The organism is Algoriphagus sp. PAP.12, assembly GCF_026652115.1.
In the GTDB taxonomy this organism is placed as follows: Bacteria; Bacteroidota; Bacteroidia; order Cytophagales; family Cyclobacteriaceae; genus Algoriphagus.
In genome coordinates, this window is the sequence record NZ_JAPPSQ010000010.1 from 57,672 (window position 1) to 115,342 (window position 57,671).

The 57,671-nt window shown below is 39.8% G+C and carries 49 protein-coding genes, 1 tRNA gene and 1 other RNA gene (2 of these 51 cut by a window edge); 20 read left to right on the top strand and 31 right to left on the bottom strand.

Annotation, left to right across the window (positions count from 1 at the left end; translation table 11 throughout):
* The 17 genes from O0V13_RS13025 to O0V13_RS13105 all read right to left on the bottom strand — a co-directional run.
* Nucleotides 1–840, bottom strand: the 5' portion of a protein-coding gene (locus O0V13_RS13025) for a sulfatase (protein WP_268035408.1). The gene continues 642 nt to the left of window position 1, outside the view; the window shows 840 of its 1,482 coding nt (coding positions 1–840); it begins with the start codon at nt 838–840; its stop codon lies off the left edge, out of view.
* Nucleotides 841–930: 90 nt separating this feature from the next.
* Nucleotides 931–2,118, bottom strand: coding sequence for an MFS transporter (locus O0V13_RS13030; protein ID WP_268035409.1), 1,188 nt, complete (start codon nt 2,116–2,118; stop codon nt 931–933).
* 57 nt (nt 2,119–2,175) lie between these two features.
* Nucleotides 2,176–3,645: an NAD(P)H-hydrate dehydratase gene (locus O0V13_RS13035; RefSeq protein ID WP_268035410.1), complete on the bottom strand. Its 1,470-nt coding sequence runs from the start codon at nt 3,643–3,645 to the stop codon at nt 2,176–2,178.
* Between the two features lie 4 nt (nt 3,646–3,649).
* Entirely contained in the window at nt 3,650–4,963 is a 1,314-nt protein-coding gene (locus O0V13_RS13040) for an MFS transporter (protein ID WP_268035411.1), read from the bottom strand.
* A 71-nt stretch (nt 4,964–5,034) separates the two neighbouring features.
* Nucleotides 5,035–5,496, bottom strand: coding sequence for an ExbD/TolR family protein (locus O0V13_RS13045; RefSeq protein ID WP_268035412.1), 462 nt, complete (start codon nt 5,494–5,496; stop codon nt 5,035–5,037).
* A gap of 1 nt (nt 5,497) precedes the next feature.
* Nucleotides 5,498–6,130 carry an ExbD/TolR family protein gene (locus tag O0V13_RS13050; RefSeq protein ID WP_268035413.1) on the bottom strand — a complete coding sequence of 211 codons (633 nt, stop codon included), beginning with the start codon at nt 6,128–6,130 and terminating at the stop codon, nt 5,498–5,500.
* A gap of 1 nt (nt 6,131) precedes the next feature.
* Nucleotides 6,132–6,461, bottom strand: coding sequence for a hypothetical protein (locus tag O0V13_RS13055; protein ID WP_268035414.1), 330 nt, complete (start codon nt 6,459–6,461; stop codon nt 6,132–6,134).
* 61 nt (nt 6,462–6,522) lie between these two features.
* Nucleotides 6,523–7,332 carry a MotA/TolQ/ExbB proton channel family protein gene (locus O0V13_RS13060; RefSeq protein WP_073572325.1) on the bottom strand — a complete coding sequence of 270 codons (810 nt, stop codon included), beginning with the start codon at nt 7,330–7,332 and terminating at the stop codon, nt 6,523–6,525.
* A 624-nt stretch (nt 7,333–7,956) separates the two neighbouring features.
* On the bottom strand, nt 7,957–8,532 hold the full coding sequence (locus O0V13_RS13065) for a YceI family protein (RefSeq protein WP_268035415.1): 576 nt from the start codon (nt 8,530–8,532) through the stop codon (nt 7,957–7,959).
* Nucleotides 8,533–8,910: 378 nt separating this feature from the next.
* A tRNA-Ser gene (locus O0V13_RS13070) sits at nt 8,911–8,998 on the bottom strand.
* A gap of 95 nt (nt 8,999–9,093) precedes the next feature.
* Nucleotides 9,094–10,161 carry an asparaginase gene (locus O0V13_RS13075; RefSeq protein ID WP_268035416.1) on the bottom strand — a complete coding sequence of 356 codons (1,068 nt, stop codon included), beginning with the start codon at nt 10,159–10,161 and terminating at the stop codon, nt 9,094–9,096.
* Nucleotides 10,158–10,934, bottom strand: a complete 777-nt coding sequence (locus tag O0V13_RS13080) for a TatD family hydrolase (RefSeq protein WP_268035417.1) — start codon at nt 10,932–10,934, stop codon at nt 10,158–10,160. Before O0V13_RS13080 ends, O0V13_RS13075 begins: the two co-directional genes overlap by 4 nt.
* The gene (locus tag O0V13_RS13085) at nt 10,931–12,034 is read right to left on the bottom strand and encodes a glycosyltransferase (protein WP_268035418.1); all 1,104 of its coding nucleotides are present in this window, start codon (nt 12,032–12,034) and stop codon (nt 10,931–10,933) included. Before O0V13_RS13085 ends, O0V13_RS13080 begins: the two co-directional genes overlap by 4 nt.
* A 1-nt stretch (nt 12,035) precedes the next feature.
* A complete protein-coding gene (locus O0V13_RS13090) occupies nt 12,036–12,659 on the bottom strand; it encodes a polysaccharide deacetylase family protein (protein ID WP_268035419.1) in 624 nt (207 codons plus the stop codon).
* Nucleotides 12,660–13,871 (bottom strand): PP2C family protein-serine/threonine phosphatase, encoded by a 1,212-nt coding sequence (locus O0V13_RS13095; protein ID WP_268035420.1) that lies wholly within the window; start codon nt 13,869–13,871, stop codon nt 12,660–12,662.
* 3 nt (nt 13,872–13,874) lie between these two features.
* Nucleotides 13,875–14,132, bottom strand: a complete 258-nt coding sequence (locus O0V13_RS13100) for a hypothetical protein (RefSeq protein ID WP_326492729.1) — start codon at nt 14,130–14,132, stop codon at nt 13,875–13,877.
* A complete protein-coding gene (locus tag O0V13_RS13105; RefSeq protein WP_268035421.1) occupies nt 14,119–15,204 on the bottom strand; it encodes a glycosyltransferase in 1,086 nt (361 codons plus the stop codon). Before O0V13_RS13105 ends, O0V13_RS13100 begins: the two co-directional genes overlap by 14 nt.
* A gap of 75 nt (nt 15,205–15,279) precedes the next feature.
* Between O0V13_RS13105 and ruvC the strand changes: the two genes are divergently transcribed.
* Nucleotides 15,280–15,855, top strand: a complete 576-nt coding sequence (ruvC, locus tag O0V13_RS13110; RefSeq protein ID WP_268035422.1) for a crossover junction endodeoxyribonuclease RuvC — start codon at nt 15,280–15,282, stop codon at nt 15,853–15,855.
* A 114-nt stretch (nt 15,856–15,969) separates the two neighbouring features.
* Here the strand turns inward: ruvC and O0V13_RS13115 are convergent, their stop codons facing one another.
* Complete coding sequence (locus O0V13_RS13115) at nt 15,970–16,533, bottom strand: porin family protein (protein WP_268035423.1); 564 nt, start codon at nt 16,531–16,533, stop codon at nt 15,970–15,972.
* 87 nt (nt 16,534–16,620) lie between these two features.
* Here O0V13_RS13115 and O0V13_RS13120 point away from each other — a divergent pair, with 87 nt between their 5' ends.
* The 4 genes from O0V13_RS13120 to katG all read left to right on the top strand — a co-directional run bounded on the left by O0V13_RS13120 (nt 16,621) and on the right by katG (nt 22,210).
* The gene (locus tag O0V13_RS13120) at nt 16,621–17,184 is read left to right on the top strand and encodes a Crp/Fnr family transcriptional regulator (protein WP_268035424.1); all 564 of its coding nucleotides are present in this window, start codon (nt 16,621–16,623) and stop codon (nt 17,182–17,184) included.
* A gap of 74 nt (nt 17,185–17,258) precedes the next feature.
* On the top strand, nt 17,259–18,551 hold the full coding sequence (locus O0V13_RS13125) for a parallel beta-helix domain-containing protein (RefSeq protein WP_268035425.1): 1,293 nt from the start codon (nt 17,259–17,261) through the stop codon (nt 18,549–18,551).
* 11 nt (nt 18,552–18,562) lie between these two features.
* Nucleotides 18,563–19,657, top strand: a complete 1,095-nt coding sequence (locus tag O0V13_RS13130) for an SO2930 family diheme c-type cytochrome (protein ID WP_268035426.1) — start codon at nt 18,563–18,565, stop codon at nt 19,655–19,657.
* Nucleotides 19,658–19,936: 279 nt separating this feature from the next.
* The gene (gene katG, locus O0V13_RS13135) at nt 19,937–22,210 is read left to right on the top strand and encodes a catalase/peroxidase HPI (RefSeq protein ID WP_268035427.1); all 2,274 of its coding nucleotides are present in this window, start codon (nt 19,937–19,939) and stop codon (nt 22,208–22,210) included.
* 70 nt (nt 22,211–22,280) lie between these two features.
* On the opposite strand, the gene O0V13_RS13140 is transcribed toward katG, so the two are convergent.
* The 7 genes from O0V13_RS13140 to O0V13_RS13170 form a co-directional block, all read right to left on the bottom strand.
* On the bottom strand, nt 22,281–22,859 hold the full coding sequence (locus O0V13_RS13140) for a porin family protein (protein ID WP_268035428.1): 579 nt from the start codon (nt 22,857–22,859) through the stop codon (nt 22,281–22,283).
* Between the two features lie 65 nt (nt 22,860–22,924).
* Nucleotides 22,925–24,001, bottom strand: coding sequence for an alanine/ornithine racemase family PLP-dependent enzyme (locus O0V13_RS13145; protein WP_268035429.1), 1,077 nt, complete (start codon nt 23,999–24,001; stop codon nt 22,925–22,927).
* Nucleotide 24,002: 1 nt separating this feature from the next.
* Entirely contained in the window at nt 24,003–24,443 is a 441-nt protein-coding gene (locus O0V13_RS13150; protein ID WP_268035430.1) for a GNAT family N-acetyltransferase, read from the bottom strand.
* A complete protein-coding gene (locus O0V13_RS13155; protein ID WP_268035431.1) occupies nt 24,440–25,876 on the bottom strand; it encodes a sodium:solute symporter family protein in 1,437 nt (478 codons plus the stop codon). The genes O0V13_RS13150 and O0V13_RS13155 overlap by 4 nt, the downstream gene beginning before the upstream one ends.
* A gap of 187 nt (nt 25,877–26,063) precedes the next feature.
* Complete coding sequence (locus O0V13_RS13160) at nt 26,064–26,813, bottom strand: succinate dehydrogenase/fumarate reductase iron-sulfur subunit (RefSeq protein WP_268035432.1); 750 nt, start codon at nt 26,811–26,813, stop codon at nt 26,064–26,066.
* Between the two features lie 23 nt (nt 26,814–26,836).
* Nucleotides 26,837–28,771, bottom strand: a complete 1,935-nt coding sequence (locus O0V13_RS13165; protein WP_073572345.1) for a fumarate reductase/succinate dehydrogenase flavoprotein subunit — start codon at nt 28,769–28,771, stop codon at nt 26,837–26,839.
* 12 nt (nt 28,772–28,783) lie between these two features.
* The gene (locus tag O0V13_RS13170) at nt 28,784–29,464 is read right to left on the bottom strand and encodes a succinate dehydrogenase cytochrome b subunit (protein WP_268035433.1); all 681 of its coding nucleotides are present in this window, start codon (nt 29,462–29,464) and stop codon (nt 28,784–28,786) included.
* A gap of 320 nt (nt 29,465–29,784) precedes the next feature.
* Between O0V13_RS13170 and O0V13_RS13175 the strand changes: the two genes are divergently transcribed.
* From O0V13_RS13175 to fabD, 3 genes are all read left to right on the top strand, one after another.
* On the top strand, nt 29,785–32,562 hold the full coding sequence (locus tag O0V13_RS13175; RefSeq protein ID WP_268035434.1) for a gliding motility-associated C-terminal domain-containing protein: 2,778 nt from the start codon (nt 29,785–29,787) through the stop codon (nt 32,560–32,562).
* A complete protein-coding gene (locus tag O0V13_RS13180) occupies nt 32,559–32,993 on the top strand; it encodes a thiol-disulfide oxidoreductase DCC family protein (protein ID WP_268035435.1) in 435 nt (144 codons plus the stop codon). Before O0V13_RS13175 ends, O0V13_RS13180 begins: the two co-directional genes overlap by 4 nt.
* Before the next feature lie 102 nt (nt 32,994–33,095).
* On the top strand, nt 33,096–33,971 hold the full coding sequence (fabD, locus tag O0V13_RS13185) for an ACP S-malonyltransferase (protein WP_268035436.1): 876 nt from the start codon (nt 33,096–33,098) through the stop codon (nt 33,969–33,971).
* A gap of 34 nt (nt 33,972–34,005) precedes the next feature.
* Here fabD and folK read toward each other — a convergent pair whose 3' ends face one another.
* Nucleotides 34,006–34,491 carry a 2-amino-4-hydroxy-6-hydroxymethyldihydropteridine diphosphokinase gene (folK, locus tag O0V13_RS13190; RefSeq protein WP_268035437.1) on the bottom strand — a complete coding sequence of 162 codons (486 nt, stop codon included), beginning with the start codon at nt 34,489–34,491 and terminating at the stop codon, nt 34,006–34,008.
* Between the two features lie 70 nt (nt 34,492–34,561).
* On the opposite strand from folK, the gene sppA reads away from it, so the two are divergent.
* A complete protein-coding gene (sppA, locus tag O0V13_RS13195) occupies nt 34,562–36,328 on the top strand; it encodes a signal peptide peptidase SppA (RefSeq protein ID WP_268035438.1) in 1,767 nt (588 codons plus the stop codon).
* Between the two features lie 29 nt (nt 36,329–36,357).
* Here the strand turns inward: sppA and O0V13_RS13200 are convergent, their stop codons facing one another.
* Complete coding sequence (locus O0V13_RS13200; RefSeq protein ID WP_268035439.1) at nt 36,358–37,251, bottom strand: flavin reductase family protein; 894 nt, start codon at nt 37,249–37,251, stop codon at nt 36,358–36,360.
* Nucleotides 37,252–37,313: 62 nt separating this feature from the next.
* On the opposite strand from O0V13_RS13200, the gene O0V13_RS13205 reads away from it, so the two are divergent.
* The gene (locus O0V13_RS13205) at nt 37,314–38,159 is read left to right on the top strand and encodes an endonuclease/exonuclease/phosphatase family protein (RefSeq protein ID WP_268035440.1); all 846 of its coding nucleotides are present in this window, start codon (nt 37,314–37,316) and stop codon (nt 38,157–38,159) included.
* Nucleotides 38,160–38,202: 43 nt separating this feature from the next.
* Here the strand turns inward: O0V13_RS13205 and O0V13_RS13210 are convergent, their stop codons facing one another.
* On the bottom strand, nt 38,203–39,492 hold the full coding sequence (locus O0V13_RS13210; protein WP_268035441.1) for an aminopeptidase P family protein: 1,290 nt from the start codon (nt 39,490–39,492) through the stop codon (nt 38,203–38,205).
* Nucleotides 39,493–39,642: 150 nt separating this feature from the next.
* On the opposite strand from O0V13_RS13210, the gene O0V13_RS13215 reads away from it, so the two are divergent.
* The 4 genes from O0V13_RS13215 to O0V13_RS13230 are packed head-to-tail and all read left to right on the top strand — an operon-like array spanning nt 39,643 to nt 44,156.
* Complete coding sequence (locus tag O0V13_RS13215) at nt 39,643–40,869, top strand: M16 family metallopeptidase (protein WP_268035442.1); 1,227 nt, start codon at nt 39,643–39,645, stop codon at nt 40,867–40,869.
* Between the two features lies 1 nt (nt 40,870).
* Nucleotides 40,871–41,515, top strand: coding sequence for an O-methyltransferase (locus O0V13_RS13220; RefSeq protein WP_268035443.1), 645 nt, complete (start codon nt 40,871–40,873; stop codon nt 41,513–41,515).
* A gap of 59 nt (nt 41,516–41,574) precedes the next feature.
* Entirely contained in the window at nt 41,575–43,155 is a 1,581-nt protein-coding gene (locus O0V13_RS13225; RefSeq protein ID WP_268035444.1) for a LysM peptidoglycan-binding domain-containing protein, read from the top strand.
* Between the two features lie 14 nt (nt 43,156–43,169).
* The gene (locus tag O0V13_RS13230) at nt 43,170–44,156 is read left to right on the top strand and encodes a DUF3078 domain-containing protein (protein WP_268035445.1); all 987 of its coding nucleotides are present in this window, start codon (nt 43,170–43,172) and stop codon (nt 44,154–44,156) included.
* Here the strand turns inward: O0V13_RS13230 and O0V13_RS13235 are convergent.
* The gene (locus O0V13_RS13235; RefSeq protein WP_268035446.1) at nt 44,153–44,515 is read right to left on the bottom strand and encodes a hypothetical protein; all 363 of its coding nucleotides are present in this window, start codon (nt 44,513–44,515) and stop codon (nt 44,153–44,155) included. The two genes, O0V13_RS13230 and O0V13_RS13235, sit on opposite strands and share 4 nt — an antisense overlap.
* Before the next feature lie 206 nt (nt 44,516–44,721).
* Nucleotides 44,722–45,867 carry a DNA polymerase III subunit gamma/tau gene (locus O0V13_RS13240; RefSeq protein ID WP_268035447.1) on the bottom strand — a complete coding sequence of 382 codons (1,146 nt, stop codon included), beginning with the start codon at nt 45,865–45,867 and terminating at the stop codon, nt 44,722–44,724.
* A gap of 240 nt (nt 45,868–46,107) precedes the next feature.
* Between O0V13_RS13240 and ssrA the strand changes: the two genes are divergently transcribed.
* From ssrA to O0V13_RS13270, 6 genes are all read left to right on the top strand, one after another.
* Nucleotides 46,108–46,508, top strand: a transfer-messenger RNA (tmRNA) gene (ssrA, locus tag O0V13_RS13245).
* Between the two features lie 117 nt (nt 46,509–46,625).
* The gene (locus O0V13_RS13250) at nt 46,626–47,786 is read left to right on the top strand and encodes a helix-turn-helix domain-containing protein (protein ID WP_268035448.1); all 1,161 of its coding nucleotides are present in this window, start codon (nt 46,626–46,628) and stop codon (nt 47,784–47,786) included.
* Nucleotides 47,787–47,877: 91 nt separating this feature from the next.
* Complete coding sequence (locus tag O0V13_RS13255) at nt 47,878–49,071, top strand: serine hydrolase domain-containing protein (RefSeq protein ID WP_268035449.1); 1,194 nt, start codon at nt 47,878–47,880, stop codon at nt 49,069–49,071.
* Nucleotides 49,072–49,644: 573 nt separating this feature from the next.
* Nucleotides 49,645–52,356, top strand: a complete 2,712-nt coding sequence (locus O0V13_RS13260) for a glycosyl hydrolase (RefSeq protein WP_268035450.1) — start codon at nt 49,645–49,647, stop codon at nt 52,354–52,356.
* 311 nt (nt 52,357–52,667) lie between these two features.
* On the top strand, nt 52,668–55,694 hold the full coding sequence (locus tag O0V13_RS13265; RefSeq protein ID WP_268035451.1) for a SusC/RagA family TonB-linked outer membrane protein: 3,027 nt from the start codon (nt 52,668–52,670) through the stop codon (nt 55,692–55,694).
* Between the two features lie 34 nt (nt 55,695–55,728).
* Nucleotides 55,729–57,477 carry a RagB/SusD family nutrient uptake outer membrane protein gene (locus O0V13_RS13270; RefSeq protein WP_268035452.1) on the top strand — a complete coding sequence of 583 codons (1,749 nt, stop codon included), beginning with the start codon at nt 55,729–55,731 and terminating at the stop codon, nt 57,475–57,477.
* 182 nt (nt 57,478–57,659) lie between these two features.
* Here the strand turns inward: O0V13_RS13270 and O0V13_RS13275 are convergent, their stop codons facing one another.
* Nucleotides 57,660–57,671 carry the 3' portion of an ABC transporter permease gene (locus tag O0V13_RS13275; RefSeq protein ID WP_268035453.1) on the bottom strand. Its footprint extends 2,514 nt past the window's final position, so only the last 12 of its 2,526 coding nucleotides appear in the window; its start codon lies beyond the right edge, outside the window — the gene reads right to left on this strand; its stop codon occupies nt 57,660–57,662.

The following is a 57,671-nucleotide window of genomic DNA, read 5'->3' on the forward strand; positions in this document are numbered from 1 at the left end:
AAACTCACCACTTGTAATCAAACTGGCAGCTGCAGAACCTTCCGGTATGGCAGTAAAGGGGGCCAATGGAATTCCAGACTCCTCATACAAATCCCAATATTTCTTGGGTGCTGTAAAAGGCAAGTGAGGTTTAAAAAAGCCAACACCTAAAAAAAATGGTTCTTGTCGCTCTTTTAATTCACTCAATTTATCAATCGCCAATTCAGCGGTCAAACCATCAGGATAGCCAGTATCTTCCGCTTCCGCAGACTCGTAGGGCTTCACTTGTTTATTCATCCCCGTCCGATTGCTTCCATCGGCATAGCCAAAAAATGCATTATGGCCAGTACCCCATTTTCCAGAATCAAAGAGCATTTCATCCCATGTTCCTGGTAATTCTAACTGGTTACTTTTGGGCTCGTCGTATTCGTAAACATAACCATCCGGATGATGCGATAATTTCCCAATTCCAACGGTATAGAATCCATTTTCTCGAAGGTCTTGTACAAAAGTCTTAGGCCTTTCGCTTTCTGGCTTGTTGGAGATATTATTAACTGCGGCCATATTACTCAAATCACCTTTGGATTTCGGCAGTTTCCCTACTAGCATACTATATCTAGAGGCTCCACATGTTGGAACAGTTACAAAGTGGTTCTGAAAAACAGAACTTTTAGATGCAAACTGGTCTAGATTAGGAGTATAGGTGTAACTTTTCCCATAAGCACCTAATTCTGGCCGTAAATCATCCACTGCTATAAAAAGAATATTGGGTTTCTTGGGCATATTCTGAGCATGAAGATTCCAGTCTTGAAAAAGGAAAATAACTACCAAGGCTAAGAAATGCCGAAAAGACAGATTCATAAAATTTAAATTTTTAATCAATTTAAGGATTGAGTGTAGTAATCCAGTCCTGAAATGAGGAGAATTCTTTGGATAAAAAAACCGAGACGATTAACTCACTACTTTTACTCTTCTTGCCAATGGAATACAGAGCAAGCTGAAGAAAATAGCCAAATAGCCAACCATATTAAAATTAGTCAGCTGACCAGTTGCACTTTCCCCAATAATCAACCCAGCGATCAGGGATGCCAATCCTGCCACCAACTGCTGGATTGCAGAGTTAAAACTCAAGAAACTCCCACGGTTTTCTGGCCTTGCTGTCCCCGTGATTATTGCTGCAGCAGGCACATACCTCCCGTTGGAAGTCACAAAAAACATCGTTGTAATGATTAACACCAATGGCACTGGTGTGATACCCAAATGGGTAATAATTCCAATCGGAATGACATTGAGTGCCATGAAAATCGTAAAAACCTTAAGCTTCCCAAATTTATCAGAAAGTTTACCTACCCACGGGGAGGTGAAAATCGTAAATGCTCCGCCTGCAATATAGATATAGGTCAATTGCATTTCGGTAAACCCGACATTGGCAACATTATAAGGGCTCAAGAATGGAATAATCATGAACTGACCAAACATCATCATCACTGAAAGAGCGATTGCCCTCATTTGATTTGAGTTACTTGTTACTCGCTTTACTACTTCAACTGGTTTAGGCTTTTCTATTTCTTTATCCAAGTGATCAGTAATATTAGGAATGAACTTAATAATCATCCCCAAGCTCACAACGGACAATCCAGTCAAGATATAAAACGGAGTATGCCAATCAGACAAACTAGCTAAAAACAACCCCAAAGGAACACCTAGAACAGAGGCCAATGAAAAGGCTGCCATCACCAAACCCATCGCTCGGCCTCTTCTTGAATCAGGAATCACGTCACCAATGATAGCCAAAATCAGAGCAGAAGTAAGGCCGCCAAAGAAGCCGGAGATAACCCTTGCAAATAGAAGAATATGGTAATTTGGAGAAAGTGCACAGCCTAATGTGGCAATAGAGAACCCTATATAAACCCACAATAGAATCGTCTTACGATCGAATCGATCCAAAAAGAATGCTCCAAAAAAACTTGAAGCTCCAGCGCTAAAAGTATAGGATGATACTAAAAGACCAAACTCCCTAGGAGAAATCTCAAAGACTCTCATTAATTGTGGCCCTAGTGGCATTAGAATCATAAAATCCACAATGTGGATAAAATTGATTGCTGCAAGGGTCCAGAGTAGTAGCTTCTCCTTATTCATAAAAATACTTTAACGCAAAACCCTAAGTAAAACTTAATAGTTTCGTTGGTGAGAATTTTAAACGCTTAATTTCAGATAGGTTTCCGGAATCGCTTCGATAATATCAGAGGCAATTGTCCCCCTCCTTTTCTTTGCGCCAGCAATCTCACCTGCCAATCCATGATGATATACCCCACAAAGCGCTGCAGAGTCCGAAGAATACCCCATGCCTAGGTAGGCTGTTATCATACCGGTCAAAGTATCACCAGATCCCGCCGTTGCCATATAAGGAGATCCAGAGCTATTGACAACCTGTCTCCCATCAGGAAGAGAAATAACTGTATTTGCCCCTTTGAGCACAAGAATGAGCTGATGTTTGGTAGCAAACTCTTTAGCCTTTTGAACACGTTCGATATGGCTACCAAATTCTCCAATCAGTCGGCCAAATTCACCTACATGAGGAGTTAAAATACTCCCCTTAGGTAATTTTTCTATAATTTCAGGATGCTTTGCCAAAAGATTGATTCCATCTGCATCAACCACAATTGGTTTATGAAAATCCTTTAGTAATAGTTCCATCAAATTCCTTCGATGATCTAGACCCCACCCTGGGCCAATACCAATAGCATCATAATATCCAGCATTCGGGATCAGGCCCCAATTACACATTACTTCTGGTACTGACGTTTGTAGAATATGGTGTTCACTCTCCTCCACGTGACAGGTTACTAAACCAGCCCCAGTCCTCAATGCACTTTTAGATGCAAGAACCATAGCCCCCATTTTTCCTAAACTACCACCTACCAATAATATTTTTCCAAAATCTCCTTTGTGAGAAAACCTTGTAAATTTCTTATGCAAAGCGGGGACGTCACTCTCTTGAAGAAAATACATCTCTCCTTCAAATTCATTATATAATTCAGGATCTATTTGAATATCTCCGACTACTAAGTCACCAACTAAATTGGCATTTTCAGGAATCAATAACGCTTCTTTTGGGGATGCTAAAGTAAAAGTCAAATCTGAAATAACTACCAGTCCTCTACTTATACCTTCGGAATGTAACCCACTTGGAATATCAATAGAGATTTTATATCCATAAAGCTCATTGATTTTTGAGACCACCATTTGAGCATCTTCTCTTAATTCTCCATTGAAGCCAACCCCAAGAAAAGCATCAATTATAATTGGAAAACCAATTTGAACTTCAAAATCCTTAAGAAAAACTTCTTTGACTTTTGTTGGAAGCATTTCAAGATTTCTCGCAGAATCAGAGCTTAATTTGGCATTTTCAGGAAAGCATTTGACAACAGTTACTTGAAAGTTCTTTTGTGAAATCAGCCTTGCAATTACTAATCCATCTCCTCCATTATTCCCTGCACCTACAAAGATCAAAACGTTACGGTCCTTGGAAAAATCTTGCTCATAAAACCATTTTTCAAAGGCCAAACCGGCTCGTTCCATTAATTCATAGGACTGAATTTCTTCCTTATCACAGGCGAGTTTATCAAGCCTCTTAACATCGGAGCCTTTTAATATTTTGATCATCCTTTTAATTGGATTGAGGTGAAAGTTGATTCTTCGGAATACTGACTAGCATTAGAAAGCCTAATCCTACCAAAAAGAAAATTCCTAAAGTCAATGCTGAATTTCGCATACTACCCGTAAACTGCTCAATAACACCATAGGAGAACGTCCCGATTACGATAGCAAGCTTTTCAGTCACATCATAAAATGAGAAAAAAGAGGCGTGCTCGGTGGTAGATTTAGGAATTAATTTAGAAAACGTTGATCTAGAAAGCGATTGAATTCCTCCCATTACCAAGCCAACAACGAAAGCTAAAGCATAAAACTCATAGACCGTGTAAACATAATATGCAGCTCCACAGATTCCTGTCCAAATAAGAACCATAATGACCAAACTCAATTTGTTACCGTATTTTTTAGAAAGAAACGCGAAAAAATAACTTCCAATAATGCCAACAAACTGGATAATCAAAATAGTCAAGATCAATTGATCTCCTGGTAAGCCTAATTCTTTATCTCCAAAGGAAGCAGCTAAATACATAACCGTTTGAACGCCCATGGAATAAAAGAAAAATGAAGCTAGGAATCGATTCATGACTTTAATTCCCCGGACTTCCTTGAATACTTTCCTTATTTCCTGATACCCATGAAAGAGTAATTCTCGTTTAATTTTTTTGTTATATGGATTCTTAGGCAGGACTCTAAATGGTATCTGAGCAAAACCTGCCCACCATAGTCCAGTGATCAAAAAAGAAAGTCGAGCTGCAACTCCACCATCCGGTATTCCAAAAAGGTCAGGCATTTGAATCATCAACAAATTAACGACCAATAAGATTACAGATCCTATATAACCTAAGGCAAAACCTTTAGCACTCAAAAAGTCATATTCTTTCTCTTCAGAAATCTCTGGCAAATAGGCATTATAAAAAACAATACTCCCTGCATATCCTATACTAGCGGTAACACTACAAAGGATACCAAACTCCACATTACTTTCATCGAAAAAGAATAATCCAACACATGCAAGAGAACCTAGGTAGGCAAAGAATTTCATAAACTCCAATTTCTTTCCACTCGTATCTGCCATACCAGAAAGTAGAGGAGAAACTAAAGCAATTACCAAAAAAGAAAATGAAATAGAGTAGGAATACAAAACAGTGTTAACTATGTCAATGCCAAAAAATGACACAACATCACTCCCATCAATTCCTTTGGTTACAGAATTATAGTAAACAGGAAAAATGGTAGAAGTTATCACCAAGCTATAGACAGAATTAGCCCAATCATACATGGCCCAAGCATTTTGGACCTTCTTTTTGTTTTTGAGATTTAACAACATGCGGGTATAAACAATAAAAAAGCTGTCTCGATTAGGAGACAGCTTTAAATATAAAGAATTAAATCAATTGATTACTTCTGGAGTTTTCCTGTTGAAGCATATAATACACGACGTGCATCAGCTTCTCTTAATTCAGTTTGAACATCGGAAATAGGTCCCATCTTAACATCTCTATCTACTTTCATAGAGATGGTGATCATTCCTCGATCTGCTTCTGGAAGCAAATCTCTTTCCTGGTTTACCCACTGAACTACATCTTCAGCACCAATCAAAACATCATTTGCTTGAACTTTAGGTTCAGAACCATACAATGCAGTATTCTTAGGCTTACCTATATAGATATAAGAAATCAATGTCTTCTTCTGCAATTTCTGAAGCTGAGTAGCTTGAGGAATTTTTTGCTCAACCAAGATATCTTGCTCTCTCAACACGGTTGTCACCATGAAGAAGAAAAGAAGCATAAAGATGATATCTGGCAATGCTGAAGTAGGAATACTTTCTTCAGTTTTTGTCTTTTTGCTAAACTTTGCCATATCAACTACCTATTTTATCTGGTTCTGCAATTGAAATCGCCATAGGGATTCCTTCTTTACCTCTATCAATTAATGCTTCTTCAGCGTCATCTTTACCGGTAAGAGTTCTATACTCATCAGTGGTAAGATTTACACGCTCAGCATAAATATCAAAGTAAGCTTTCTTAGCTAAATCAAAGATCTCCAAATATTTCTCATAGCTAGTTCCACGGTTAGTTTTAATAGAAACTACTGCTTCACCAGGAGAATCAGAAGATTCAGGATCTCTTTTTACCTGAGCTTTCAAAGAAGCTGGCAAAGTGTTATACAATGCTGTTGCTTCTTCATCAGGTAGACCGAAATTCAAAACGAAAGCTTTGATTTCCGCATCCAAACCATCCGCATTATCTCTAAACTCGTCCTCGATAAGAAGTTGATCATTTGCGTTGATCAAGATATTAAAGATGTTACGCTCGTTTTTGTCAATTTCCGGCGGCGGGTTGTTCGGATCTAACTTCGGAGGCAGTACGTTTAAGATACCCTTATCCGAAGCGATCGTTGTTGTGACAAGAAAGAAGATTAGAAGCAGGAAGGCGATGTCTGCCATCGAACCTGCATTAACCTCCTGACTTGGTCTATTTTTCTTCTTGCCCATATTACTTAATAGCTTTGCTTAGTTCAGTAAATACGATACCAACTACAGCTATAACTGCCAGTACATAAGTAGTAATCAACATGCCACCTACAAACTGGGAACCTGCTGGTGTTAGATTAAATGGTTCGGCCTCGAATTTTGGAAGTACTTCATTGCTAGAAATGCTGTAAGCAATGAAGAACAATACCGCGATGCCAACAATACCGACTATAGTTTTTAATAGAGACTTAGGATTATCAAGGGACTTGATAAGTGGCATAACCACTGCGAAGATCGCACCCAAAATCACTAGACCATAGCCAACGTATAAGAATATATCATAAGTATCCATAGTATATGTCTTCTTTTGGGGTTAACTAATTAATTTGAAATTCAACAAAAGGTCCGGTAAATTATTTACCAGTCAATTTGTGCTTCACAAGGATATCTACCAAAGTGATAGATGCATCCTCCATATCGTTAACCAAAGAATCAATCTTAGCTACACAATAGTTGTAGAACAACTGTAGGATAATCGCAACGATCAAACCAGCTACAGTAGTCAAAAGGGCGATTTTAATACCACCCGCTACCAAGGAAGGAGAGATATCACCAGCTGCTTCGATTGAGTCGAATGCACCGATCATACCGATTACAGTACCCATGAAACCCAACATTGGAGCAAGAGAGATAAACAAAGAGATCCATACTAGACCTTTTTCCAATCTACCCATTTCTACAGAACCGTATGCGATGATAGATTTTTCTACCATTTCGATTCCTTCAGAATATCTCATTAGACCTTGAGTAAAGATAGATGCAACAGGACCTTTAGTACTTTTGGTAATGTCCTTAGCAGCTTCAACACCGCCAGAAGCAAGTGCATCTTCAACTTTAGCCAATAATTTCTTTGTGTTTGTAGTGGAAAGGTTCAAAGTAACGATTCTTTCCAAAGCTACTGCTAGACCCAAGATCAAACAGATCAATACTGGAGTCATAAACACTGGATCACCTTCGATAAATTTCTCTTTAACGATTTGGTGAAAGCTTTGCTCCTCAGCGACGATCTCGTCGTCAACTACCATAGGAGATGCTGCAGCAGGCTCTGCTACAGGGGTGGTTTCTTCTTGTGCTGCAGAATCAGATTCTGCTTCTTGTGCGTTAGCGAAAACAGGCGCGAATAAGATACCTGCAAGCATGAACAAAGCGATTAACTTTCTCATAATGTGATTTTTAAATAGACTTTTGATAAAGGTTAAATGGTTTCTACACTAAAATCGAGTTTTAAAGTTATCATTTTTTAAATTCAAAAAACAATGACCTCTTTCAGATTTTCCCTAAAAATTCCCCTTTTAAAGCATGATTAAGCCAATTTTTACATGAGCGGGGAATTTTCCTTTTTCTCTGAAACAAGCCAGATTACTCAAAACTCCGCGAAAGGTTCGCAATTTTAATCAAAAGAAAAAACAATTTTTAAAAAGATTTAAAACCAATGTATGAATTCAATCGAATCTTTGGTTTATCTCCATTTTTCAAGTCAATTCCCAATCAAAATTATGTTTTCTACTATTTCTTACGTTTTACTTTGTTTCATTTTTATAAGAAAAGCCTTGAGTTATCTGCCATATTTTCAATAAAACGACCAAAGAATTGAAAATCAGCTAGATTTCAACTCCTTTCACATTAAAAATTTAACTAATTAAAATACACGCAACAGTTATTTTTTCTTAAAAAACACTGATCATCAATTTTTTATAATAAATCCGCCAAATTAATATCCAAAAAAAGACCCTGAGAAATTCAAAAATTCTCAGGGCCGATTTATTTCGAATTCAATTTTGTAAGTCTTATTGCAAAACTTCAGCATTGATATTGATTTTCACTTCGTCGCTTAACATGGGCTCAGGGAAACCATCTCCAATTCCAAAATCAGATCTCTTAAGTATACCTGTCATTTTAAATCCTGCAGATGTTTTTTTAGTCTGTGGATTTATTACACTTCCCCTGTAGATCATATCAAGAATAACTTCTTTAGTAATTCCCTTTGCAGTGACATTCCCAGTTAGTTTGTAGGTATTCTCCCCTACTTTTTTGATCCCTGTACTTTTAAAAGTCATTGTCGGAAATTTTTCAACTTCAAAGAAATCAGCACTTTTCAGGTGATCATCTCTCATGCTGACTCTAGTATCGATGGATGCTGTTTGAATTGTGGCCTCCACTACCGCATCGCTGAAATCCTCCTTATTGCTGGTCACAGTAGCTGTGAAATCATTGAAGGTCCCGGTTACATCTGAGATGCCCATATGAACGATGCTAAAACCGAACTCAGAATGGGGCACATCTGAAGTCCAGATTCCTTTGGTAGTGAAGGCGGTAAATGCAAATAGAGCAAATGCCACTGCGATTAATCCTGTCTTTTTCATTTGACTTTTGGTTTGAAATTTATGTTAGGTTTTGTTTTTAAGTATATAAAATTTATATGTCACGACTTTTAATGTCTATACAATAATTAGATTAGATGCATTACGAATTGAATGTAGAATAAGTTCATTTTTGATTAATTTTTCCTGTCCAAGGAAAAAACCATTTAAGTGAAGAAAAGAATGAAAAAAACTACGCCATTAAAATTTGAGAAAAGATAAAGGAGCTCTCGAATTCACAAGTCACACTACTTAACCTATCGCAAATTTCCAATTTGGCCAAATAAACTCAATTTTACTTCGCATAGGGTCCTCCCAGACCTCATTTGAATTTGAGACCCTAATACAAAAAAAGCCAAGCTGTTTTAGCTTGGCTTGTTGCAGAGAGGAAGGGATTCGAACCCTCGATACCCTTTAGGGGTATACACGCTTTCCAGGCGTGCTCCTTCAACCACTCGGACACCTCTCTGTGTTTAAATTTTGATGCGCTTTGCGAATCGGAGTGCAAAGAAAAAAATTATTATTTCCGTTTCCAAATTTCCTTCCAAAATAGATCAGAAAATATCAGGTTGTCATCTCACCCGCAATAGGAATAGTCAGTTTTCGACGGATTTCCTCTGTGTCTTTTTCCTGCCCCAGGAGGAACATTAATTTGGTAACGGCTGCTTCTGTCGTCATATCAGCCCCACTGACAACCCCAACTGCCAATAATTCTTTCGATGTCTCATACCGTCCCTGAATGACTCGTCCACCATTACATTGGGATACATTGAGAATAATCAGACCTTTTTTGATTGCCCTTTCCAAAGACTTCATAAACCAGGCTTCACTTGGACTGTTCCCTGATCCATAGGTTTCCAAGACAACGCCTTTTAAACCTTCAATCGCAAAACAGGCATCCATAACCTTTTCAGTGATCCCTGGAAAAAGCTTTAAAATCATTACCCGATTATCTAAATCATTGAGATTGACCAATTTTCTATGAGATTCATAAGGACGAATCGCAGCAGTATTGTAGTCAATAACGATTCCTGATTCTGCAAGATTTGGATAGTTTTCGGACTCAAAAGCATCAAAGTGGACACTCTGAACCTTTTTCGCCCTATTTCCTCTAAGCAACATATGATTAAAGAAAATACAAACCTCAGGAACAATCGGATAGTCGTCGATTTGAGCTGTAGCGATTTCCAAACTGGTCATCAAGTTTTCACGAGCATCCGATCTCATTGCAGAAATAGGCAATTGAGCTCCTGTGAAAATCACTGGTTTATTCAAGCCATGTAGCATATAGCTTAACATGGATGCAGAATAGGCCATCGTATCAGTACCGTGCAAAACCACAAAACCGTCATAGCTATCATAGTTTTCGGTAATGATATAGGCCATATCCTTCCAATGATGCATGGAAACATTGGATGAATCGATTGGTTCAGGAAATGAAATCACTGTGATCGCAATATCCATATTGGAGAGGATCGGGATTTTCTCTAGAATCTGACCAAAATTAAAGGGTACCAGGGAACCACTTTCATCATAGGCCATCCCCAAAGTACCTCCTGTATAAATGATCAAAACTGAAGATGTCTTACTTGATTTGATCCGAGTATTGAGTCGAACTATTTTATAATTCATAGCTGATAATCCTTAAATAAACCCAACGCATTTTCTTTGGTTTTCATTGCAACCGATTCCTTACTCATGGAAAGCAGATCCCCAACTCGCTCAGCAATATAAGGAAGGTAGGCAGGAGTGTTTCTTTTTCCCCTAAATGGAACAGGTGCCAAATATGGTGCGTCTGTTTCCAGCACTAAGTTTTCTATACCGATATGAGGTAAAACCTTGTCCAAACCACCATTTTTATAGGTACTTACCCCGCCGATTCCCAAAAGGAATCCCATTTCGATGATTTGATTTGCTTGAACCAGATTACCAGTAAAGCAATGAAAAATCCCTTTGAGTTTTCCATTATGCTCTTCTCGGATGATTTCTATTGTTTCATCCATTGAGTCTCTACAATGAATAACAATCGGAAGTTCCTTTTCCTTAGCCCAAGAGATCTGTTCTATCAAGGCCAACTTTTGTTGTTCAAAAAATGTCTTATCCCAGTATAAATCAAGGCCAATTTCCCCAACTGCAGCAAATGGTCTTTTATCCAACCAGCCTTTCATAATTTCCAACTGGGATTCAAAATCCTCCTTCACATCACAAGGATGAAGCCCCATCATGGAGATACATAGGTCTGGATATTTTTCTTCACATTCGAGCATTCTCGGGATAGTTTCTACATCCACATTGGGCATGTATAGCTTTTCTACACCAGCTGCTCTGATTTCTTCGATCACTGCATCTCTATCCGAATCAAATTTACTGGAATAGATATGCGCGTGGGTTTCAATTAGGTTCATGGGTATATTCTGGATTTCCATTCGATTGGAGAGGGCCAAAAGTAATAAAGAATTGTCAGGGCGGTGGTAGGGAAAAAGTAAAAATCGAAGGAAAGAACTCTAAAATAGGACAATTTTATCCCAGCTCGACTAGCCAAAGACCTATGAAAGCTTGCTTGGAGGAAAATTTTGGCCAGAATGAAAGGAACCATAAACCAACCCAGTTGAAAAATCAGATAGATAGCGGCTGGAAAATAAAAGAACTGAAAAGCCAAGATCACTTTCCAATACCAGGGTAAAGTAAGCACACCAAACATCCATCGCTTCCTTTGAGCCAGAAGTTTTTTCAGGCTTTTTTCAGCTTTAGTCAAAACGAGAGTTTTAGGTTTTATTTCGGAATGCACCCTATATCCAGCTTTTGCTATGGATTTACTCATTTCAAGATCTTCTGTTAGGTTGAATTTCAGATTTTCAAAACCTCCACATTCATCGTAGATCCTTTTTTTTACGGCCATGTTGTTACCCATCCCAGAAGTAGAAACTCCCAAGTCAGAAGCTACTTTCATAAATCCTTGGGTATTCCACCAATCCAAATCTTGAAAAAAACGGAGAAAGCCTTTCCAATAAACATGTGTCACCCCTACAACCATCCCTACATTGGGTCCAAATCCTGAAACCATCCCTTTGACCCATTTCTCTGAAACGGCGCAATCAGCATCTGTAAACAGATATATCTCTCCATTTGCATTCTCTGAAAGTTGAGCCAATGCTTCTGCCTTGGGATTTACAGGGTGTGAATCAGATAGTTCTCTTGTAGTGATAAGACTTGCATTGGTTTGCCTTTCGCACCAATCCTTTAAAATCGCAGGCGTCTTATCCTCACTTTGATCATTTGCAAAAAGAAACTGAATCTTATCCATGGAATAATCTAGCTTTTCAAAGGACTCTAATAGTTTTGGGAGATTCTCTTCCTCGTTTCTGGCAGCAACCAAAATCGACACTTTTGGCCAATCATGATTTTTAGGCGAAGGGAATTCAAGCCAATTCCATTTGAATCGCCATAGAATCAAAAAGAATTGAATTAGAACAACTGAAAGAATTAAGCTCGCTAATTGTATCATGTTAAAGACAGGCCGTTTCCCAACCTTGATCTTTTACAAAATCCAAAAAATCAGGCAAAAATGCAGGCAAAATATCCTTAGTTTTCTCCTGATCATGAAACAAAAGAATCGATCCGGGAGCGCTATTTTTTTGACAAATGTTGAGAACCTTGTCTGGTGAAACTTTGGAATCATAGTCTGTAGACAAAACATCCCACATAGCGATTTGGTACGATTTGGATACAATCCTTGCTTGAGAATATTTCATCCAGCCATATGGAGGGCGAAATAAGGTAGACTTTACACCAAGCTTTTCTTGAAAAATCAAATCACAAAGCTCCACATTGTTCAGATATTCTTCTGTCGGAGTTTTTAACCCAAGCAAATGATTATAGGTGTGATTTCCTATCTTATTACCAGCTTCAAGAACTTCTTTCGCCAAACTTTCATGCTTTCTCACATTGTCTCCAACCATGAAAAAAGTGGCTTTCATATCCCTCTTCCCTAACTCATTGAGTACAAAATCAGTAGCTCCTGGAACAGGCCCATCATCAAAAGTCAGGTAAATTTTAGATTCATTTCCATTCCACAGCCGATCTGGAAAAAGTTTTTTAACCCAAGTTGGAGTTTTATGGAAAAGTGCCATTTAAAAGAATCTTAAACTAAATAAGGTCAAATCATCCCTTAGAGGAACTTCACCTGAGAATTCTTTAAGTTCTTTTAAAAACTCTTGATGAAAATCAGTTGGATGCATGCAGATATGACCCGAAACGAAATCCGAAAGGCGCTCTTCACCATATTCATTTTCCATCACATCCATAGTCTCTGTCAATCCATCCGTATATAAATGAAGGCTAAAGCTGCTTGGGATTTCCCTTTCACCTATTTCCAAGAAAGGCAATTCCTCAAAAGCTCCCAAAATGGTAGTACCAGCTTCCAATAGCTCCACAGACATCTCATTTTCCCGGCAAAGAACCGGAGGATTATGTCCCGCATTCACGTATTCCAGCTTTCTGGTTCTGAAATTAAATTTCCCCAAAAAGAACGTAATGAATCGCTCCCCTTTGGTGTTTTCAAAAAGCGTGTAGTTCAACTGATGAACGATAGTCTCCAGATTTGCATCACTTCTCAAAAGCGTTCGTAAAGCAGCTTGGAAATTTGACATTAACAGGGCCGCAGATATTCCTTTTCCAGACACATCAGCAACACAGAAATAAACTACATCTTCTGATTGCCTGATGAAATCATAATAATCCCCTCCGACTTTGCTATGTGGAAAATAAGTAACAGTAGCCTTGATTTCATCTGTATCAGGTAAGTTATTTGGCAAAAGCATTTGCTGAACTTGAGATGCGATGGCCACTTCCCTATTCAAAACCTCTTGCTGTAGCTGCCTTCTTGCAAATCGCTTATTTTCCAAAGCCACTACCAAAATATTACTCAAAGCCTGAGTGAAATCTAAGTCCAACTCTTCTGATTCCTCTTTTCTCTTTAAAAACAAAATTGCGAGCAGGCGATCCTTGTGATAAACTGGCAGGTATGTCTCCAGTTCTTCAAAGGAAAATTCAGAATCCAGCTCCAAAAGTAACTGTCCGGATTTCTTTTCGTCCTTGATCTGATTGTTGGGAATCAAATCAGGAACTCTCCCTTTGACTCCATGCGAAATCTTCTTTTCAAAACCTTCGTCCTGCAACACATACAAAATCAAAGATTTGATATTCAGGTGAACAAGACAGGTAAATTTAAAAATATTGCAAAGCACTCCTTCAGACTGATTTTCATTGATCGCCTGAGTGATTTCCAATAAAGCTTTCAGCTCTAATTCTTTGCGTTGATATTTATCGTTTTCCGAAATCAAAATTTAAAGGGCATTATGGGCCATCAATCCTTTTTTAGTTGCCAAAAACAGCAACTCTTTTCCATCTTTTAATATGTCTACCTGATCAAATCTTTCTTCATCTGGTGCAGATAGGCATTTGATAAACGCTTTTTGATAAAGTGAATTTAGAATCTCCAAAATCTTAGTATCCTCCCAGCCTAGGTTTTCCTGCAGATAACTGAATGGCTGAACAAAATACAACTCATCCAGCAAATCAAACTCATCTTCATTCATCTCCATAAGAATCCACTATTATCTCTCTTTTGATATTTCTTCCTTTCCATTGGATTTTTGAATTAAAACTCTCAAAGCCAACACGAATCACATAAAGGGGATGGATCACGCTTGTGTAGACAAATGACCTCCACCCCACATGTATTTCAAAACTACTGAGTACTTTTCCCAAAGCCAGTTTTTCTGCTAAAATTTTTAGACTCCAGACTCCTAAAAAAACCAAAAAACCCCGGGATCCGAATAGCAATAAGAGAAAACTCCCTACCCAGATTAATTGAAAGAAAAACGGAAGTAATGATGCAGTCGCATGAAACCCTATTCCATGAAGACCCCATTTGGAAGCCCATCTGGCTCTTTGTTGAATCAATTCATTCCAAGAATTTTCAGCCTTTGTAAATACCAAAACTTCTTTTCCAAGTAGCATATTGAATGACTCCGTACCGTATTCCCGAATCACTTTTTTCAATAAAAACTCATCATCTCCTGAAAGATATTGGAGGTTTCCCTGATAGCCTCCTACGTTTTCAAATGCAGATTTTCTGAAAGCCAAATTAGCACCACTGCACATCAAAGGATTCTTTGAAAGGTTTGATACCTGATTTAACAGAGAAATGCTTGCCCAATCCAATCGCTGAAAGTCAGTCAATGAGGATACTTTACCTTCAACTTGGACAGTCCCTGATACCATCTGAATCTTTTCATCACCGAACGGCCTAGTCATTTCCTCAATCCAGTTTTCCGGAAATCTACAATCAGCATCTGAAGTGAGAATTAGCTCTCCTCTCGCATTTGTAATTCCGAAGGCCAATGCGTCTTTCTTCCCTGTTCCAGTGGATTGGATTACTCTAATGTTCGAAAGCTCTTTAGTCAGGCCTTTCGCCAAGTCATTGGACTCATCCTGACTTTGATCATCAACTAGCAGAATTTCAACTTTTGATTCCTTGAATTTGGAGAGTTGATCTATTAATATGGGAAGTTGATGAGACTCATTCCGAAATGGAATTATCAATGTAATTGGTAAATGATCCTTTGAATTTCCCTGAGCTTTCCGACTGGAGGTTCGCCAGCAAAATCTCATCCCTAAGAGACTCAGAAAATAGAATCCAGACCATATCAGGTAAAAACTTAGCATCTTTTGGGCTAACTTGCGAAGGTGAGTAAAGCAACTAAAAAAGAGGCAAAGGAAAAAATCATTTTGGGAATTGATCCAGGAACCACGGTCATGGGATATGGCATTATTCTGACTGAAGGAAAGAAGTACAAATTACTTCAATACGGTGTCATCCATCTCCGGAAATATGAAACGCATGAATTGAAACTGAAAAAAATATTTGAGCGGATCACCGGAATCATAGATGAATTTTTGCCTGATATGGTGGCCCTTGAAGCCCCATTTTATGGAGCAAATGTCCAATCCATGCTCAAGCTTGGAAGAGCCCAGGGAGTGGCAATGGCAGCTGCATTGGCGAGAGATATACCCATTACAGAATATTCGCCTAAAAAAGTGAAGCAATCGGTGACAGGAAATGGAAATGCCTCAAAGGAGCAGGTAGCAGCGATGCTTCAGACACTTTTCAACTTAACAGAAATCCCAAAACTATTGGATTCAACTGATGCCTTGGCAGTTGCTCTTTGTCATCATTTTCATGAGGGAAGAGTACAAACCAGAGGTCGTAGTGCAGGCTGGAAGTCCTTCATTGAGGAAAACCCAGACAGGATCAAAAAATAAAGTTTTGTCAGGCTGAGCGAGGTCGAAGACTATTCAATTAATTTTTTAAATACATTTCGACCCCGTTCAATGTAACAAATTGCAAAAATGACTTTTACAAAGGCCTGACGCAGATTAATACCTTCTATAGATATCGTATCCTACTGAGAGCTTCAATACTCGGTTTTTCACATTAGCGTCATAGTAATTCAGGTTGGACATCCCCAAATCATAACTCAACTGAAAATTCAATCCCATTGGAAATGAAGCGCCTATTCCAACCACACCGCCAATATCATATCCTTTGATAATATCAGTGGCAGTCTGATTATTTCCTGGCTCTTCTCTTTTTCTTGAAACCAGCATACTTGCCTGAGGTCCTGCAAATACATTTAATCCAGGCAGAAAGCTCAAGCGAACCAATACAGGCACATCCAAATAATTGAAACTTTCAGTGATCACATCTCCAGAAGGAACCTGATTGGTTTCAAAACCTTTTTGTGCAAACTGAATCCCTGGTTCTATAGATAAAAACTCAGTCCCCAAAGTGTAATACACACCTCCATGGAACCCTAAATTTGCTTTATAATTAGTATCTGAAAAATTGGCTGAAGACAAACCTGCTCTTATACCAAATTGAGCCTGTGCAGTACTTGCCATCAATCCAAAAGCGAAGAATAGGAACAAAATCTTTTTCATGTGTTCTTTAATTTTTAAATTTCCAATAAAACTAGTCGATGCGTTTGATAAAATTGTCAGCATCCTATTTTTTTAATCTCTCTGCTTATGAAACAATCTTTAGGCCTATTTGAAAATATCACGGGGGTCAGTGATGCCGCAAAACAAGGATTCATATCATTGCTTGAAGAAGTAAAGACAGAGAAAGGACATAAGTTAGAGCAAGAAGGCCAAGTTAGCCATCACCTTTATTATATAGCAGAGGGATCAGCTAGGAGCTATTATGTGAGAGACAATCGAGACATTACTGTTTCATTCTCTTTGGCTGGTGAATTTGTCACTGCGATGCACTCTTTCATCACCCGAAGTCCTAGTTATGAAACAATTGAAACTCTAGAAAAATCAATTGTTTACCGGATTTCTTACGAAGACCTTCAACAATGCTTTCTAGATTTTCCAGACATGGAGCGTACTTACAGAATAATTTTGGAGAAATATTACATTGCCCTGGAGGAGCAATTGATTTTTTCCAAATTCAAATCCGCCAAGGATCGATACCTGGAATTGATGGAAAATAAACCGAAAATTATTCAGAAAGCATCTGTCGGTCAAATAGCTTCCTTTCTGGACATGACAATTGAGACGCTCAGTAGAATTAGGGCCAAAATCTGAGTTTTTGACTTTTATCAAGGGTTTATTCTGACTTATAAGGTAATTTTGATAGGAAATTCTGTCAAAACCAACTCATGAATAAACCCAAAACGCTACTACTTACCTACTTATCTACCTTTTTGCTTTTTGCCTGTGGAGAGACCAGCAACGAGCAACTTTTTGACTCATCCCTATTACCAAAAAGATCTATAGAGGAAACCGAAAAAGTAATCAAAGACTTCATTATGGCAGAAGATGGTGCCACCATTGAGATTCCAGAAGGATTTTATGAAATCAATACTCAGCTAATTCTTGACAATAAATCAAATGTCACCATAAAGGGAGCAGGACTGAAGAATACTGTTCTTTCTTTTCGAAATCTAAAAACAGGCGGCGAAGGGGTAAAAATAGTTGGAAACAATATCACAATTGAAGACTTGACCATCGAGGATGCTCCTGGGGATGGAATCAAAGCTCAGCATACGGATGGAATTACTTTTCGAAGAATCAATGTCACTTGGACACATGGGGACAAATCCAAAAATGGAACCTACGCCATCTATCCAGTTCAATGTAAAAATGTTCTGATCGAAGAAAGTGTAGCTTCCCACTCAAGAGATGCAGGAATTTATGTTGGCCAATCTGAGAACATTGTGGTCAAAAATTCCCTAGCCTTTGGCAATGTGGCGGGAATAGAAATCGAAAACTGTGACAATGCAGAGGTTTTCGGAAATATCGCTCGAAATAACGCAGGTGGGATTTTGGTTTTCAATCTCCCAGGTTTGCCAAAGTCAGATGGAAAAGGCACCAAGATTTATAATAATCAAATCATTGACAACAATCATGAGAACTTCGCCACTCCACTAGGCGAGGATCCGAATGGAAATACCGTAACCATGATTCCTCCAGGTTCTGGAGTAATTCTTTTAGCTGCTAAAGAAGTTGAAATCTATGGAAACGAGATCCTTAGGAATAAAACTACCGGAATTGCAGTTGCCAGTTACCAGATTACAGGATTCCCTTCCGAGGCTCCAAATTGGTCTCCCTACACTTCTGATGTTTATATCCACGACAATCAATATGAGCGAAAAGGATTTCCTGATCTGACCCGGGAGATGGGACAATTAATTAGCATTTATAATGCACATGGAAAAGCTAAGACCCAAGACATCGTGTATGATGGAATTTGGGATGAATCCCTTTCTGAATCCATTGAAACCAACCCCATGAATCTGTGTATTTCAGAACCGAAAATCTCAGAATTGCTTTTCACGCGATTTTACTTGATGGATGGAGATGACAATATTGAATCATTTGATGATCCAAATCCATTTAGCAATTGTAAGGTGAGTGTGAATACAGATAAATCCTTTGTTTCAGGGTTATAAAATTCTAGTAGATGTTGATTCAAAAAAAATCACTGGCCTTCATTTCAAGCTTAGTTGCCGTATTTGCAATCTTCTTCTCTTGTAAAAAAGAGGAATCCATTGTTGAAACAACAACAAGCGAAATTGAAACAGAAGAGGCCGATGGCTTGTATCCCTATAAATGGCTTACAACCTATGCTTTTTTCGATGGAGAAATATCAAATTTAAATCCTGCTGAAGATTTAATTTTTTACAAACCCTCCTCTTCCCTTTTTACGGATTACGCTCATAAAACTCGATTTATTCAATTTCCAGAAGGTGAAAAAGCTAAATTAGTGAATGGCGAATTTGACTTTCCCGAAGGAACGATCTTAGTCAAGAACTTTTACTACCCATTGGATTTCAAAAAACAAGAAGGTGAAAGAAGAATAATCGAAACGCGACTTTTGATTTTGGAAGAAAGTGGATGGGAAGCCTATCCTTATATCTGGAATGATGAACAAACCAATGCTCAACTGAAAGTAATTGGAGGGCAAAAGGAGGTACATTTTAAAGATCTTGAGGGAAAGGATCAGGTGGTTGACTATTTGATCCCCAATCGAAACCAGTGCAAAACCTGTCACAATAAAAATGAGGAAATGGCACCTATTGGAGTCCAAGTCAAGCATCTGAATAATGACTTAGATTTCCAAGATCAGCATGGAAACCAACTGGAATACTGGAGTCAAATTGGGAAACTCGATGGTTTTGAAGACCCGGGCCAGTATCCCTCTCTGATCAACTATGAAAATGAATCCCTTCCATTGGATGAAAGAGCAATGGCCTATTTGGATATCAATTGCTCCCATTGTCATAGAACTGAAGGTCCTGCTAGTACTTCAGGATTGTTTTTGACTTATAATGAAAAAGACCCCATGAAGTTGGGCATCAACAAAACTCCTGTTGCAGCTGGTATCGGAGCTGGAAGTCACAAGTTTGATGTAGTACCTGGTAAGCCTGAAGAATCAATTGTCATCCACAGAATGAATTCTACTGAAGTTGGAGTTGCCATGCCTGAATTAGGAAGAACCACGATCCACAAGGAGGGAGTAGAATTAATCCGAAATTGGATCAAGTCTCTGGAATAAATCAATTCCATATTTCTCCTAATTAGCATGAAATGAGGGGCTTCAACTAAACCCTATTTCATGCTTTTTTTATATCTGAGTTAGAAAATATCAATCAAGGCCCTCCGAACTCTTTTTAATCCATTGATTTCTAAGCCGTTCATAAATCCAGAGATTTTACCACATTCCAACAAATAGTTTTTATCTATTATTAAATAAAAACAATCAATCGGATTTATAATCCCCAAGCGTATTCTCTCATCTATACTTGCAGCAGCAAAAAATCAAATTCAAAAATAGATGAAAAAATCGTCCACTCTTTTAGGATTGATACTAGTCATTGCAATCACTTTTTCCTGCCAACAAGGCGGATCAGGTGAAGTTAGCACAGACGGACAATCTGGAGCAACCAAGAAAAGTGCATCCAATCAAAAAGCAACCAGCAACAGCGATTGGTGGCCAAACCAATTGAATCTGACAATTCTTCGTCAGAACTCATCTCTTTCTGATCCAATGGAAGAGAATTTTGATTACATCAAAGCTTTCAACGAATTGGATTACAATGCCCTGAAAGGTGATATCCGTGAAGTTTTGACTAATTCTCAAGACTGGTGGCCAGCAGACTTCGGCCATTACGGTGGTTTATTTATCAGAATGGCTTGGCACAGTGCCGGAACATATAGAACCGGAGACGGTAGAGGTGGATCCAGAGCTGGTCAGCAAAGATTTGCTCCTTTGAACAGCTGGCCTGACAATGCCAACTTGGATAAGGCTAGAAGACTCCTTTGGCCAATCAAACAAAAGTATGGGAATCAAATTTCTTGGGCAGATTTGATGGTTTTGACTGGAAATGTGGCTTTGGAGGATATGGGATTCAAGACTTTTGGATTCGCAGGTGGAAGAGTAGACGTATGGGAGCCGGAAATAGATGTGTATTGGGGACCAGAAAAAGAATGGTTGGCTGATGAGCGCTATTCTGATGGTAGAAAATTAGAAAACCCGCTTGCAGCGGTGCAAATGGGCTTGATCTACGTCAATCCAGAAGGACCGAACGGTGTTCCTGATCCACTATTGGCAGCAGATGATATTCGAGATACATTCGGAAGAATGGGAATGAATAGTGAAGAGACCGTTGCTTTAATTGCAGGTGGACACACATTAGGAAAAGCACATGGTGCTGGTCCAGCCACTCACGTAGGCCCAGACCCTGAATCTGCTCCTATTGAAGAGCAAGGTTTCGGATGGAAAAGTGATTACAAATCTGGAAAGGGTACTGATGCTATTACTTCTGGACTTGAAGTAACTTGGACGCCTACCCCATCTCAGTGGAGCCATTTGTTCTTTGTCAGCCTTTTCGAAAATGAATGGGAATTGACAAAAAGCCCTGCTGGAGCTCATCAGTGGGTAGCAAAAGATTCTGACATGACGGTTCCTGATGCTTATGATCCTAGCAAAAGACATGCACCGGCTATGTTTACTACCGACCTTGCATTGAGATTCGATCCAGAATTCGAGAAGATCTCTAGGAGTTTCTATGAAAACCCTGAGTTGTTCAACGACGCTTTTGCAAGAGCATGGTTCAAATTGACCCATAGAGATATGGGACCAAAAACAACTTATTTGGGACCTGAAGCTCCTACAGAAGATTTGATCTGGCAAGATCCTATCCCCGCGGTAAATCATCCATTGATTGGAAAAGCAGATATAACAAATTTGAAATCTCAAATCTTGAACTCAGGATTGGGTATCGATGAATTGGTTTCTACTGCTTGGGCATCAGCATCTACTTACAGAGGCTCTGACAGAAGAGGTGGTGCAAACGGTTCTCGAATCAGACTGGCTCCTCAGAAAGACTGGGAAGTAAATAACCCTACTCAATTGGCTAAGGTGATCAGTACCTTGGAAAAAATTCAAAATGACTTCAACTCCAAATCAGGAGCTAAGAAAGTTTCTTTGGCCGACTTGATCGTGCTAGGAGGAGCTGCAGCTGTTGAGAAAGCAGCATCCAATGCAGGATACTCAGTAAACGTACCATTTGTACCTGGAAGAATGGATGCTACTCAGCAACAAACTGACGTAGAATCTTTCGCAGTATTGGAACCGATGGCTGATGGATTCAGAAACTATCTGAAAACTCAATACACTCTATCTACTGAAGAATTGTTGGTTGACAAAGCGCAATTGTTGACTTTAACCGCCCCTGAAATGACTGTTTTGGTAGGTGGAATGAGATCTTTGAATGCAAACTTTGACGGTTCGAATAAAGGAATCTTCACTGACAAAAAAGATCAATTGACCAATGACTTCTTCGTCAATTTATTGGATATGAGCACAGAGTGGAAAGCTGCAGACAATACCAAAGAGCTTTTCGAAGGAAGAGATCGAGCTTCTGGAGAAGTAAAATACATGGCAACCAGAGCTGATTTGATTTTCGGATCCAACTCTGAATTGAGAGCATTGGCAGAAGTCTATGCTAGCAATGATGCCAAAGAGAAATTCGTAAAAGACTTTGTAGCAGCTTGGGACAAGGTGATGAAATTGGACAGATTCGATTTGGTCTATCCACAGAAATAAGGTTTTCTTAATTCATACAAAAAGGGCGATCCATTGGACGCCCTTTTTATTTTTCTTTTTTTCAAAACTATTAGAAAGTATAACCTAAAGAAAGCTTAAATCCTCGGTTGTAAACATCAGCGTCGGAATCTTTGAAAACAGTAGTCATCCCATAATCGTAAGATCCTTGAATATTAAGACCATGAGGCAAATTGTATCCAAGTCCCACTACTATTCCAGCATCCGTATTTCTTACATTTTCGGTTTCAAATGAGAAAGTGGAATCTCCCAGATCACCTTCAAATTTGGAATTAGCCAAGAAAGATAATTGAGGGCCTGCAAAAACATTGAACCCATCGCCAGCTTTCAATCTAAATAATAGAGGCACATCCACATAATTCAAAATAGCTCTTGAATTAATCGCATTATCCGCTTGAGTACCTTTCACTGAATAGTAAACACCAGGCTCCACAGCGATAGCACCGCTTCCATTGAAACTGGCATAAAACCCCGCATGAAAACCTGCTCGGTTGGTATAATCATTTTCGCGAGCGTCTTCTCCACCGAAGTTGAAGAAACTTCCCCCTCCACGGATACCTAAACTTGATTGCGCGTTGACTGCAAATGTCACCAAAAGCAGCATAGATAAAGACAAAACAATTCTTTTCATCTGTAAATAATATTGGTCCGACCTCTATAGGCCAAAACCAATGCCAGTGACAGAAATCGCAGTTTTTAGGAAGAAATGACTGTTTTGTCGATGTAATTGGAGTTCAATAGGGAAAGAGCACCCATATATTTGAGGTCAAAAGTCAACACATCCCCCACTTTGTAATCATTTGGGTTTTTTCCCAAATTCATAATCAACATATCAGAGCTGGCTCCTAAGACCTCAATCGTTTCATCTGTCGGCGTTATATATTTAGGATCTACATCCAAGAGTCCCACATCTACAATAGCTCGGTAAGAAGTTTGTCCATAAAGGCTTTCATCTATTTCAGCAACTTCACCTTGCGGATTTGCCGCCAAATTTCCGACAGGAAGCAAAGGCTTCTCTTGCATCTCAATGATCTCAGTATGGAGCTCAAAAACATCCCCATGCATTCCATCGATCACTTTTTCTTCGAAAAGATCCACTCCAAAAAACAAAGTCTCTCCCACTCTAAAATGGTTAATCCCTTTGGGTAATTGATGAGTCAACATCAAAGGAATGGTCACAGACGTTCCAGCTGAGACCCATGGAATCTTTTTATTGAACTTCAGTTCGATAATCTGCTTATATAAAGAAAGCTGAATCAATTTGTCAGTGGACGGCATAACACCGTTCAAACAATTCAAATTAGTCCCCAACCCAATGATTTCAATATTGGGAAGCTTGAAAACATCAGAATAAAAATCAAGCAAATGCTCACCCATGACCCCTTCACGAAGGTCACCGGTTTCTACCATGATAATGATTTTATGCTTTTTATTTTGAAGGACTGCTTCCTCACTAATCCAATGAATGGTCTCCAATTCACTATTCAAGCTCACATCGGCAAACTCTATCATTTTGCCCACATTTCTCTTTGAAACGGGTTTGATATAAACAGTTTGAACCTCTGGATTCAATTTTTTCACCATAGCCAAATTACTGATTCGGCTATCATGGATTTCATCCACTCCCAAATTGATCAATTCTTGAAGAAAAAGTCTATTACCACAAAGTAGTTTCGATACCACTCCCCAAGCGACCCCCGAATCTTTGAAGGTCTTTTTGAGGAATTCGAAATTATCCTTGAGTTTGGTTTTATTTAAGGTCAGGTGTGCCATCTTATTTGGTCAATCTCATTTCGAGATATTTGTTGGTGAACCCCAATCGTTCATACAATTTCTTAGCAGGATTGTCTGGTTCTACGTGAAGTGCCACTGCACCATTCGCCATTTTAATGGCCAAATCCATGATTTTTCCACCAATACCTTTTCCTCTTTGGGAAGCATCTACAGCGATGTAGACCAGAATGTTCTCAGGGATATACCCAGACATACCGGTTTTATTCATGACTAATGCGCCGACAATTTTTCCATTTTCTCGAGCCAAAACCACAAAACCACCCGCTTGAAGACCTTGATCCAAAGCATAGTCTAGGCACTTCATGATATCATCTTTGGGGTCTCCATATTTCCCTAAATGCTCAAAAAGGAAATCGGCGATCTCATTCTTTTGAAGGAATGTGGCATTGTCTATGGCTGAAAGTGATTCTAATTTTATCATATTCTCTTATTACTAGGGGTGAGTTTTTTATCTAATTGATATACGATTATATAAGTTAACAAAGAGGCTGTCAGTCCAAAGAGGTTTGCATCCAAACCAAATGGAAGGTTTACCTTTAAAAAGGTCAAAGAAGCCGTGAGAGTTCCCCCGACTATCATTGAGCTCACTGCAGCCTTGGAATTATTCTTTCCAAAAAACAAGCCTGCCACTACCGGAACCAGCAAACCTGAGACCATAAAGGCATAAGAATACAGCATTAAGCTTAATACCTCTGTCATTTGCCAAGCAATCAGAATTGCCAAAATTCCAATTACAAGTGTGATAACCTGAGAGATTTTAATTTCCTGACCATGGGGTTTTCCTTTGAAAAGCTTTCCCAAAAGGTCTGTAGTCAGATTACCTGAAGCTGCCATCAAGCATGAATCTGCTGTAGACAAAACGGCCGAAAAGTATGCCGACATCATCAATCCCAAAATCCCGGCAGGAAGAATCTGACTCAGTAAAACCGGCAAGCCCATTTCAGGGTCCATGCTTGCGGTGAATCCTTCCAAAGCACCTTGCTCCACCGCAACTCTGGACAAGAGTCCAAGTGAAACTCCCATCATTGCCATGATTGGCCACTCGAACAAGCCGGCAATAAACCATGCTTTTTTCGCAGTTTTCACATCCCTTGCAGCAAAAATCCGCTGATATAAGGTCATGCCCACAAACCAGATTGGAATGATGGTAATCCCCCAATTGAACACATCCTGCCAGCTTAGGTTTGAAAATGAAAAGAATTCTTGGGGAAGGGTAGATTGGATTCCTTCCCATCCGCCTACATAATTATAGGACATCGGTATTCCGATAAACATCAATCCCAGCATCAGAATAATCCATTGAATAGTATCGGTATAAATCACGGCTTTCAAGCCTCCCATCACTGTATATACTACAGCTATGGCACCCATGATCAGTAAAGCAGTTTGTAAGTCCAATGCTTCAAAAGTCCCAGAGGCTAATTTTGCTCCTGCAAGAAGCTGAGAAGAGGTAAATCCCAAATAGCCCAAAAAACAAATAATGGCTGCAACACGTGCTGTGGTAGAATTGTAGAGGTAACCTACGATTTGAGGGAAAGTGAAAAAGTTGGCAAAGGCGGGATCTGATTTGACCCGGGGAATTAAAATTACTGCGGCTATCCAAGCTCCCAACAATCCGGTGAACAGCATCCAGGACCCAGAAAGACCCATTGCAAATCCCAATCCACCCAATCCGATTGAGAATCCTCCACCCACATCTGTAGCTACTACTGATAGCCCTATGTGAATACTACCTATACTTCTTCCTCCAACATAATAATCCTCGTGTCCTGTATTCTTTTTCATGAAAAAATATCCCACGCCCAGCATAGCCAGCATGTAAATCAGGAAGATCAGAAGATCTATAAAATGCATTATGTTCTTGGATTTGTATCAAATTATTTTAAAATATAATTTTTCAAAGGTAAGCAAATAGGCTTAATTTTGAAATTTTATTGGGTTTTTATCTGAAATTCATTATTTCAGTGCAATTTTCATTTAGAATAGTCCAAAAAAGAAAAAAGCCGGATCACTCCGGCTTTCTATCTAATCAATCTTAAACTTAAACATTCTCGCTACTCATCACAGCAGAGAAGTACTCTCGATTCATTCTGGCAATATTAGTCAAGGAGATACCCTTAGGACATTCGGCAGAACAAGCACCTGTATTAGTACAAGCTCCAAATCCTTCTGCATCCATCTGAGCAATCATCTTTTCCGCTCTCGCTTTTCTTTCCACTTTACCCTGTGGCAACATCGCCAACTGGGAAATTTTGGCAGATGTAAAGAGCATTGCAGAAGCATTTTTACATGCTGCTACGCAAGCTCCACAGCCGATACAAGTAGCTGCATCGAAAGCTTCGTCTGCGATAGTTTTTGGAATAGGAATCTCGTTAGCGTCAGGAACACCACCTGTATTCACAGAGACATAACCTCCAGACTGGATGATTCTATCAAATGCAGAACGGTCAACAACCAAATCCTTCACTACTGGGAAAGCTGCAGCTCTCCAAGGCTCGATAGTAATAGTATCACCATCACTGAAAGATCTCATGTGCAGCTGACAAGTAGTCGTCTGCTGAGGGCCATGAGGCTTTCCATTAATATATAAAGAACACATGCCACAGATCCCTTCTCTACAGTCGTGATCAAAGTGAACTGGATCCTCTCCTTTTTCTGTCAATTCCTCGTTTAGGACATCCAACATTTCCAAAAAGGACATGTCTGTGGAAATCCCATCTATTGGATAAGAGACAAACCCACCTTTATCAGCGTTGTTTTTCTGTCTCCAAACTTTTAATGTCAATTTCATAGTACTATGAATTTTTGTCTTGATTATTTGTACGAACGCTGGGTTAATTTCACATTTTCGAATACCAAAGGTTCTTTCTCAAGAAGTTCTTCTTGCTCATCTCCCTGGTATTTCCAAGCCGCTACATAGGCGAAGTTTTCATCATCTCTCAATGCCTCTCCTTCTGGAGTCTGATACTCCTCTCTGAAGTGACCTCCACAAGATTCATTTCTGTTCAAGGCATCATCTACCATCAACTCTCCCAATTCAAGGAAGTCCGCTACTCTATGAGCTTTTTCCAATGACTGGTTGAGTTCTTCATTTTCACCTAAGACTTTTACATCTTTCCAGAACTCAGCTCTTAAAGCCTTGATTTCAGCCTTAGCTCGAGTCAAGCCTTCAGCAGTTCTAGCCATACCGCAGTCATTCCACATGATCTTTCCAAGCTTCTTGTGGAAATAATCTACTGACTTGGTTCCTTTGATACCCAACAATTTGCTGATCTTATCTTTAACTCCTTTCACAGCTTTTTCAAACTCTGGGTGATTGGTATCAACTGGCTTGGTACCCAAGCCTGCCAAATAATCCCCCAATGTGTAAGGAATCACGAAATAACCGTCAGCCAAGCCTTGCATCAAAGCAGAAGCTCCCAATCTGTTTGCTCCATGATCTGAGAAGTTTGCCTCTCCCAATGCATAAAGTCCAGGAACGGAAGTCATCAAGTTATAATCAACCCAAAGTCCACCCATGGTATAGTGAACCGCAGGATAAATTTTCATAGGGGTTTGGTAAGGGTTCTCACCGGTAATCTGCTGATACATATCAAACAAGTTACCATATCTTGCTCGGATAGTAGCTTCACTATCTCTATTGATAGCATCTCTAAAATCCAAGAATACAGCCTCGCCAGTTTCATTTACACCACGCCCTTCATCACAAACATATTTTGCGTTTCTGGAAGCCACATCTCGAGGTACCAAGTTACCGAAGGAAGGATACTTTCTTTCCAAATAGTAATCTCTGTCTTCTTCCTGAATATCTCTAGGCCTGATTTCGCCTTTTCTAAGCTTCTCAGCCATGGCCACAGTCTTAGGAACCCAAACTCTACCGTCATTTCTCAATGATTCTGACATCAAAGTCAACTTGGACTGATGATCACCTGAAACAGGAATACAAGTAGGGTGAATCTGCGTATAGCAAGGGTTAGCAAAGTGAGCTCCTTTTTTATGTGCTCTCCAAGCTGCTGTCACATTAGATCCCATCGCATTGGTAGAAAGGAAGAATACGTTACCATATCCACCAGTACACAAAAGAACCGCATGGGCTGCATGAGTTTCGATAGCTCCAGTGATCAAGTTTCTGGTCACAATGCCTTGAGCATGTCCATCCACTGTCACCACATCCATCATTTCGGTACGAGGATAAAGCTTCACTTTTCCATTAGCTACCTGGCGGCTCAATGCTGAATAAGCACCTAAAAGCAACTGCTGTCCAGTTTGGCCCCTTGCATAGAAGGTCCTGGAAACCTGAGCTCCACCGAAAGAACGGTTGGCTAGCAATCCACCATATTCACGGGCAAAAGGAACGCCTTGTGCCACACATTGGTCAATGATATTTACAGATACCTCAGCTAGACGATATACATTTGCCTCACGAGCTCTGTAGTCACCACCTTTGATAGTATCGTAGAAAAGTCTATAAACTGAGTCACCATCATTCTGATAGTTTTTGGCAGCATTGATACCACCCTGAGCAGCGATGGAGTGAGCTCTACGTGGGCTATCCTGAAAGCAGAATGCCTTTACATTATAGCCCAACTCTGCCAAAGAAGCGGCTGCAGAAGCACCTGCCAAACCTGTACCCACTACGATGACTTCGTATTTTCTTTTGTTCGCTGGGTTGACCAGCTTGCTTGTAAACTTATGCTTAGTCCACTTTTCGGCTAATGGACCAGCAGGAATCTTAGAATCTAGTATCATACGGGAAATCGATTAGCTAGTGAAATAAATATAAAGCGGCATTAGTGCGAATAGAATCGGCACTATAACGGCATAAAACTTCCCAACGGCCTGAATTGCCGGGGTGTATTTTTTATGATTTAATCCCAAAGTCTGAAATGCACTTGCAAATCCATGAGAAAGGTGGAAAGCCAAAAAGCCCATGGCGATTACATAACCAGCTACCATTAATTCATTTTGGAATGCAAAAGTCACTATTGAGAAAAGGTCCTTGTAAGTCTCGCCATCATATTCAACTAATGGTAGATCTCCCCAGTGCATTTGATACCAAAAGCTCTGCATGTGAACAACCAAAAAGATCAAAATAATTGTACCCAAAACTCCCATATTTCTGGAAGCAGTGGTAGAATTAGTAGAAGATTTAGACTCTTCATATCCAATTGGACGAGCCGCTTTGTTCTTTCTACCCAAAATAATGGCATAAATCACGTGGCCAATCACAGAAATATAGGTCAAATAGGACAAGATCTTTACTGCAGGATTGGTGGTCATAAATTTGGCATAAATATTAAATGCCTCTCCTCCATCTCCCTTGAAAAGCAACAAGTTGCCCGATACGTGACCTGTCAAAAACAGGATCAGGAATAAGCCAGTCAATGCCATGATCAGCTTCCTTCCCAGAGTGCTACTTAAGGTTTTTGTAACCCAACTCATACGATTTTAGGATTAATTTTAAAACGAATGTCTTATTATATTGCTGCCAAATTTACATTTGGAAGAGCTAGCAAACAATCCATTCTTCAGGTCCTTTCTTATTTTAAAAGGTTCTAAATAAAACCACTTCTTCCTCCAGCATTTTTACGCTTGATTTCACTTTCCAACAATTAGATTAATTTTATTGTTTGATTTTGCGGTGATTTTCTACGTACTTCCATTTATTTCGTAAAGAAAAATCATCAAGACCTGTTAACACTTGGGGCCAACATTTCGTCTAATCAAGTGTTTCAATCATAAATGAACCAATAGGGAACAATATGAAGCTCAAACTTTCGCTAGGACTTTTTTTTACATACCTCATACTTGGGCTTTCCTACGCTTGGGCTACCCACATTCGAGCAGGTGAAATCATCGCAGAGCGCGTCAATGTTCAAACTTTAGAATACAAAATAACGGTAGTAGGATATACCGACACCCGTTCCAATGTTGTATTTGGACCTGGGATCATCAACTTTGGGGATGGGCGCGAGGTTCAATTAAATACCGAAAATGATTTTGCTCTAGTGGAGAGCTTAGGAAATCAAATTGAGAAAAACACCTTTGTAATCACTCATACTTTTCAGGGGCCCGGTACATATACCATTCGTTTTCAGGAATTCAATAGAAATGATTTGACCCTGAACATGGACAATTCGGTCGATACACCATTTTATGTAGAGACTCAGATCACTATCGATCCTTTTATTGGTGTTAATAATTCTCCAGTTTTGACTATCCCACCGGTAGATAATGGAGCTGTAAACTCTACTTATATCCATAACCCGGGAGCTTACGACCCTGATGGAGACAGTCTTTCTTATGAAATGACCATCCCTCTTCAGAACTTTCAGAGACCTGTTAATAACTATAGAAGCCCTGCTTCTGCTGAATTCAGCTTCAATCAGCAAAGTGGCGCTACTCCCGCATTTTTGGAATTAGATCCAATTTATGGGGATTTGATTTGGGATGCTCCTGGAACTGCGGGTCAGTTCAATGTGGCATTCAAAATTATAGAATGGCGAAAAATCAATGGTGAATGGATTCAAATAGGGTATGTGGTCCGCGATATGCAGATCATTATTGAAAACTCTAACAACCGAAGACCTGAATTGATCTTACCTCCTGACATCTGTGTGGAAGCAGGAACTATGATAGAAGAAATTATTCAGGGAGAAGACCCTGATGGAGACCCTATTAAGATTGAAATCTTCGGCGAGCCAATTGAAATAACCACTTCTCCAGGTAGCTATGACCCAGAAGCTACATTCCAACCTACACCAGGTATTGTCAATTTCTCTTGGCAAACTGTATGTGGACATGTCAGAGCTAGAGAGTATGACATAAGGGTTAGAATCACAGATCAACCTAGATCAGGGCCTGCATTGGTAGACATCAAAACTTGGAGAATAAAAGTAGTTGGCCCTCCGCCAGTGTGGTCCGATATTGAGCAACAATCTGGAAGAACAGTTGAATTGAACTGGGATCCGTATGCATGCGCCAATTCAGCGGAAGAAATGCAAATCTGGAGAAGGATCAATTCTGATCCTTACGAACCAGATAGCTGTGAAACTGGAATCCGTCCAGGATATGAACTGGTAGGAACCACCAATATGGAGACGTTCTCATTCACAGATTTGAATGGTGGAGAAGGCTTGGCTCCAGGGAATACGTATTGTTATAGATTAGTTGCGGCCTATCCTGCTCCTCGATTGGGTGAGAGTATTGTTTCAGAAGAAATATGCATCACAATCGACGTGGATGTCCCAATCATAACCAATGTCAGTGTAGAAGAAACAGACCCAACAGATGGAGAAATCTTTATCAAATGGACACCTCCATATGACATTGATAAAACCCAATATCCTGGACCTTACAGCTATGAACTGTTAAGAAGTAACGGATTCACTGGAAATCAAGGCAGAGTATCATTGGGAGTTACTTCCGACACCTTGTATACGGATACTGGATTGAACACCCAGAATGAAGTTTATAATTACAGAGTTGTACTATTGGATCAAGGAACCAGAATTGACACTTCTTCTTCGGCTTCCTCGGTTTGGCTAGAGCCAACGATTATCAATGAAGCTATTGAATTGAATTGGGAGTTCACTGTGCCTTGGAACAATTCCATTAGTGAGTTTAAGCATGAAGTTTACAGAAATCGAACAGATGCAAATGCGGAAGATGCTGACACCTTTGAGTTGATAGCAGAGGTTGATGTCACTTCAGCTGGTTTCACATTCTTGGATGATGGGAGCTTCAATAATGTACCTCTAGGAAAAGAAACAGAATATTGCTACTACGTGATCACCAAAGGTGCCTATAATGTAGATGGCCTGGTTTATCCATTGGAAAACAAATCTCAGATAACTTGTGCCAAGCCTGATGACAATAGGTTACCATGTCCACCTGTTTTGACATTTGACGGACCAGAGTGTTCGGTTTACACTGCTGAACAATCCTGCAATATCAACACCTATTATCATGACTTGAGCTGGACTCCTGATTTCTCAGGAGAATGCGATGACGAACTTTCCGGCTATAAGTTATACTACACCAATGATGGTGAGGAAAGTACATTCGAATTGATTGCAGAGCTTTCTTCTTTAGAGCTTTCTACTCGAATTTCGGAATTGACGACCTACAGAGGCTGTTATTACATTACTGCCATTGATCGTTCTGGGAATGAAAGTGAGCCAAGCAATATCGTTTGTGTGGAGAATTGTCCTAATTACGAATTGCCAAATGCCTTTACACCTAATGGTGATGGGGTGAATGACACCTTCTCTTCTTTCGACAATCCATTTGCAAAATGTCCACGATTTGTCACAGGAGTAGAAATCCTAATTGTAAACCGTTGGGGAGTGGAAGTTTTCAACTACAACAGTCTTGAGGCAACTGAAAACGACATCTACATCAACTGGGATGGTAGAGACAAAAATGGAAATGACCTTCCTGCCGGAACTTATTTCTATTCAGGAAAAGTTTACTTTGATGTACTGGATCCTGGACAGCAGGAGCAGACCTTGAAAGGAACTATCCAGATTCTAAGATGAGTCAGCCAAAATCCATCGTTTTTTTTGACGGAGTATGTAACCTCTGCAACTCCTCTGTTGATTTTATGATCAAAAGGGACAAAAACGATAGATTCTTGGTTGGAGCTCTTCAAGATGAAACTAGTAAAGAAATCCTTTCCCAATTCGATGTTAAACAGGACTATCTAGACTCCATAGTCCTTTTTGAAAATGGAAAAATCTTTTACAAAAGCACTGCGGCACTTAAAATTGCTAGGCACCTTTCAGGACTTTGGCCAGCACTTTATCCTTTAATAATTCTTCCCCAAGGTTTGAGGGATGTGGTCTATGATTGGATTGGAAAGAACAGATATAAGTGGTTTGGAAAGCAGAACACTTGCAGGCTCCCAAGCCCTGAAGAAAAAGCTAAATTTTTATCCGCTTCCAATTCACCTATCAAGGAATTTGCCTAACGACCTATCCATTTTTCCCTGAGGTTAATATCGCTTCAATAGTTAGATGGATAAGGCAAAATAGAAAAGCTGTATATTTGCCGCTCAACCAAACAATTACTCATGAAGGCATTTGTTTTCCCGGGCCAAGGGGCCCAGTTTCCCGGTATGGGAAAAGCTCTTTACGAAGAAAATCCAGAAGCAAAAGCATTGTTCGAAAAGGCCAATGAAGTTCTAGGATTTCGAATCACAGACATCATGTTTGATGGAACTGCTGAAGAGCTGAAACAGACCAAAGTAACTCAACCTGCCATCTTTTTACATTCGGTAGTATTGGCAAAAACAACCCCAAATTTCAATCCTGACATGGTTGCTGGACACTCTCTTGGAGAGTTTTCTGCTCTTGTGGCAAACGGCACGTTAGCATTTGAAGATGGATTAAAATTGGTTTACCAAAGAGCGATGGCTATGCAGGAGGCTTGTGAAATCAATCCTTCTACCATGGCTGCGATCTTGGGTTTACCAGATGAAAAAGTTGAAGAAATTTGCGCTAGTATCACAGATGAAATCGTGGTACCAGCTAATTATAACTGCCCAGGTCAATTGGTAATCTCCGGTTCTAATAAAGGAATTGAGATAGCCTGTGAGAAAATGAAAGAAGCTGGAGCAAAAAGAGCCCTTCCTCTCCCTGTTGGAGGCGCTTTCCATTCTCCTTTGATGGAGCCTGCCAGAGAGAAACTTCAAAAAGCGATCGAAAGCACCACTTTCAACACTCCAAGCTGCCCAGTTTACCAAAATGTAAGCACTACTGCTGTTTCCGATGTGGATCAAATCAAATCAAACCTGATTGCACAATTGACAGCTCCAGTTAAATGGACTCAGTCAGTACAGAATATGGTCAAAGATGGCGCTACAGAATTTGTAGAATGTGGACCTGGAAAAGTTCTTCAGGGACTAGTCAAAAAGATTCATAGCGAAGCTGAAGTCTCCGGACTTTAATTCATATTTCAATAGCCCGCCTCGAGCGGGTTTTTTATTGTTTGAATAATTTTACCTCGGAGTGATCCCTACACATTTCCAGCAACTCCCCGCAAGTCTTATTTAGTTCTGGATGGACAAAATCAGGCATGATTTCTACCAATGGAACCAATACAAATCTTCGGACTGCCATAAATAAATGAGGCACTTTTAAATCAGGCAGCTCAATGACATCGCTGCCCCAAAAAAGGATATCAATATCCATAGTCCTGTTTCCCCAGATTGTTTCTCTAACTCGCCCTAATTCAATTTCCACTTTTTGAAGGCTTGCCAAAAACTTCATGGGATCTTTATTGGTTTCAACAACTATTACCTGATTCAAAAAATCTTGGTCTGCGGCATTTCCCCATGCTTCTGTTTGATAGATACTGGATTCTTTGACAATCCTATCCTCAGTTTGGATCATTTTTTTTGCAGACTCTAAAAGTTTGGTGGTATCTCCTTGGTTCCCTCCCAATATCAAAACTGCTTCTTTTAGCATTTCACTTGAAAAATTAATTTTTAATCGTTCGTCAATTTAGCCTATTTTAGCCAGTCTTAAAGCATACAACATGAAATTCTTAGGAAACGTCCTAGCAGTTATAGTCGGATTATTTGTCTTTAGCATTCTATCCTTTTTCTTATTCTTTGGATTAGTTGGCATCATCGCAGCATCTGGAGAAAAAGAAGTGAGTCTCAATGACAACTCAATCCTCCACCTGAATCTCAATGGAAGAACTTTGGTTGAGAGAACTCGAGAAGATGATTATTCTTTTGGAGGTTTCGGCAATCCATTTGGTCAAGAATTCAATGCAGGCTTGGTGAATCTGAAAAAAGCAATCCGTGAAGCTAAATCCAATGACAAAATCCAAGGGATCTACTTAAATACCGGCTTGATCATGGCTGGGCAAGCTAATTTATTGGAATTAAGAGAAGAACTAGAAGATTTCAAAGAGTCAGGCAAATTCATTCTAGCTTATGATGAGGCCTATACCGAGGGAGGATACTATTTAGCCTCTGTCGCTGATGAGATTTATTTAAATCCTTTGGGAGGCATTGACTTTAATGGATTATCCTCTGACGCTGTGTTCTTCAAAGGTCTTTTTGAAAAAATCGGAGTAAAACCAGAAATCTTCCGAGTAGGTGAATTCAAAAGCGCTGTTGAGCCATTTATCTTGGACAAAATGAGCGATGCAAATCGCCTTCAGACTCAATTTTTCTTGGATGACATCAACAACGAAATGTTGAAAAGCGTTGCAGAATCTAGAGGAATTTCTTTGGATAGCATCACTTTGATCAATGACCAAATGCTAGTCAGAAGACCTGCAGATGCAGTTACTTATCATTTGGCAAACTCACTTAAATACGAGGATGAAGTTCATGCGATATTAAGAGAAAAACTAGGCATCGAAGAGGACGCAGACATTCATACAATCAATGCGACGGACTTAGGTTCGTTGGCTAGTTCCAAAAATATTACATCTAGGAATCGAATTGCGGTGATCCTTGCCGAGGGTGAAATCGTAGATGGAAATGCAGATGGAGTGATCAGTTCCGAAAAATTTGCAAAAGAAATCAGAAAAGCCAGAAAAGACGATGATATCAAGGCAATAGTTCTTCGTGTCAATTCCCCAGGAGGATCTATTTTGGCATCAGAAGTTATTTGGAGGGAGATGAAAAAAGCTCAAGAAACGAAGCCTGTTGTCGTTTCTATGGGCGAAGTAGCAGCTTCTGGCGGTTATTACATCTCTAGCCCTGCCGGCACTATCGTAGCACAACCCAATACCATCACCGGTTCCATCGGTATATTCGGTATGTGGTTCAATGTCCAGCAATTGTTGAATGAAAAATTGGGAATCACCACTGATGTAGTTTCTACCGGCGAGTTTTCTGATTTCATGAATCCAACCAGACAATTGGAAGAAGTTGAAAGAGGCATTATTCAAAATTCCATCGAAGAAGGCTATGAAACATTCATCAGTCGTGTGGCTGAAGGCAGAAACATGAGCCCGGAAGCGGTGAAAGAAGTAGCTTCGGGGAGAGTTTGGACAGGCAATCAAGCCATAGAAAGAGGTCTGGTAGATGAGTTGGGTGGACTGGATCGGGCCATAGAGATTGCAGTCGAAAAAATCGATGCGGGTGATGATTATAGAGTGATTTACTACCCTACTATCAAACCTTGGTTTGAAGAATTCATGTCAGACTTTGAAAACAATGTTCAGTTGAAACTGATCAAAGCCAAACTTGGCGATCAATATGAATTGTATCAGCAAATCGAACAAGTCAAAAAATACCAGGGAATTCAGGTTAGACTTCCTATGGATATCAATATTAAGTAATTGAAAAAGCCTCAAAATGAGGCTTTTTTTTATTTCTCTTGTAGCAAAATTTTCCAGGCTTTTTCTACCTCTCCTTCTTCAAGGGCTTCTTTGGCAAACTGATGTAAATGATCCAACCAGCTAGCCTGATCATTTTGAAAACGAATTTTCATCTCCTGAATCTCTCTTTCCAATCCAAAAGCTTTTACCTCTTCAATAGTCGGCAGACTCTCCACATTTCCTAATCTCCCGAGGTTATTCCCTGTGAGCACAGTACTATTCCTGATTTCCTCCGGAATTTGATCTATCCCGATTCCCAGTGTTCTCAAAGGTTTCGGTATTTCAAATAAGGCATCACCGTTTGATCGAGAATACCAATTCCCTCCCATTCTGGCAACCAAGTCTATTTTGTAAGGGTCGATTACTCCTTTTTCATCCAACACATGTTCATCCACATGCGCTACCAAAACTTCACAAATTACCAAATTACCAGCCCCTCCAGTTTCACCAAGAGATTTCACTTCATTGACTTTACATTCAAAGGCTACTTTTGCCTCTTTCACTCTGGGAGGCTTCACTTCCGAAGACGCTATTGCTGTAAAGCCTGCCTTTTCAAACTCATTTACTCCTTTTGGATACTCCGTGCTTGCCAAGGACATTTGCTCCACCATCCCATAATGAACTACATGAATTACTACTTCAGGGACTTCCAACACATTTTCCAAAGTATGCTTGGTCGTATTATCCCGAACTCTTCTAGAAGGCGAAAAAACCAAAATAGGTGGATTGGTACTGAATAGGTTGAAAAAACTAAATGGGCTGAGATTAACATTCCCCTCACCATCAATTGTGGAAACAAAAGCAATGGGTCTCGGCGCGATGCTTCCTTGGAGCAAAGCATGAAAATCAGGGACTGCTAGATCTTTGGGATAAAAGGTTTTCATTTTCTCAATTTATGACTCAATTTTAATACAAATTCCATTTTCAACCATATTGTTCAGAAACAATGAAGCGTACCACCCTGTTTGGACTGTTTTTTTTGACAGCATTTTCATTTTGCATTTTTTCTTCCAATGCACAAACTCATCAAATCGCAACTTTCAATATCCGATGGGCCAACCCCAATGATACGGGAAACCTCTGGGCTGATAGACTTCCTCACGTAGCAGGATTAATTCAGTTCCACAAAATCGGTATTGTTGGTATCCAAGAGGGATTGATTACCCAAGTAAATGACATGACCCAAGCTTTAGGCTACAGCTATTTGGGAGTTGGCAGAGATGATGGGAAAGACAAAGGAGAGTTCAGCGCAATACTCTATGACCCTCAACAATTCACCATATTGGATCAAGGCACATTTTGGCTTTCAGAAACTCCAGAAATCCCAAGCAAAGGATGGGATGCTGCGCTGAATAGAATTTGCACTTACGGAAAATTCAAAGATCAGGCTGGAAAAGAGTTTTACGTTTTCAACATTCATTATGATCATGTAGGACAAAAAGCCAGAGAAGAAAGCAGTAAACTGGTAGTGAAAAAAGCTAAAGAAATCAATAAAGAAAATCTTCCCGCATTATTTATGGGAGATTTCAACGTGGATTCTAGCCATCCCGGATACCTAGCAGTAGTCAATTCAGGAGAGTGGAAAGATGCACGTTTGATTTCAGAGATCCCGGCTTATGGACCGCAAGGATCATTTACCGGATTTGATTGGGAAACAATGCCTGATAAAATAATTGATCATGTATTCGTCCATGGTACATTGAAAGTAATCCGTCATGGAATTCTTTCGGATAACTATGGGAAAAAGTATCCTTCTGATCACTTTCCAGCTATGGTTGAGGTAGAGTTCTAAGGAAGGAATAGAACTAAAAAAGCCCCGATTGGGGCTTTTTTTTTTATGAATTCATCAAATCTTCAATTTCATCTGCTTCAATTGGAATATTTTTCATCAGATCGAAATAACCATTTTCAAGGACAACAATGTCATTTTCTAGCCTTATGCCAAAACCTTCTTCCGGAATATAGATTCCAGGCTCTACAGTAAATACCATTCCAGGCTGTATCGGTCCATACATCGTTCCTACGTCATGAACATCCAAACCAAGATGATGTGATGTTCCATGCATAAAATACTTTTTGTAAGCCGGCCAATTTGGATCCTGATTTTGGACATCAGTTTGATCAACGAGCCCCAAGCCAATTAACTCAGACTGCATAATCAAGCCTACTTCTTTATGATAATCCTGAATGGTCACTCCAGGTCTCAGCATGGAAGAAGCCTCTTTATGTACACGCAAAACAGCATTGTAGACTGCCTTTTGACGTTCTGTGAATTTCCCGCTCACTGGGATCGTACGGGTCATATCAGCATTGTAATTCCCATATTCAGCTCCAACGTCCATCAGGAGCAATTCTCCATCGTTACAGGCTTTGTTGTTTTCCAAATAATGCAAAACACAAGCAGAAATCCCGGAAGCGATGATTGGCTCATAGGCAAAACCCTTGCTTCGATTTCTTACAAATTCATGAAGGTATTCAGCTTCGATTTCATACTCGGTTACACCGGGTTTCACAAAGTTCAAAATCCTTCTAAACCCTTTTTCAGTAATATCACAAGCAATTTGTAACTGGTCAATTTCCTCTTGCTCTTTCACACCTCTCAATTCATGCATCAATGGAGCAGCTCTTTCATATTCGTGCAAAGGGAATTGCTCTTTGCAAGTCTTGATAAAACGAGCATCACGGGTTTCTACCACCACGCCAGCACGCAAATGTTCATTGGTATTCAAATAAACTCGATCTGACAAGGCCATCACGGTACTGAAAATCAAATCGAACTTATCCAACCATTGGATATTCTTGATCCCAGAAGTAGCCTCAGCTTCTTCCTTAGTGTATTTATGTCCCTCCCAAATTGCGATATGCTCATTGGTTTCTCTTAGGAAAAGGACCTCTCTCATCGCTGGATTTGGACAATCTGGAGCCAATAGTAAAATGCTTTCTTCCTGATCAATGCCGCTGAGATAAAACAGATCATTGTTCTGTCTGAATTTCATCGTACCATCGGCATTCGTTGGCATGATATCATTGGAATTGAAAATAGCCACAGAATTTTTGGCCATTTTTGCAGCGAGTTTTGCCCTGTTTTTTATGTAAAGCGAGGCAGGAAGTGGAGTATATTTCATAAAATGATTTTAACTAAAGATTCAAATTGCCTTTCGGGAATTTTTCTTCCCCAAAAGGCCTTACATTTAGATTAATCCCGACAAACTTAACATTATTCGCACGGAGTTTAAAAGGTAGATTTTTTCTATCTTCATCTGAAACAGAAATTCATGTACCAAATAAAAGAGCTTGCAAACGGCATTCGCATAGTCCATCAGGAAGTCACCCACACCCGATTGGTACATTGTGGCTTTATTCTCAACATTGGAAGCAGGGACGAAACCAAAAAGCAAGAGGGACTTGCCCATTTTTGGGAACACATGGCTTTCAAGGGTACTCAAAAGCGCAAAACCTTCCATATCATCAATAGATTGGAGTCTCTAGGCGGTGAACTGAATGCCTATACAACCAAAGAAAAAATCTGTTTTTATGCTTCTGTACTCAAAGAGCATTATTCGAAAGCAGCCGATTTGCTCTTCGATATTACTTTCAACAGCACCTTCCCTACCAAGGAAATAGAAAAAGAAAGGCAAGTCATTTTGGAAGAAATGGCCATGTATCGCGATTCTCCAGATGATTCCATCCAGGATGAATTGGATACCTTGGTCTTTGAAAATCATGCCCTAGGAAGAAATATCTTGGGTACCGAAGAAACCGTATCCAACTTTAGCCAACAGGATTTCTTTGATTTTATTTCCAGTAGATTGGACACATCGCAGGTTGTCTTTTCAATTGTTGGAAATATTTCATTTGCTAAAGCATTAAAGGCTATTGAAGGACCACTTTCACAGATTCAGACAAAGAAAACCCTATATATCAGAAGTGGTTTTCATGATTATACTCCACAATCCAAAACCGTCAAAAGAGACATTACACAGTCCCTTTGTGCGATAGGCAGACCTGCATTTTCCCAACACGACAAAAACCGATACAAGCTATTCCTTCTGAATAATATACTGGGAGGACCAAGCATGAATAGTCGTCTAAACCTTGCTTTAAGAGAAAAATACGGCTTCGTCTATTCTATAGAATCTAGCTACCAGCCATTTTCTGACACTGGATTTTTCGGGATTTTCTTTGGAACAGAAGAAAAAACCTTAAAAAAGTCCATGCACTTAGTCCATCGGGAACTGCTCAAACTCCGAACAAAAAAACTGGGGACAATGCAGCTTCACATGGCTAAAGAACAAGCAATTGGGCAGATGGCCATGGCGGAAGAAAACTACGCAGGTTTGATGTTGGTTTTTGGCAAAAGCCTCATAGATCATGGAAAAATCGACCCTTTAGAGCGTATCTTTGAACAAATAAGAAGTACGACTGCTGAAGAAGTACTGGAAATCGCTGAGCAAATCTTCGATCCAGAGCAACTTAGCTATCTAACTTACCTACCGAATTAAGATGGAATTCATTGATCCAGCACTCCTTGCCTATTGCGAGGACCATACTAGCCAAGAAGACGATTTACTTAAAAAAATCACCCGAGAAACTCAGGCAAAAGTATTGATGCCAAGAATGATTTCGGGACACCTTCAAGGGAAGCTTTTAGAGCTTTTTGTGAAAATGCTCCGCCCAAATACTATTTTGGAAATCGGAACATACACCGGGTATTCCGGTCTATGTATGGCAAGGGGATTGGCGGAAAATGGAAAACTAATCACCTTGGACATCAATGACGAGTTGGAGAAAATGGTCCGTGGCTTTTTTGATGAATCTGGACTTTCCGATCAAATCGATTACCGATTAGGGAACGCTCTGGAAATCATTCCAAGCCTAGAAGGTCCTTTTGATCTGGTTTTTATTGATGCTGACAAGATCAACTATACCAACTACTATGACTTAGTGATTGACAAGCTCTCCAAAGGCGGAATCATTCTGGCTGACAATGTCCTATGGTCAGGAAAAGTACTTCCGGAAGGTCGAAAAAAATTGGACAAAGACACGGCTGCAATTTTGGACTTCAACCGCATGGTTCAAGATGATCCAAGAGTAGAAAACAGCCTTCTTCCGATTCGAGACGGAATAATGATGGCCAGAAAACTCTAAAATTTTAAAATAGGAACCATTTTTGCTCAAAGTGGAAAAAGCATCCGAAACTACTGAGCATGAATTTCCCAAGAGTTATATTTTTCACGTTTTTCGCATTCTTTCTAGCCCAATTCTCCCTCTTTGCACAGATTCCACAAGTGCCTGCGGAGGTAGAGTTTGCTGATTTAATCGTGAGAATCAACCCTCAGGCAAGACGGGAAATACAACTGGATGTAGACGCACTTTACAGAAACCCAAACTATCTAAAAGTCAAGCAAGAGCGCTTTAACCTTTACCGACCTATTATCGAAAGAGAATTGAATAACGTCGGAGTTCCATTGGATCTGCAATACTTGGTTATTCAAGAAAGTGGATTGATTGCTGATGCTGTTTCTACATCCAATGCAGTGGGTTTTTGGCAATTTAAGCAAGGGACAGCAGAAGAAGTTTTCATGAGAGTTGATGGCCAAATCGATGATCGAAAAAACATTGTAAACTCTACTAGAGGAGCTGCTCTCTATTTGAAAAAGCACAATAATTCTTTTGACAACTGGATGTGTGCATTGGTTTCCTACCAAATGGGCTTAGGAGGTGCTAAAGCCTATTTCGGGACCAGATACAATGGCAAACGAGTGGTCGACATAGACCGAAATTCTCATTGGTATTTCAAAAAATTCTTAGCACATAAAATCGCATTTGAAAATTCATTTACCACTCTGGTGAGCAATAATCAGAGATTGGTAGAAGTGAAAGTGTCGGGGCCTGTGACGTTGGCGGCCTTGGCTAAAAAATATGGAGTCACCACTGATCATTTGAAAGAAATGAATAAATGGGCTTCAAATGGCAAAATCCCTTCTGGAAGCGGCTATTCCCTAATTTACATTCAGGAAGGTGATGCTCCATTCAAACCTGCTGTCATAGAACAAAAACCATCTAGCCAGAACCAAAATTCATACAAAAGCAATCCAGCATATAAACAGGCTAACTCATATCCAAGAATTGCCGGAAATACAACCAAGGCATCTCAGCCAGATCAAATCACAGTGAATGAACTGGATGGGGTTCAGGCGGTCAATAATACAACTCAGGAAAAATTTGCTGACAAAATTGGAATACGTGAAAAGAAATTCCGAAGACTCAATGACTTAGACAAAGGCGAGCGAGTTGAGGCTGGTGAGTATTATTATACTGAAAAGAAGAAAGCCAAAGCAGAAGTTGAGACTCACATTGTCATGCCAGGAGAAACACTTTGGAGTATTTCCCAGAAATATGGAATTAAGCTTTCTGCTCTTAAAGCCAAAAACCGAATCAGAAGGGACAAAGACCTGAAAGTAGGAATGGTTTTGAACCTTCAAGACCATAGAAAAAGAGGTGAAGAAATCCCAATGGTCAAAGTGCAGCCTTTATCAAACCAACGAGTAAGCCAAAACACTTCCTCACAACCAAAAGTAGAAACTCAGGTGAGCCAACCTACGCCTTCCCAAACCTCTACTCCTGCACAACCTAGCCAATTGACGCATACCGTTTCATCTGGAGAGACGCTTTATGCAATCAGTAAAAAATACGGAGTAACAGTAGATCAGCTGAAATCTTGGAACCGAATCGGGAGCCAAAACATTATCAGTGTAGGTCAGAAATTAACTATTTACAAGCCCTGATCCTGCCTTTTTTCATGCGCAAACTAATTGTCCTTATTGGATTCCTATTTCTTTGTCTAGGTGGAAACGCCTTAGCCCAGGATCTTCAATTTATCCCAGACACTGTCCTGATTAACGGAGACACCCTTTTAATGCTAGGGGATTCAGTTTTGATTGAGGAGCCAGTAAAAGAGGTGTTTTGGAAAACCGGAGGAAACTACAACATGAATATCCAGCAGGTGACTCTGAGTAACTGGGCTGCAGGGGGTGCAAGTTCTTTTGCTTTGAACACTGGAGTTTCTCTTTTTGCAAATTATAAAAAGGACAAGAAAGTCTGGGACACACAATTGAATGTCAGTTTGGGTTTCAACCGTCAAAATGACCGAAATTTCGAAACTCGAAAAACTACGGATGCCTTTAAGTTTGTTAGTAATTACGGTCGGGAACTCTCTGAAAAACTATACCTCTCTACACAGCTCGATGCTGCTACGCAACTTTTAGCAGGTTTCAAATACTCTACCTCCGGAGACGGTGACATCCGTACCAAAATATCTGACTTGCTTTCTCCAGGCTATGTCCAATCCTCCACGGGTTTGAACTACCGGAAGACTTATGAAAAGAAAGGAAAGCTATCTATGATTCTTTCTCCTTTCACGGGTCGTTTCACCATAGTTATGAATGACTCTCTGAGTAATGCAGGTGCATTTGGCGTGACTCCAGGAGAAAATGTTAGAGCAGAGGCAGGTATGTCTTTGAACACCTCAATCACGGATTTTGTATTGATGGAAAATATTACTTGGAAGGCTGACCTCAACCTATTCTCCAATTATGAAACTTTTGGAAATATGGTAGTCAACTTCAACTCCATCATTCGGATGAAAGTGAATAAATACATTTCAACGAGGATTGAAACAGCCTTGATCTATGATGAAAAAGTATTGATCAAGCAAGATGACGGCACCTCCAAACAGGCAGTCCAACTCAAAAACCTGATCAACTTCGGGGTCAGTCTGGACTTTTAGAAGTCCGTTTCCAAATTAAATTTCTTAGTAAATTCTTTCAGGGCTGGATGCTTTTCCAACAGGTAATTAAACTTGTCTGAACTGGTATATAGCTTATTTTTCTGATCTGTGATCTCTTCTTTGTGTTCCAAAGAAACCCGAAAATGACCGACTCCTGCAACTTGACGGATGACACCGATTAGTTCCGGCTTCATTTTTTCCGCAATTTCCTCCTGCATATGGCCGGTAATCTCCAGCACAATACCCCTTTCATGAACTTGAATAGACTGGTTTAAGATTGCCCATTCGAGATTCTTTTTTTGCTTTTGGAAATGATCCAGAATCTGTGGAAGGTGCTGATCTAATAACTCCTGAGTCAAAGGTTTCAGAGATTCAGTAGTTGAAACGAACTCAACAGGTTGATTTGATTTTGTTTCTTTCTCGGCTGCCTTTTGAGTAAGTTCTTGAGCAAGCTTTTTAGTCTGAGATAGACTTGTAGGAATTGAAATCGTCTTTTGAACCGGAGTAGTTTTAGCTCCTAATTTGGGTGCTGGAGGTGCTTCTTGAGCTGGCTTTTCTTCCTTAGTTAGGCTTTTTTTTTTGATTCCTCAGCCACTACAGCAGCCAAGCTCAAAGCCTGAGGCAATTTGGCCATTTTCATCAAAGCCAACTCCACATGAAGACGCTGGTTCTTACTAGTCTTATAGTGGATATCGCACTGATTAGCGATATTCAAAGCCGAAAGCAAAAAGGAAGGACTGATTGTCTGAGTCTGGGAAAGATACCTTTCTTTGACATTTTCAGACACCTCAATCAAATCTATAGTCACTTGATCTTTTACAACCAATAAATCCCTGAAGTGCTCACAAAGTCCTACGATGAAATTGTGTCCATCAAAGCCTTTCTTTAGAATCTCATCAAAAATCAAAAGGGACTGAGAAATATCTCCAGCAATTAGTGCATCGACTACTTTAAAATAGTAGTCATAGTCCAAAATATGAAGGTTGGAGATCGTTTCCTGATAGGTAACTTTCTGACCTGCGGAATAGGTAACAATCAAATCAAAGATGGAAAGTGCATCTCTCAATGCTCCATCCGCCTTAGTTGCAATCAATCGAAGCGCTTCATCCTCATATTCTACCTTTTCCTGATCCGCAATATATTTCAGATGATCTGCGATATGCTTGATCTGGATTCTATTGAAGTCAAAAATCTGACAACGAGAGAGGATAGTTGGGATTATTTTATGCTTTTCTGTAGTCGCCAAAATGAAGATGGCATACTTGGGCGGTTCTTCCAAAGTCTTCAAAAAAGCATTGAAGGCTTGGTTGGAAAGCATGTGAACCTCATCTATGATATAGACTTTGTATTGACCTTTTTGGGGAGCATAGCGCACCTGATCCACCAGATTCCGGATATCGTCAACAGAATTGTTGGAGGCAGCATCTAGTTCATAGATATTGAAGGAAGAGTTGTTTTGGAAAGAAACGCAAGACTCGCAGGTGCCACAAGCCTCCTGATCATCTCCCCGGTTTTCACAATTGATTGTTTTGGCCAAGATCCGTGCACAGGTAGTCTTACCGACACCTCTTGGACCACAAAAAAGGAAAGCCTGGGCAAGGTGATTATTCTTGATAGCATTCTGAAGCGTAGTAGTGATATGCTGCTGCCCTACTACACTCTTAAAATTAGCTGGTCTATATTTTCTTGCCGAAACGACGAAATTTTCCATCGCTGCAAGATATAAAAATCTAGCTATTCGAAAACCCGGAATTTGAGCGTTCTGACTTTTTTTTCGGTAAGAGATTGATTTTTAGAAAGAATGAAAAAAGGAAAAAAGCAGGCATATAAAAGGAATCTTGGGACTTTGGAAAAAGATTGCGGCTTGTTAATTGGTATCTGCTCTTTTCAAAAACGCCAAATCATTTCCTTGGAACTAAAATTGGATTACTTTTGTCATCCAAAAGCAAATGGGGCTGACCGGTTTTGACAGTAAGTGTAAAGATCGGGCTTGCATGCAGGCTGGAGTATGTACGGCCTTGAAAGATTCATACGAACTATAAATGGCGAAACTTCTTACGCCATGGCTGCCTAATCTAACCTTATAGGATAGATCGCTTAAAGGGTTGAGTTACGAGAGTAATTCCCCGGCCACATCTCACCATCCGTTGTCTGGTCCGGATGGATTTGAGGTGTCGACTTGATCGGACTGCTGCTTGTGATGCGATTAAGCAAGCTTAAGACTAATCGATAAGCCAAGCTCAGGTGTGTCACCCAGCATAGTTTGGTCGAAAACCCAATCGGTGACTAAGCATGTAGACGGTACGGTGTTTCCTTATCTGGACGCGAGTTCGAATCTCGCCAGCTCCACAAAGCCTCTCAGAAAATTCTGAGAGGTTTTTTATTTTCACATGATTTCGGAATTATTATATCTCCCGCACAAAAGAACTCTTAATTTTAGGCTCAAACCCAAACTATCTTACTTTTTCAATGGAATTAATTCTCGACTTTCTTCTGATTGGAGGCATCATCATTTCTTTTTTTATCCTGATGTTGATCTTCAAAAAAGAGAACAAAACAAGACCTGAATTTATTCTAAGTCTATTTTTTATCTTGATCCTGTTGGTTTTTGTTCATTCCTATGCGCAAATACACCGAATTAAATGGCTATTTATCCTCACCTACCTACCCTACGAGGCTCTAGCTTGGATTGCGGCTCCATTGCTTAGCCTTTATATCGAATCCCTTTTCGCCAAACAGAAACATTTTTGGAGAAAAAAGTGGACACATTTCATACCTGCCATCCTTTTTACTGCCTTCTTCTCTTTGCCAATTTTGATCTTTTGGATGAGTGCTGCTCCAAAACCACCATATATCCAACAGCTGATTAAATGGGGAGAAACACCTTTGGTCTTTCTGGAAAGTATTTATCTGATCAGCTATTTAAGCTATTCGATCCAAATATATAATCGATTTAAAAGCCTTTTGAAACAAAGCTATTCCTCCTATGACATCCAATGGATAGCAAGATTGCTTTGGGGAGCATTACTAATCACTGGCATCGACCTTTTGACTGAATTCTATTTACTGCTTGTTGGGGAAGAGTTGACTTTTTTGGCGGGGTCCGATGCCTATATCACCCTGGCAGGGATCCTGTTTTTGATTTTCCACTTGGGATATTATGGAATAAACCAATCCAAAATTCTGATCCCAAAACATCTTTACTTACCTCCTCTAGCTCACTCAGAAATAAATACTGATATACCTTCCAATCCAGTTCCCAGTCCAAGCTATTCTTCTGAAGATCTAAAAGGTCTTGAGTCAGATTTTTTACAATTGATGCAAGAGGAAAAGCCTTATCTCGACGAAGATTTGACTTTGGGAAAAATGGCAAAGCTGATGAAGATCTCAGACAAAAAACTTTCTGCCTTTTTGAATCAATATCTTAAAATCAGTTTTTATGATCTGGTCAATCAGGAGAGGGTAAAAGCAGTTTGTGATAAAATACAGGATCCTACTTTCAATCATCTGACACTACTGGGTATCGCCTTTGAGTCTGGCTTCAAATCCAAAACCTCTTTCAATAGGATTTTTAAAAAAGAAACAGGTCTTTCACCATCTGACTATAAGAAAATACACGAAAAGCAGTGATTTTTTTATAATCAATAGGTACCAATGCTTCCATTGGAACGTCTGGGAGCGGATTGTTGGCTTGATTTGCCCAAAACAAACCAACAAACACATGTACAACAAAACATTGCTACCCCTCATTATTTTTGTCTGCCTTATGACTTCGGGCTGCCTTTCACAAGAGGTAAAACCTACCAAAAAAACAACCGAATTAGAAACTAAACTCCAACAAATTTTTGATAAATCTGACTTGCCGGGATTGGGAGTTGTGGCCTTTGATGATTCTGGAATTCTATTTCAAATGAGTTTTGGAGAAAGTGACCTAGCTACACAAACTCCTTATTCCAATGAGACAGTGCAGACCATCGGCTCTACTTCCAAGACTTTTATAGCAGTCGCCATGATGATTGCTCAGGAACAAGGGAAATTGGACCTAGGAGATCCGATAAACAAGTACCTACCATTTGAAATCCAACATCCCAAATTTTCGGATACACCTATCACCATTGAAGATTTGACTAGACATAGCTCAGGAATTGAAGATGAACTAATTTATCCTAGAGCCTATGTTATTTTAGATCCTGCCTATAATCCAAATCTTCTCCCGACTGAGGTTCAGGAATATTTTGAAACCTTCAAGCTAAATGAGAACATGGATTTGGGATCATTCCTGAAGAACTCGCTGGCTTCGGATGGAGAATGGTATTCCGAGGATAATTTCGGTTCCAAAGAACCAGGGAAAAGTTACAGTTATTCCAATGTAGGCTCGGCATTGGCCGCTTATGTCTTGGAGCAAGCCACCGGCATGCCTTTTCATGAATTTACTAAGACTTATATTTTCAATCCTCTTCAAATGACTCAAACTACCTGGGATTTGGGGAATAATCTACCCAAGCAATTTGCGGCTCGATATCTGACCAATTTCAATCCAATTCCCAGCTATAAATTGATCACATATCCAGACGGAGGCGTTATCACTAGCTCGGGAGATTTTGGCCTTTTTATGGTTGAAATGATGAAAGGGGCTAGAGGCCAAGGAACTCTACTTTCCGAAGCATCTTATGAGAAAATGTTCTCCAGAAAAGTATTTGGAAAAGAATCCTCTGGCATCTTTTGGGAGGTTTCTGAATCAGGTGTATTTAGCCATACCGGAAGTGATCTGGGAGTTTTGAGTCTTTCGGCAGCCAACCCAGAAAGGAATGCAGGAGCTTTTTTAATGACAAATATTATGGCCGAAGACGATGAAGGAATGGTTGAAAGTATCCGAGAAATATGGAACACACTCAAAGCTCATCAATGGGAATGAAATAGGAAATATTGGTTTCATTTCAATAGCCGGTATACAACTTGTCAAAGGAAAGAATTTCAACCTACTATCATTTGTGACAAATGATAGTAGGTTTTAATGAATGAATCTCTCAGAAAGGTGAAATTAAAAACAACCTTCAATGAAACTGTTTGAAAAAAAATTGTTAGCCAAACGGAGAAAAACCTTCATGTCATATTATCCTCCCAAAAATAGTTACCCAAACCCTGATCAATTCCAAATGAATGCTTCCTTGGTTCCGCCCCTAATAAACGTTCAGCTTTATTCAGGGTTTAAGCAGGTTTTTTATAAAAACTCTTTGTATAAAATCTGTAATATGACTCAATAAACCTTGAGGATAATCAATCAAAATAAGCCTTAGAGTTGTGGAATAAATGCGACAATAAATAACAAGAAATAGCTAGGTCTGATTTTGAATCAATGGATTCCTGATTTAGAACTCCTTTTTTAACTTCAGTTCAGAAAAGGCTTCAAGTCCATGACAGTCCACTTGTTTGAAAAACCTATATTGGAAGATCAAGACATCTACCAATTCCGGATCTGTCCAAAACTATGAAAAGAACTCTTTCTTTAGCTCTGTTTTTTGCAACTCTATTCCTTAGTCAATTCATTTTTGCACAATCTGAAGATCCAAATGCCAAACCATGGACACGGTGGTGGTGGTTGGGAAGTATAGTCACGGAGGAAGGAATCACCCATAGTTTGGAAGATCTTAGTAAAGCTGGGTTCGGCGGAGTGGAAATCGTACCGATTTATGGTGTCATGGGCGAAGAGGAAAAAGAAATACCTTACCTCTCTGAGCTTTGGCTTCAAATGCTCGATCACACCATCCAGGAAGCCCACAGATTGAACATGGATGTGGACATTTCCATAGGGTCAGGATGGCCAATAGGTGGGCCTCAGGTAAATCCCGAAATAGCAGCCAAAAAGTTTGAAATCGAATCTTTTCAATCCACCACCAAGCCAGATCTTGAGCAGATCAAAAAATCAGACAGCGCCATCGTCTGGGTGAAAGCGATCATGAATGAAAACAATTCCAAAGAAGTTCCGCAGGATGGAAACCTCAATTCTCCACAACCAACTTGGGATGTTTTTCTGATCAAATCTTCTTTGACAGGTCAAAAAGTCAAACGAGCAGCACCGGGCGGTGCCGGCTTGGTCATGGACCATTTCAATGAAGCCGCTCTTCAGCAGTTTTTGGTAAAATTCGATTCTATATTTTCTGAAAGAGATCCAAAACCTAGGTCCTTTTTTAATGACAGTTACGAAGTCTATGGTGCTAACTGGACGGATGAGTTTCTTGAGGAATTCGAAAAACGCAGAGGTTATGATTTCAGAGATTATTATGAATTGCTTTTGGGTGAAGAATCCGACCTCAAGAAGCGGGTTTATATGGATTATCAGCAAACCATTGCAGATTTGCTTTTGGAGGAGTTTGTCACTCCATTACAAAAATGGACCAACCAAATGGGCATCTCTTTGAGCAATCAAGCCCATGGTTCTCCGGGAAATCTTTTGGATTTGTATGCAGCAGCAGATCTGCCGCAAACTGAAGCTTTTGGAACCAGTCGATTTGATATTCCTTTGGTTAGAAATGACCCCGACTTTGATGAAAGCCGCTTTGGTAAACCGGAACCTCTGACCTATAAATTTGCCTCATCTGCCGCCAACTTAACGGGAAAGAAAAGGTCTGGTTCAGAGAGTTTCACCTGGCTAGCAGATCATTTCAAGATAGCCCTTTCTATGATCAAGCCTCAGGTCGATGAATTGTTGGTTAATGGAATCAATCATATTTTTTACCACGGACTCCCCTACTCTCCTTACGAAGAAGGATTTCCTGGTTGGCAGTTTTATGCCGCTGTAAACTTTGGCCCTCAGGCAGGATTTTGGAATCAAATCCCTTTGCTCAATTGCTATATCTACAATAGTCAGCTAATCCTTCAAAACACCCTCCCTGATCAGGATGTATTACTTTATTTCCCGATTGATGATATCTGGGCAAATTCCGGCAACTCCACAGGGATCGTCCAGCTGGATGTACACCATGCAGAAAGATGGCTTTTGAACACTTCTGTTGGCCATTTAGCAGAAGAACTGATGAATTCGGGCTATCAGTTTGATTACATCTCTGACCGATTGTTAGATAATTTGACTATTGCCAAAGATGGCTCAATCCAATCGGGGAAAGCCAATTACAAAGCAATTGTGATTCCTGAAGTTAAATTTATTCCACTTTCAACCCTTGAAAGATTGACAGAACTTTCTGCAAAAGGAGCTAAGATCATTTTCAAAAATCAATTACCTAGCTCTTCTGCTGGACTTTTTGATTATGTAGAAAAGAACAAAAAGCTAGCCTTGATAAATCAAAAAATAAAAGATTCATCGAGTGTGAAAATCAGTTCATCTGTTATCGAAGAATTGAAAAACTGGGAAATCCAACCAGAAGAATTTTCAGAAAAAGGTTTAAGTTTTTTGAGAAAAAAAGATGAGGCTGGCAATCCAGTTTACTTTGTGACTAACCTGAAAAATGAGTTCCACAGAGATTCCATTACACTTTCAATCCCTGCTAAATCCATCGAACTATACGACCCCAATACCGGAAAAGAAGGATTAATAAGTTTTTCAAGCACCAAATCAGGCAGCACTAAAATCTTCCTTCAATTGGAACCAGGGCAATCTATTTTTATCAAGTCCTATTCCTACGAAAAAAGAGAGGGTAAAAAGTGGGATTACATTATTCCTGAAGAAAATCCCGAATTGATTCAAGGACCATGGAAATTAAGTTTTCTCCCTCGATACAGCCCATTGCCTGAGCCAACAATTTTTCCCAATCTGAAATCTTGGACAGAACTCGAAGATGAAAAAACCAGGCATTTTGGAGGAACCGGAGTTTATACGACTACATTTGACCTTCCTTCTGATTGGGGCCCTAACAAATCCTTTCTTCTAAAGCTAGGAGATGTCCGAGAATCCGCCGACGTCTATATCAATGGGAAATTCGTAGGAAATGCCTGGTCAGTGCCTTTTGACCTAGTGATTCCAGAAGGCTTGCTTCAACAATCAAGAAATGAACTCCGTATTGAAGTCACTAGTCTCGCGATTAACCAAATCATTGCAATTGATCAAAAAGGAGAAAAAGACTGGAAAAAATTCAAGGACGCAAATATTGTTAACATCAACTACAAAACATTTGACGCATCGGAATATCCTACGGCATTATCTGGCCTATTGGGACCAGTCCAGATTATTAAATTAAAACAATAGATTTACCCTATACCGACTTTACAATTTTTTAATCTAATGATAATTTTTTAGGACCATCCTCATTGAATGGTTTGACGTAACCTTGCGCTCGAATTAAAAAAACCATTCACCTGTAAATCTCAAATTAATTTCGGTATATTATTCCAGTTTTTTCACAAAACTAAATATATACAACTTATTTATTCGTAAGAGTCGAAATTTTGTATTAAGGAATTTTTAGAAGCAATATTTTCATAAAAGAGATTTACTCTTTGAAAATTGCTTTTCAAAAAGACCATAAACCCAATTTAAACTCTCAAAACCATCGTACTATGATGAAACTTTTATCCAAAAAACATTGGTCCGCACTCCTTCTGTTAGGCATGGGCTGCCAATTCACATTTTCGGCACCAAGCTTTGCCGAAGGTAATTTCAGCAGGATTCCAGCCTATGAAAAACAGGCTGAAATCAGAGGAACTGTTACCGATGAAAGCGGCGAGGAACTCATAGGAGCCTCAGTCAGCATCAAAGGAACAGTAACCGGAACCATTACAGACATTGACGGAAGTTTTTCTATCAATGCAAACCCAGGGGATGTTTTGGTATTTTCTTACATCGGCTACATTTCTAAAGAGGTGACTTTAGGAAATGAAACCACTTTGAATGTAGAATTGACAGCTGACATCACCCAATTGGAGGATGTAGTCGTAGTGGCCTACGGTGTTCAGAAAAAATCTGATGTAACTGGTGCAATTAGCTCTACTAAATCTGAAGACTTTAACAAAGGAGTTGTAGTTAACCCTGGTCAATTGCTTCAAGGTAAGGTTGCAGGTGTCAATGTCACCAATACAAGTGGAGAACCAGGAGCTGCGCAAGATGTAATTATTCGTGGTATTGGTAGTTTGAGATCTGGTACTACTCCACTTTATGTAGTCGATGGGTTTGTTTTGGATAACACCACAACCGGCTTGGCAAGTAATCCGCTCAACTTTATCAATCCACAGGATATCGAAAGTATAGATGTATTGAAAGATGCTTCAGCTGCTGCCATTTATGGTGCTCGTGCAGCAAACGGGGTGATCGTAATTACTACCAAAAGAGGGAAAGAAGGTAAAACTGAAATGAACCTCTCCGTTTCGACTGCTTGGTCTAATATGGCCAACAAAATAGATGTGTTCTCAGCAGATGAATTCAGGAGACAAGTTCCCGCAATCGGAGGAACCCTTTATGACGCTGGAGGAAATACCGATTGGCAAAATGCTTTGACTCAAACCGGCCGATCTAACAATATCAACTTCTCCATGAGTGGGGCTGCAAGTGAAAGGTTTTCATATTATGCATCTGCAGGAGTCGAGGATTTGGAAGGTATTCTATTGAACTCAGAACTGAAACGCTACTCAGGAAGAGTAAATATGACTCAAAAAGCTTTGAATGGTCGCTTCAATGTCGACTATAATTTGACTGCTTCCCGAACAGAGAACTTCAGACCTGATAATGGTGGAATCATTGTAAACATGTTGCAATTAAACCCAACTATTCCAGCCTATACCAATGGCTCACCAACTCAGTTGGTCGACATGCTGAATCCAGTGGTGAATAATGAGATCTATTCAGATGTAGCAATCAACAACAGGATGTTGGCGAACATTTCTCCTTCTTATGAAATCATCAAAGGATTGACCTACAAGTTGAATTTGGGAGTGGATTTCTCTACTACCAACAGAGATGTGCAAAGAAAGCCTTACAATCTACTAGAAGGTTATGAGTTGGGTTATTTGAACTCTACCATTACCAGAAACTCAAATCAACTGGTAGAAAATATCCTGACTTATAAATTTGAATCTGGAAAAAGTGAAACCACGGTTTTGGTTGGCCAATCCTATCAAAAGACTTTCGTTCAGCAGCAGGCATTTGGTTTAAGTGGGTTTGCCAATAACGATGTTGATCCAATCTATCAAGATCAAACCAGTACTCAGGAACAACCTACTACAGTAAACTCTTATGCGATTGAAAATGAATTGCAGTCTTTCTTTGGAAGAGTAAACTATGGCTATGATGGAAAATACTTGGCCACTGCTACTTTGAGAGCGGATGGTTCTTCCAAATTTGGTGAGAACAATAAATACGGGGTGTTTCCATCTTTTGCCTTGGGTTGGAACATCAGCAGAGAGGGTTTTATGCAGGATTCATTTTTTGACAACTTGAAACTGAGAGCGAGCTGGGGACAAACTGGTAACCAGGAAATTCCTTCTAAAATCACTCAATTAAGCTTTACAGAAAGTAAAGGCGGAAATGACACCTACCCTTTGACTCCAGGAGCAACTACTTTGGATGGCTATCCTTATGGTACAATCTTTACCAGACTGGCGAATCCTGACATTCAATGGGAAGTTTCTACCCAGACTAACATTGGTTTAGACTTCAGTTTCTTTGATTTCCGACTTTCTGGTACCGTTGATTATTTCAACAAAATCTCTGAAAATATCCTATTGGAAGTAGTTCCAGCCGATCCGATTCAGCCAACAGCTACTTACTGGACCAATGTTCCGGATATGCAGATCCAAAACCAAGGTTTCGAATTTGGTTTGGAGTACAACAATGATCCTCAGCGTCCTTTCCAATTCAATTTGGGCGGAAATGCTACAATCATTGACAACAAAGTAGTCAACTCCCCATTTGCAGTTTTGACAACAGGTGCCGCATCAGGAGCAGGTCAGACTGGAGCGACTATCAACGGTTACATCAACGGGGAGCCAATTGGCGCTTTCTACATGAAAGACTTTATCGGTATCGGTGAAAATGGATTGAATGCTTTCCGTGATGTCAATGGAGATGGCCAAGTACTGGAAAATGACAGAACAGTAGTGGGTTCAGCGCTTCCAAAAATGCTGTATGCTTTCCATACAAACCTTAAATACAAGGGTTTTGATTTGGGCGTCAATTTCAACGGGGCATCCGGAAACAAGATATTCAATCACACTACTATGTCTTTATTCCAAAAAGGAATGTTGGCATCTTCTTTCAACACTACGGATTTTGCTACTCAATATCCTGAAGAAGATATCACGAATGCGAATGAGGTTTCAACCCGCTATTTGGAAGATGGAAGTTTCTTGAGATTGAACAATGCTACTTTGGCTTATAGCCTAAGACCAGAAACAATCGGTTTGGGAGATGCTGTGAGAAACATCAGAATCTCTTTGACTGGTCAAAACCTATTTGTAATCACAAATTATTCGGGCTTTGACCCTGAAGTAAATACAGGTAGTTCAACCGGTGGAGTTCAGACATTTGGTATCGACAGATTTACTTATCCAAAAGCCAGAACGATTCTATTGGGCCTAAATGTAGCTTTCTAAGCTCCTAATTTTTAGATCTTAAAAAACGATAAAAATGAAAAAGAATATATTCAATAAAACATTGTTAGGGACCTTGCTTCTTTTCGGAGCAGCCTGTACAGACTTAGAGGAGCCCATCTTGGACGAATCCTTAGCTGGAGAGGGCCAAGCGGAACCTATTAGTGGAGCAATTGCTCCTGCCTATGGACAGATTTCTCAAGTTTGGTATCATACCAATTATTATGGACTTCAATTAATCGCTTCTGATGAAGCCATTCTTCCTTATAGAGGAGGTACGGATTGGTTTGATGGGGGTAAGTTTTTGGCTACACATCAGCATTTGATGACTCCCGGAAATGATTTGGTGGGAAGTTCATGGAATGAATTGACTAAAAACATCTCGAGAGCTATTTCTGCAATTGAGGTATTAAGACCTTTGGCTGATGCTGGAAATCAGCAAGCGGCTTCCGCATTGTATGAAATGATTGCCTTAAGAGCCTACTTAAATATGTTGGCTTTGGATAGTTGGGGAATTGCCTTTGACAAAGAGGATTCCAGCGATATCTCCGTAATTCTTAGAGGAGATGAAGCTATCAATTACATCAAAGATGAATTTCTTTCAGTTGTTGATCTAATCAATACAGATTTGGGACCTGGTAGATTAACCCAATCAGCGGTATACGGCTTTTTGGCAAGACTTCATCTAAATGCTGCGGTATATCGCGATCCTTACGGAACTCCGAATTTCACTTCTGAGGACATGAATAAGGTGGTAGAATACACCAACAATATCATCGGTTCAGGAAAATTCAATTTCTCCCCAGAATATTTTGATCTTTTCAATGATGATAACAACAGCAATTCAGAAATCATTTTCGCTCTCGATCAAAGAGGCGTATTGAGAAATGAACATAGCCGTTGGGCCTATTGGTCCATTGCAGGCTCTATGTTCCCTAGACCTGAGTCTCCTAGTGCTGATGGTACTGATGGTCCGGCATTTACTTCTGATTTTATTCAGACATGGATGGACGCTTATGAGGTAGACCCAGCTGAAGCCGATGCCAGATTCTTCAAAATGAATGAAATGATTCCAGAATCAATCCAGGATTTAACAGGGCTGTCACCATTGAATGATGAAGACAACTATTATTGCATCACAGACGAAGATTTCGAAATGAATCGTGGTGTTTTGAGAGGTGTGCAGTGGGGTCCTAGAAAAGGCGATGATGGGGCTTTCTTGAGATGCGATGATGGAAAAGTGAGAATCTATCCCGTAATCCAAAGAAAAGGAAATGGTCCAGATAAAGATGTGGGCTATGTAAACCATACCATGATGGTAGATTTTTCCAATGAAGGAAGATTGCATAATACTGGATTCAGATGTGCTAAATACCAGTTTAGCCATACTTCTCCAGATGGAAACAATTACAGCAGTGTAGATTTAGTCTTAATGCGATTGGCAGAAATCTACCTGATGAGAGCTGAGGCTAAATTGAGATTAGGTGATTCTGCTGGAGCGTTGGCAGATATGAATGCGGTGAGAACTTCCAGAACAGCTCGTCCTGAAGTGACCCCAGCTGCTTTGAATTCTATTGATTTGGATATTCTTTTCAGAGAGCGTGGATTCGAATTATACTGGGAAGGTTTCAGAAGAGCAGATCAAATCCGATTTGGAAAATACGAGGATTCCTGGACTGAAAAAACTGATACAGACGTATACAAAAGATTGTTCCCAATTCCGCAAAGCGCCATTGATGGTGCATCCAATGTGGAAGGATTCCTAGTTCAGAATCAAGGGTATTAATCAAAAACTATTTTAAAATCGAAAAGGCAGCAAAAATTGATTTTGCTGCCTTTTTTATAATCAAAGTCTATCGATATAGTACCAGTCCCAAGAGCAATAGCGTTAACAGGAACAATCCCATTAGGATCATATACTTTTACTTTTTCTCAAGGAAAAAACTCATATTTCTAACTAGTTATAAATCATCCATTCCC

What these genes read in the sequence shown, in the direction of transcription:
- O0V13_RS13030 (WP_268035409.1), bottom strand. Translation starts at nt 2,118, where the DNA reads ATGAATAAGGAGAAGCTACTACTCTGGACCCTTGCAGCAATCAATTTT.
- O0V13_RS13035 (WP_268035410.1), bottom strand. Translation starts at nt 3,645, where the DNA reads ATGATCAAAATATTAAAAGGCTCCGATGTTAAGAGGCTTGATAAACTC.
- O0V13_RS13040 (WP_268035411.1), bottom strand. Translation starts at nt 4,963, where the DNA reads ATGTTGTTAAATCTCAAAAACAAAAAGAAGGTCCAAAATGCTTGGGCC.
- O0V13_RS13045 (WP_268035412.1), bottom strand. Translation starts at nt 5,496, where the DNA reads ATGGCAAAGTTTAGCAAAAAGACAAAAACTGAAGAAAGTATTCCTACT.
- O0V13_RS13050 (WP_268035413.1), bottom strand. Translation starts at nt 6,130, where the DNA reads ATGGGCAAGAAGAAAAATAGACCAAGTCAGGAGGTTAATGCAGGTTCG.
- O0V13_RS13055 (WP_268035414.1), bottom strand. Translation starts at nt 6,461, where the DNA reads ATGGATACTTATGATATATTCTTATACGTTGGCTATGGTCTAGTGATT.
- O0V13_RS13060 (WP_073572325.1), bottom strand. Translation starts at nt 7,332, where the DNA reads ATGAGAAAGTTAATCGCTTTGTTCATGCTTGCAGGTATCTTATTCGCG.
- O0V13_RS13065 (WP_268035415.1), bottom strand. Translation starts at nt 8,532, where the DNA reads ATGAAAAAGACAGGATTAATCGCAGTGGCATTTGCTCTATTTGCATTT.
- O0V13_RS13075 (WP_268035416.1), bottom strand. Translation starts at nt 10,161, where the DNA reads ATGAATTATAAAATAGTTCGACTCAATACTCGGATCAAATCAAGTAAG.
- O0V13_RS13080 (WP_268035417.1), bottom strand. Translation starts at nt 10,934, where the DNA reads ATGAACCTAATTGAAACCCACGCGCATATCTATTCCAGTAAATTTGAT.
- O0V13_RS13085 (WP_268035418.1), bottom strand. Translation starts at nt 12,034, where the DNA reads ATGATACAATTAGCGAGCTTAATTCTTTCAGTTGTTCTAATTCAATTC.
- O0V13_RS13090 (WP_268035419.1), bottom strand. Translation starts at nt 12,659, where the DNA reads ATGGCACTTTTCCATAAAACTCCAACTTGGGTTAAAAAACTTTTTCCA.
- O0V13_RS13100 (WP_326492729.1), bottom strand. Translation starts at nt 14,132, where the DNA reads ATGGAGATGAATGAAGATGAGTTTGATTTGCTGGATGAGTTGTATTTT.
- O0V13_RS13105 (WP_268035421.1), bottom strand. Translation starts at nt 15,204, where the DNA reads ATGAGATTTTGCTGGCGAACCTCCAGTCGGAAAGCTCAGGGAAATTCA.
- O0V13_RS13115 (WP_268035423.1), bottom strand. Translation starts at nt 16,533, where the DNA reads ATGAAAAAGATTTTGTTCCTATTCTTCGCTTTTGGATTGATGGCAAGT.
- O0V13_RS13120 (WP_268035424.1), top strand. Translation starts at nt 16,621, where the DNA reads ATGAAACAATCTTTAGGCCTATTTGAAAATATCACGGGGGTCAGTGAT.
- O0V13_RS13125 (WP_268035425.1), top strand. Translation starts at nt 17,259, where the DNA reads ATGAATAAACCCAAAACGCTACTACTTACCTACTTATCTACCTTTTTG.
- O0V13_RS13130 (WP_268035426.1), top strand. Translation starts at nt 18,563, where the DNA reads ATGTTGATTCAAAAAAAATCACTGGCCTTCATTTCAAGCTTAGTTGCC.
- katG (WP_268035427.1), top strand. Translation starts at nt 19,937, where the DNA reads ATGAAAAAATCGTCCACTCTTTTAGGATTGATACTAGTCATTGCAATC.
- O0V13_RS13140 (WP_268035428.1), bottom strand. Translation starts at nt 22,859, where the DNA reads ATGAAAAGAATTGTTTTGTCTTTATCTATGCTGCTTTTGGTGACATTT.
- O0V13_RS13145 (WP_268035429.1), bottom strand. Translation starts at nt 24,001, where the DNA reads ATGGCACACCTGACCTTAAATAAAACCAAACTCAAGGATAATTTCGAA.
- O0V13_RS13150 (WP_268035430.1), bottom strand. Translation starts at nt 24,443, where the DNA reads ATGATAAAATTAGAATCACTTTCAGCCATAGACAATGCCACATTCCTT.
- O0V13_RS13155 (WP_268035431.1), bottom strand. Translation starts at nt 25,876, where the DNA reads ATGCATTTTATAGATCTTCTGATCTTCCTGATTTACATGCTGGCTATG.
- O0V13_RS13160 (WP_268035432.1), bottom strand. Translation starts at nt 26,813, where the DNA reads ATGAAATTGACATTAAAAGTTTGGAGACAGAAAAACAACGCTGATAAA.
- O0V13_RS13165 (WP_073572345.1), bottom strand. Translation starts at nt 28,771, where the DNA reads ATGATACTAGATTCTAAGATTCCTGCTGGTCCATTAGCCGAAAAGTGG.
- O0V13_RS13170 (WP_268035433.1), bottom strand. Translation starts at nt 29,464, where the DNA reads ATGAGTTGGGTTACAAAAACCTTAAGTAGCACTCTGGGAAGGAAGCTG.
- O0V13_RS13175 (WP_268035434.1), top strand. Translation starts at nt 29,785, where the DNA reads ATGAAGCTCAAACTTTCGCTAGGACTTTTTTTTACATACCTCATACTT.
- O0V13_RS13180 (WP_268035435.1), top strand. Translation starts at nt 32,559, where the DNA reads ATGAGTCAGCCAAAATCCATCGTTTTTTTTGACGGAGTATGTAACCTC.
- fabD (WP_268035436.1), top strand. Translation starts at nt 33,096, where the DNA reads ATGAAGGCATTTGTTTTCCCGGGCCAAGGGGCCCAGTTTCCCGGTATG.
- folK (WP_268035437.1), bottom strand. Translation starts at nt 34,491, where the DNA reads ATGCTAAAAGAAGCAGTTTTGATATTGGGAGGGAACCAAGGAGATACC.
- sppA (WP_268035438.1), top strand. Translation starts at nt 34,562, where the DNA reads ATGAAATTCTTAGGAAACGTCCTAGCAGTTATAGTCGGATTATTTGTC.
- O0V13_RS13200 (WP_268035439.1), bottom strand. Translation starts at nt 37,251, where the DNA reads ATGAAAACCTTTTATCCCAAAGATCTAGCAGTCCCTGATTTTCATGCT.
- O0V13_RS13205 (WP_268035440.1), top strand. Translation starts at nt 37,314, where the DNA reads ATGAAGCGTACCACCCTGTTTGGACTGTTTTTTTTGACAGCATTTTCA.
- O0V13_RS13210 (WP_268035441.1), bottom strand. Translation starts at nt 39,492, where the DNA reads ATGAAATATACTCCACTTCCTGCCTCGCTTTACATAAAAAACAGGGCA.
- O0V13_RS13215 (WP_268035442.1), top strand. Translation starts at nt 39,643, where the DNA reads ATGTACCAAATAAAAGAGCTTGCAAACGGCATTCGCATAGTCCATCAG.
- O0V13_RS13220 (WP_268035443.1), top strand. Translation starts at nt 40,871, where the DNA reads ATGGAATTCATTGATCCAGCACTCCTTGCCTATTGCGAGGACCATACT.
- O0V13_RS13225 (WP_268035444.1), top strand. Translation starts at nt 41,575, where the DNA reads ATGAATTTCCCAAGAGTTATATTTTTCACGTTTTTCGCATTCTTTCTA.
- O0V13_RS13230 (WP_268035445.1), top strand. Translation starts at nt 43,170, where the DNA reads ATGCGCAAACTAATTGTCCTTATTGGATTCCTATTTCTTTGTCTAGGT.
- O0V13_RS13240 (WP_268035447.1), bottom strand. Translation starts at nt 45,867, where the DNA reads ATGGAAAATTTCGTCGTTTCGGCAAGAAAATATAGACCAGCTAATTTT.
- O0V13_RS13250 (WP_268035448.1), top strand. Translation starts at nt 46,626, where the DNA reads ATGGAATTAATTCTCGACTTTCTTCTGATTGGAGGCATCATCATTTCT.
- O0V13_RS13255 (WP_268035449.1), top strand. Translation starts at nt 47,878, where the DNA reads ATGTACAACAAAACATTGCTACCCCTCATTATTTTTGTCTGCCTTATG.
- O0V13_RS13260 (WP_268035450.1), top strand. Translation starts at nt 49,645, where the DNA reads ATGAAAAGAACTCTTTCTTTAGCTCTGTTTTTTGCAACTCTATTCCTT.
- O0V13_RS13265 (WP_268035451.1), top strand. Translation starts at nt 52,668, where the DNA reads ATGATGAAACTTTTATCCAAAAAACATTGGTCCGCACTCCTTCTGTTA.
- O0V13_RS13270 (WP_268035452.1), top strand. Translation starts at nt 55,729, where the DNA reads ATGAAAAAGAATATATTCAATAAAACATTGTTAGGGACCTTGCTTCTT.